Here is a 56,182-nt window from a genome sequence, read left to right on the forward strand (position 1 = left end):
CCTTTTTTCGCTTCCGCGACGCGTGGACACCCCTCGATCAGGCCGCCTGGCGCAGCGCGATCTCGAAGGGAGTGAGGCTGACCGTGCCACCCCGCACCGTGGCCAGCGTGTTGCAGGGCAGCGCCTGCCAGCATTCGCGCGCTGCATCGACCGGCTCGGAGGCGATGACGACGCTGTCGGCTTTCTGGCAGACATAGAGGCTCGGCGGCCGGTCGTCGGAGGACCAGCGCACGGCATGGATGGTCTCGCCATCGGCGAGGGCCGCCGCGCAGCGCAGCGGCTCGCGCGTGCCGGCCTCCTCCATCAGGGACAGCGCCGTCGAAAGCGCCGCAGCCAGCGCCTCGCCGGCGGCGAGCCCGCGCGCCATCTGCGCCATCGCCAGCAGGAAGATCGCTTCGGAATCGGTGGTGCCGGCGCGCACGCCGTAGAGCGCGTCCGGAATCAGGTTCTCGAGCTTGCGACGGATGGCGCCATAACCGCCGATCTGGCCGTTATGCATGAAGAGATGGCGGCCATGGACGAAGGGGTGGCAGTTGGCGCGCGTCGTCGCCGTGCCGGTCGCGGCCCTGACATGAGCGAAGAACAGATGCGAGCGCACCTGCCGCGCGATCGAGAGCAGGTTCTCGTCCGACCAGGCCGGCCTGACCTCGCGATACTGCCCGGGCTCGGAGCGTTCCCCGTACCAGCCGACGCCGAAGCCGTCGCCATTCGTGCCGGTCTTGGCCTCCTCGGCATGGAGCGACTGGTGGATCAGCGAGTGGCAGGGCGAGGCGATGAAGTCCTCGAGAAAGACGGGCACGCCGGAATAGGCAAGGAAGCGGCACATGAAGGGCTCGAATCGGCCGGGGCGGATGGTCGAGAATAATATTCTTCAAAAATGAATGGCGACATAATGATCGTTCCGCGCCATGGCGCCGCGACCGTGAGGACGGAAGCTGGGCGCCCTGCGGAACCCTCTCGCAGCCCGTCCGGACACGTGCTTCTTTCGTCTAATGGATAAGGCGTCCCCCGTCTTGCGCCGCTGCATGTGCTCCTATACCCAGCACGTAAACGGCGCATAACCGGCAGACGGGCGAAGCATGACCGGGCCTGCGCGCATCTCGATGGGAGCGGGGACGTGAAGGGCCTTCTTGCAGTCAGCCGCGTGATCGACGCGGTCAACGGCTTCATCGGCCGGAAAATCGCGTGGCTGATCCTTGCGGCGGTGATCGTCGCGACCGTCAACGCCGTCATCCGCAAGGTCTTCAACGTCTCGTCGAATGCCTGGCTCGAACTGCAATGGATGCTGTTCGGCGCGGTCTTCCTGATGTGCGCCTCCTGGACGATGCAGGTGAAGGAGCACATCCGCATCGACATCGTGAACAGCATGCTGCCGAAGCGCGTACGGCAATGGATCGAGCTGCTCGGCCATCTCTTCTTCCTGATGCCGTTCTGCCTGCTGATCGTCTACCATTCCTGGCCGTTCTTCCTGCGCTCCTACGAGATCAACGAGCAGTCGCTCTCGGCCGGCGGCCTGCCGCAATGGCCGGCGAAGGGCCTCGTCATCGTCGGCTTCCTGATGCTGACGATCCAGGGCGTCTCCGAGATCATCAAGCAGATCGCGATCATGCGCGGCGATCTCGAGGATCAGGAGGTGGCTGCCGGTCACGCCGCCGCGGCGGAGGCGGAAGCCCAGCGCCTGCTCGATCAAGCCAAGGAACAGGGCCTCGCTTCGTGAGCGGCCCGCAAGAAGTCCGGAAACTCGCCATGCACGCATTTCGCCTTCCGCGCGCCGCCGGCCTGCTGCTCGCGCTCACAGTCCTCGCCTTCTTCAGCCTGCACACCGGCGACGCCTTCGCGGCGGGCGGCGGCATCGGCGATTTCCTGCGCGTCAACATGGCGCCGGTGATGTTCGCCACCCTCGTCGTCTTCCTGCTGCTGGGCTATCCCGTCGCCTTCGCGCTCGCGGCCAACGGCCTGCTCTTCGCGCTGATCGGCATCGATCTCGGCCTGTTCCAGGAGAATTTCCTGCAGGCCCTGCCGGAGCGCATCTACGGCACGATGAACAACGACGTGCTGCTGGCGATCCCGTTCTTCACCTTCATGGGCCTCATCCTCGAGCGCTCCGGCATGGCCGAAGACCTGCTCGACACGATCGGCCAGCTCTTCGGCCCGGTCCGTGGCGGCCTCGCCTATGCCGTGATCTTCGTCGGCGCGCTGCTTGCGGCCACCACCGGCGTCGTCGCGGCCTCGGTGATCTCGATGGGCCTGATCTCGCTGCCGATCATGCTGCGCTACGGCTATGACCGGCGCCTCGCCTCGGGCGTCATCGCGGCCTCGGGCACACTGGCCCAGATCATCCCGCCCTCGCTGGTGCTGATCGTGCTCGCCGACCAGCTCGGCCGTTCGGTCGGCGACATGTATGAGGGCGCCTTCATTCCCGGCCTCGTCCTGGCCGGCCTCTACGCGCTCTACGTCTTCCTCGTCACCATCGTCTATCCGAAGCGCGCCCCGGGCCTGCCGCCGGAAGCGCAGACGCTGCGCGACGCCGACGGCAAGACCCGGCGGTTCTCGCTGCTCGTCGTCACCGTCATCTCCTTCGCCCTCGCCTACGCCTATATGAAGCTCTTCACCAAGGTGACGGCGGGGTCGGACTTCGTCGTGCTGACGATGTCGATCGCAGTCGGCGTGTCCTTCGTGATCGCGCTCATCAACAAGGCGCTGGGCCTCAACCTGCTCTCGCGCATGGCCGAGCAGGTCGTGTTCGTGATGGTGCCGCCGCTGGCGCTGATCTTCCTGGTGCTGGGTACGATCTTCATCGGCGTCGCCACGCCGACGGAGGGCGGTGCCATGGGCGCGGCCGGCGCGATCCTGCTCGCCTGGGGCAAGAAGCGCATGAATTTCGAGCTGCTCCGGCAGGCGACGGAGTCGACCGCCAAGCTCTCGGCCTTCGTGCTCTTCATCCTGGTCGGCGCGCGCGTCTTCTCGCTCACCTTCTACGGCGTCAACGGCCATGTCTGGGTCGAGCACCTGCTGGTCGGCCTGCCGGGCGGCGCGACGGGCTTCCTGATCGTCGTCAACGTGATGGTGTTCCTGCTCGCCTTCTTCCTCGACTTCTTCGAGCTGGCCTTCATCATCGTGCCGCTGCTCGGCCCCGCGGCGGACAAGCTCGGCATCGACCTGATCTGGTTCGGCGTCATTCTGGGCGTGAACATGCAGACCTCGTTCATGCACCCGCCCTTCGGCTTCGCGCTGTTCTTCCTGCGCTCGGTCGCGCCGAAGAACCCCTACAAGGACAAGATCACCGGCAGGATGATGCAGCCCGTCACCACCGGGCAGATCTACTGGGGCGCCGTGCCCTTCGTCGTGATCCAGTGCATCATGGTCGCGCTCGTCGTGCTCTTCCCGCAGATGGTGATGCACTACAAGGCCTCGGCCGTGCAGCTCGACCAGAAGGCGATCGACAAGCAGTTCGACTCGATCCAGGTTCCGACCATCGGCGGTCCGGGCGGCTTCGATTTCACCGCGCCGCCGGCGATCGATCCACCCAAGCCCTGAGCAAGGAGACAGCATGGCGAAATGGTGGAAGGCGCTGGCCGGCGCCGGTGTGATCAGCCTATTGCCAGGAGCCGCGCTCGCGGCCGGGGATATCGGCGGCGCGACGATGGGGCCGCTCTGGGCGCTGCCCTTCGCCGGCATGCTGCTCTCGATCGCGCTCGGGCCGATCCTGTTCCACCATCTCTGGGAATTGCACTACGGCAAGTTCGCGGCCTTCTGGGCGCTCCTGCTGCTGGTGCCGCTGGTCGCCCTGCGCGGCTTCGACGCCTCGCTCGGCGCCGTGCTCCATACGGCCCTGCTCGAATATTTGCCCTTCATCATCCTGCTCTTCGCGCTCTTCACCATCGCGGGCGGCATCCTGATCACCGGCAACCTGCATGGCTCGCCGGCGACCAACACCGTCATCCTCGCGATCGGCACGGTGATGGCCAGCATCGTCGGCACCACCGGCGCCTCGATGATCCTGATCCGGCCCCTGCTGCGGGCGAACGACAACCGGCGCCACAACGTTCATGTCGTGGTCTTCTTCATCTTCCTGGTCTCGAATATCGGCGGTTCGCTGACGCCGCTCGGCGACCCGCCGCTCTTCCTCGGCTTCCTGCGCGGCGTCGACTTCTTCTGGACGACCTGGCACCTGCTGCCGGAGACCGGCTTCGCCGTAGTGGTCCTGCTGCCGCTGTTCTACGCGCTCGACAGCTATCTCTACCGCAAGGACGACAGCCTGCCGTCGCTGAAGGACCCGACGCCGGACCGCAACCTGAAGCTCTGGGGCAAGGTCAACATCCCCCTGCTCGCCGGCGTCATCGCCGCGATCCTGCTCTCCGCCAATTGGAAGCCGGGCGTCGTCTTCGATATCCACGGCGTGCATGTCGAGCTGCAGAACCTCGTCCGCGACGTCATTCTGCTCGGGCTCGCCGGGCTCTCGCTGGTGCTGACCCCGAAGCAGGTGCGCGCCGGCAACGAGTTCTCCTGGGGCCCGATCCTCGAGGTCGCGAAGCTCTTCGCCGGCATCTTCATCTGCATCATCCCGGTGCTGGCGATGCTGCAGGCCGGACGCGAGGGCGCCTTCTCGTCGCTGGTCGCGCTGGTCAACCATCCCGATGGCAGCCACAACACCGTCGCCTATTTCTGGCTGACCGGGCTGCTCTCCTCCTTCCTCGACAACGCTCCGACCTATCTCGTCTTCTTCGAGCTGGCGGGCGGCAATGCCAAGGAGCTGATGACGACAGGTGCGCTGACGCTGGCGGCGATCTCGGGCGGCGCGGTCTTCATGGGCGCCAACACCTATATCGGCAACGCGCCGAACTTCATGGTCTACGCCATCGCCAAGGACCGTAAGGTCGCGATGCCCAGCTTCTTCGGCTACATGCTCTGGTCCGGCGCGATCCTGATCCCGGTGTTCATCCTGCAGACCTTCCTGTTCTTCCGGTAACGCCGGACATCCAATCGTCATTCTCGGGCGCAGACCCGAGAAGCGCTGGACGAGAGGGCACTGGTTTCCGTCATGGTCGGGTCAAGCCCGACCATGACGGGAGAGCGCTGCTACGGTCGCCCCGTCGGTACGCCTTCCCTGATCTTCGCCGAGAAATCCGGATCGTCGAGCGAGAGCGTTCGCGCCTTGTCGCCGATGCGCGCGAGGCGGACCAACTCGTCGAGGGGCACATCCTGCCGGATCGCGCCGATCCGCTGGAGATAGCCCGGCAGGTAGCCCGAGAGCAGGACGCGCGGATCGAGCGGCAGCGAGAACTTCCATTCGGGCGCCACCGTGCCGACGAGGTGGTAGACCACGGTGGTGCAGTTCGTGGTCAGCGTATTGTACCAGCGCGGCCTGGCGGCGAGGTCGTTGACGTCCTTGGCATAGGCCAGCAGCAGGTCGCGCGCCTGGGCCGGCGAGGCGCTCAGCCGGAAGAGGCGCGCATCCTCCTTGCGGGCGTTGGTGCGCAGGCCGACGATGTCGCGCTCGTCGGCGGCGACATAGGCCATCTCGTAGCTGCGGAAGAAGCCGGCGATGGCCGAATACTCCTCGCCCTTCTCGCGCCTGATCTCGACCGAGAAGGTCAGGGGCGGCTGGTCGGAGAAGGTGAAGCTGACCAGCAGATGCGCGATCGCCTCGCCCGACCAGTAGCTCAGGAAGATGTCGGCACCGCTGATCGCGGCGAGGTCGTAGCGGCGCGTCTCCCAGCGCTGGTCGTAATCCTGCTCGCTGCGCCAGCGAAAGTTCCTGACATTCGAGACCGTGAGCACCTCGCCTTCGCGAGCGATGCTCGGCAGGCGGGCGAGCTCGGGAATCCAGTCGCGCTGATGCGATGGCAGGAAGCTGCTCCACCAGGACAGAAGGCCGATGAAGAGGGCGGCGAAGCCCAGCGGGAGCCGCGCCTCGCTCGTCCAGATGCCGACGAGCCCGGCCAGCGCGGCGATGCCGAAGCCGATGGCCGCGATGCCGGCCGTCACACCGGACAGGCGAAAATAAAGGAAGCCCGCGCCCCAGAGCGCGGCACCGAGGATCACGAGGGTCAGGACGAGCTTCAGCACAATGAGAAAGAGGCGGCGCATGGCCGCCTCTCCTAGCATAGCCGCAGCCGCTTGACGTCAGGCTGCGAGCGAATTGCTCGGCGCCGCCGCCTTCACCGCGTCGTCGACATGGGCCTCGAACTTCGCGAAGTTCTTGGCGAACATGCCGACGAGGTTCTTCGCCGTCTCGGCGAAGGCGGCTTTGTCGGCCCAGGTCTTCACCGGATAGAGGATGTGCGGCTCGACGCCGGGCACCGACGTGGGAACGGCGAAACCGAAATAGGGATCCCGGCGGAAATCGGCGCGGTTGAGCGAGCCGTCGAGCGCGGACGAGAGCAGCCGGCGCGTCACGCGGATCGGCATGCGCCGGCCGGTGCCGTACTGCCCGCCGGTCCAGCCGGTGTTGACCAGCCAGCAATCGACATGGTGCTTGGCGATGAAGTCGCGCAGCAGATTGGCGTATTCCGACGGGTGCCGCGGCAGGAAGGGCGAGCCGAAGCAGGTCGAGAACTCCGGCTGCACGCCGGTCAGCCCGCGCTCCGTGCCGGCGACCTTGGCGGTGTAGCCGGAGAGGAAGTGATACATCGCCTCGGCCGGGGTGAGCTTGGCGATCGGCGGCATCACGCCGAAGGCGTCGGCGGTCAGCATCACGATGTTCTTCGGGATGCCGGCGCGGCCGGTGCGCGAGGCGTTGGGGATGAAGTCGAGCGGATAGGCCGAGCGGGTGTTCTCGGTCTTGCTCTCATTGTCGAAATCGACCTCGCGGGTCAGCTCGTCCATCACGGTGTTCTCGAGCACCGTGCCGAAGCGCAGCGAGGCGGCGAAGATCTCGGGCTCGGCCTCGGCCGAGAGACGGATCGTCTTGGCGTAGCAGCCGCCCTCGAAGTTGAAGATGCCCTCCTTCGACCAGCCATGCTCGTCGTCGCCGATCAGCGTGCGCGCGGGGTCGGCCGAGAGCGTGGTCTTGCCGGTGCCCGACAGGCCGAAGAAGATCGCCGGGTCGTCCTTGGGGCCGACATTGGCCGAGCAGTGCATCGGCACCACACCCTTGGTCGGCAGCACGTAGTTCAGATAGGTGAAGACCGATTTCTTCATCTCGCCGGCATAGGCCGAGCCGCCGATCAGCACGATCTTGCGGGTGAAATCGATCGCGACGACGGTCTCGCTGCGGCAGCCGTGCCGGGCGGGGTCGGCCTTGAAGCTCGGCAGGTCGACGATCGTCATCTGCGGGACGTAATCGTCCAATTCCCCGCGCGCCGGGCGGATCAGCAGGTTGCGGATGAAGAGCGAGTGCCAGGCCATCTCGGTATAGACCCGGGCCTTGACGCGATGGGCCGGGTCGGCACCGCCATAGAGATCCTGCGCGAAGAGCTCCTTGCCTTCGGCATGCGCCAGGAAATCGGCGAGCAGCGTCTCGAAATGCTCAGGGCTCATCGCCTGGTTGTTGTCCCACCAGACAGTGTTCTCGGTCAGCGCGTCGCGCACTGTGAACTTGTCCTTGGGCGAGCGGCCGGTATGGCTGCCGGTGTCGGCGCAGAGCGCACCGCCGCGCGCGAGCTGGGATTCGCCCCGGCGCAGCGACTCCTCGTAAAGCTGTGGCGCCTCCAGGTTCCAGTACACGGCCTTGAGCTTGCGGAAGCCGAAGCCCTCGGCACCCTGGGCGGCGTTGAACTGACCGATCGTGTTCACTGAAATCCTCCGGCAGCCGCCGCATCGTGGCAGCCTGTTGTCGAACGCGTACGCTCGGACCTTGAAGAAGATCCAGCGCCGGGCGGAGACCTTGCGGCCGTGTCCGGTCTTTAAGCCTCGGCGGCACGGCGCTCAAGTCACGGAAATCGCAAAAAACTTCGCAACTTCGGCTAAATCGTTTGAATTCGCGGGGGATGGTGAGCGAGGATGGTGAATATCCCCGCGCCCCGATCATCCGCGCGCCCGTGCCTCCTGCGCGAGCGCGACGAGGACATGCCGCAGCCCGGCCGGCTCGGTGACGCGCGAGGGAAAGACGAGCCGCCCGTTCTCGTCGCCGCAGATGAGATCGAGCCCTTCCGGGTCGAGGCCGGTCGCCTTCCAGCGTCCCTCGGGGAGGCCCAGAAGCTTCGTCGCATAGAGGCTCAGCGCCTCGGCATGGTCTTCGTTCATATGGGCGATCGCGTCGTCCTCGGCCGCGATCAGCGCCTCGCAGCCGGCAAGGTCGAGCAGCACCGTGCCGACCGCGATCTCGCCGGCACGGGCGAAGCCGCCATTGGGGTGGAACCCCTGGACGGAGAGGCGGAACAGCGAGAAATCCGGGAAGTCGGCATAGAGCTTCGCCTTGGGGTGGCGCGCGAGGAAGCGGCGCCTGGCGTTCTCGTCGGTGCAGCGCTCGGCTCGCCCGACGACGCTGAGCCGGGCGGAATTGGCGAGCGGATCCCCCCTGCCCAGCGACGAGACGAGAACGGAAACGCGCGGATCGGCCTCGATGTTGCGGGTGTGGAGCGAAAGCTTCGAGGCGAGGAATAGCGGCGAACCATCGACATCGGTGGCGATGTTCGTCAGCGTCGCGAGCGGGAAGCCGCTCATCGGGTCGAGCGTCGCCAGCGCCGCGATCCGCGCCTTGCGCAATGTCGCGCGAGCCATGGCGACGGCGTCGAAATCATCCGGCGCGGAGCCGCCGAGTTCGAGGCCGCGCGGCGTGATGGCGGAGGGGGCGACGGCCTCGGTCATCTCCGTTTGCTTCCTGCCGGTCCGATTTCTTCTGCAAAAACATGAACGCTTGGGGCGTTCGAGCGTTGCGCCATAGCGAATCCGCCTCCGAGGCGCTAGATTGCTGCCATGCTTTGGCCGCTCTCGCAGGGGAGTGGACCCCTTTATTGCAACAAGAGCAAGAGATGAAACCCTTATGCCAACGATTGCGCTGGTCGATGACGACCGCAACATCCTGACGTCGGTATCCATCGCGCTCGAGGCCGAGGGCTACCGCATCATGACCTATACCGACGGTGCCTCGGCCCTCGACGGGCTGAAGCAGAACCCGCCGGACCTCGCGATCTTCGACATCAAGATGCCGCGCATGGACGGCATGGAACTGCTGCGCCGGCTGCGCCAGAAATCCGACCTGCCCGTCATCTTCCTGACCTCGAAGGACGAGGAGATCGACGAGCTCTTCGGGCTCAAGATGGGCGCCGACGATTTCATCCGGAAGCCGTTCTCGCAGCGCCTCCTGGTCGAGCGCGTCAAGGCGATCCTGCGCCGCGCCGGCGCCAAGGACCCCACCGCCGTTCCCCGTTCCGAGGATGCCAAGGCGCTGGAGCGCGGCCTGCTGCGCATGGATCCCGAGCGCCATACCTGCACCTGGAAGGGCGAGCCGGTGACGCTGACCGTCACGGAATTCCTGATCCTGCAGTCGCTGGCGCAGCGTCCCGGTGTGGTCAAAAGCCGCAACGCCCTGATGGATGCGGCCTATGACGATGAGGTGTATGTCGATGACCGCACCATCGACAGCCACATCAAGCGGCTGCGCAAGAAGTTCAATCAGGTCGATCCCGAGTTCGACATGATCGAGACGCTCTACGGCGTGGGCTATCGCTTCAAGGAAACCTGAGGCAGGTCTGCCGGATATCGATGCTGGGATCCCGCGTGCCGGATCGGGCTGGGGCGCGGCTGGAGCGAGTACAGACCCAAGGCATGGCAACGGTCGACAACGAAGCACCTGCGTCATCGGCGGGAAGCCGCTGGAGCGCGGCTCTGCGGCGCCGTCTCGGCCTGATCTGGCGCCGCATGGCGCGTGCGGTCTCGTCGCGCGCGGCGTCCAGCCTGACGCGGCGCATCGTGGTGCTGAATCTCGGCGGCCTCTTCGCGCTGCTGCTCGGCTTCCTCTATCTCAACCAGTTCCGCGAAGGCCTGATCGAGGCGCGCGTGCAGAGCCTGCTGACGCAGGGCGAGATCATCGCCGGAGCGATCGCGGCCTCGGCCACGGTCGAGACCGATACGATCACCATCGATCCGGACAAGCTGCTGCAGCTCCAGGCCGGCGAAAGCGCCGGCATCGCCGATGATCCGCTCGACTTCTCGATCAATCCCGAGAAGGTCGCGCCCCTCCTGCGCCGCCTGGTGACGCCGACGAAGACGCGGGCGCGGGTCTACGACAAGGAGGGCTTCCTCACCATCGACTCGCGCGGCCTCTATTCGCGCGGCGACGTGCTGCGCCTCGACCTGCCGCGCGTCGGCGAGCCCGACGAGCCGCCGCTGCTGGAACGCACCTGGAACATGCTGCGCAACCGGCTCGGCCGGGCCGACGTGCCGACCTATGACGATTTCGAGAATGCCAACGGCAAGTCCTATCCGGAGGTCGCGCGCGCCCTGAACGGGGCGCCGGCGAGCGTCGTGCGCGTCAACACGCGCGGCCAGACCATCGTCTCGGTCGCGGTGCCGGTGCAGCGCTTCCGGGCGGTGAAGGGCGCGCTGCTGCTCTCGACGCAAGGAGGCGACATCGACGCGGTGATCGCCGCCGAGCGCTTCGCCATCTTCCAGGTCTTCGCCGTGGCGGCGGGCGTAATGATCGTGCTCTCGGTCCTGCTCGCCGGCACCATCGCCGAGCCGATCCGCAAGCTCGCCGACGCAGCCCAGCGCGTGCGGCGCGGCGTCAAGTCGCGCGAGCAGATCCCTGATTTCGGCAGCCGCCATGACGAGATCGGCCATTTGTCCGGCTCGCTGCGCGACATGACCAAGGCGCTCTACAGCCGCATCGAGGCGATCGAGAGCTTCGCCGCCGATGTCGCCCATGAGCTCAAGAATCCGCTGACCTCGCTGCGCAGCGCCGTCGAGACGCTGCCACGGGCCAAGACGGAGGATTCGCGCGGGCGGCTGCTCTCGGTCATCCAGCACGACGTGCGCCGTCTCGACCGGCTGATCTCCGATATTTCCGACGCCTCTCGCCTTGATGCCGAACTCGCCCGCAACGACTCCGCTCCGGTCGATGTCGCGCAGGTGCTGGAAGCGGTCGTGACGATCCAGAACGAGACGCGGCGCGAGGGGCAGGCGAAGATCGAGCTCTCGGCCGAGCGGCGCAGCCAGCGCCCCGGCGCCGACGCCTTCCTCGTCATGGGGCACGATTCGCGGATCGGGCAGGTCATGGTCAATCTCATCGACAACGCCCGCTCCTTCTCGCCGTCGGAGGGCACGGTGCGCGTCATGCTCTCGCGTGTCGCCAACGACGTGCTCGTCACCGTCGAGGACGAAGGGCCGGGCATCGAGCCGCATGCGCTGGAGCGCATCTTCGAGCGCTTCTACACCGACCGTCCGAATGAGGGCTTCGGCCAGAATTCGGGGCTGGGCCTGTCGATTTCGCGCCAGATCGTCGAGGCGCATCGCGGCTCGATCCGGGCCGAGAACCGGCTCGGACCGGCGGAGCCGGGCGGTGAGACGCCGCGGCTCGGCGCCCGCTTCATCGTCCGGCTGCCGGCCGCCTATCAGCATGCTTCCTGATCCGGCGGGGAAGCCGCCCCCCCACCGGGCCGGCGAGATGCGCGTCCATGCGACCACCGTCGCCGTCGGCGAGGCCGGCATCCTGCTGCGCGGCCCTGCCGGCAGCGGCAAGTCGACGCTGGCGCTCGCGCTGATCGCGCTGGCCGGCCAGGCCGGCCGCTTCGGCCGGCTCGTGGCCGATGATCGCACCGCCCTGACGGCAAGAGGCGACCGGCTGGTGGCCCGGGCGGTCGCGCCGCTGGAAGGCATCGTCGAGCGCCGCGGCCTCGGCCTGACGCCGGAGCCGGCAACGCCGGCCGTCGTCGTCAGGCTGCTCGTCGATCTGATCGGCGAGGAGCCGGCGCGCATGCCGGAACCGGAAGAGCTGGTGGACAACCTGTGCGGGATCGACCTGCCGCGGTTGCGCGTGGCGGGACGTGTCGGCGACGAGCGGCTGGTGCTCACCGCGCTCGACTTGTTCACAGGCCAGGCGTGAAGGCCATGATTTCGGCGTTTTCGGCGGCGAGTCCCTTGCGATTGTCTCGCACCTGCCGCATAAACCGCCACCTTGTCCGGGCGCCGATGGGCGCTCTCCGGTGCTGGATTGAATGATCGGACTGGTCCTCGTGACTCATGGGCATCTGGCGACGGAGTTCCGCGCGGCCCTCGAACATGTCGTCGGCCCCCAGGCGAACCTGGCGACCATCGCCATCGCCCCCGATGACGACATGGAAAGTCGCCGCCGCGACATCATTGCCGCCGTCGAGCAGGTCGAGGGCGGTCGCGGCGTCGTCATCCTCACCGATATGTTCGGAGGCACGCCTTCCAACCTCGCCATTTCGGTGATGGAGCCGGGTCGCGTCGATGTTGTCGCCGGCGTCAACCTGCCGATGCTGATCAAGCTCGCCAGCGTGCGCGAGGAGAAGAGCCTCGACGAAGCGGTGACGAGCGCGCAGGATGCGGGCCGCAAATACATCACCGTCGCCAGCCGGGTTCTTGCCGGCAAATAAGGGCGAGCAGGAAGGGCGGAATGGAAGAAGACTGCGACTGCCCCGAGACCGAGATTCCCGCCGGCGCCCGCTACGGCGAATTCCAGATCATCAACAAGAAGGGGTTGCACGCCCGCGCCACGGCGAAATTCGTGCAATGCGCCGCCCGCTTCGAGGCCGACATTACGGTGAGCCGTTGCGGCGAGACGGTCGGCGCGACCTCGATCATGGGCGTGCTGACGCTCGGCGCCGGCATCGGCTCAACCATCACCATCGTCGCCCAGGGACCGGAGGCAGGCGAGGCGCTGCAGGCGCTGAGCGAGCTGATCGCCGACCGCTTCGGCGAGGGCGAGTGAGGCGCTGAACGGGCTCTGCCCGGTTCGCGCCGCCATGCTCGGGCTCGACCCGAGCATCTCCTGCCGCAGAAGGCTCCCTGCCCGGTTTCCAGAGATTCTCGGGTCAAGCCCGAGAATGACGCCCTGTCACGGGGACCGGACCCCGACCTTCAGACAGCTTCGCCCGGCTCCTCGAACAGCCTCGGCATATGCGCCTGGTACCAGCCCTTGAGCTCCTCGAGGGCCGGGTGCTCGAGATTGCGGCGCAGATAGGCCTCGATCCGCGGCAGGTGCTTGAGATAGCCCGGCTTGCCGTCGCGCTTGTCGAGGCGGGCGAAGATGCCGGCGATCTTGGTGTTGCGCTGCGCGCCGAGGATCGCATAGGCGCGGGCGAAGCCGGCGAGGTCGAAATCGGGCACGTCCGCCCGGCGGGCCGAGCCATAGGCCGCGAGCAGCCTGAGTTCGAGCGCAGCCGGCACGTCGACGCGCGCATCCTGCCCGAGCGCGGCGAGATCATAGGCGGGATGGCCCAGCACCGCGTCCTGGAAATCGATCAGGCCGAGCTTCGCCAGCCCCTCGCGCTTGTCCAGCCAGATCAGGTTGGGGGAATGGACGTCGCGCAGCGTCCAGGTCGCGGGTGCGGCGAGGATCTCGTCGAAGAGCTTGTTCCAGATGCGGCCGAACTCAGCCTGCGTCACGGCCGGCAGCGTCACCCCGGCGATATGCGGAGCATACCATTCGAGGATCAGCTCGGTCTCGATCGCCAGCGCCTGCCGGTCGTATTCGGGGATGATGTGGTCGTGGCCCTCGGCCACCGGCAGGATCGTCGGCAGGGTGTGGCGGTGCAGGTCGGCGAGCAGCCGGGCCGTGGCCTCGTAGCGCTCGGGGATCGGCCGGCCTTCCGCGTCGAGCACACCCTCCGCGCCGAGATCCTCGATCAGCAGGAGCCCACCGGCCAGATCCTCGGCCAGGATCTCGGGGGCGGAATAGCCGAGCGAGCGCAGGCCGCGATCCATCGCGACGAAGGCGTCAATGGTCTCGGCCAGATGCGCGATCGCGCTGTAGGGCTTGCCCATGCGGATCGGCGGCCCGTCCGGGCGCGGCGGCGAGATCATCAGCACGGCGGTCTCGCCGCCCGGCCGTGTCAGGCGCTCATAGGCGCGCGTCGAGGCGTCGCCGAGCATGAAGTCGCGCCGTGCCTCGCCCCAGCCGGCGCCGTCGATGAGCTTGCGCGCCGCGACCGCGATGGCGAGGCGCTGCTTCCAGAGCACGCCGCCGGAGAGGTCGGCGATGCGGCCGGTTTCCGGATTGTCGGGATCGATGTCGAGCAGGATGTCGAGGCGCCGCCCGGCCGGCAGGCGCCCGCCCGCCCGGTCGGGCCATTCGACCAGCATCACCGCCTGGTCGACATCCTCGACCAGGCCGAGATCGTCGAGCTCGTCCGGCGAGCGCACGCGATAGAGATCGGCATGCAGGACCGGGCCGCGCGGCGTCTCGTAGCTCTGCACGAGGGTGAAGGTCGGGCTCGGCGCCTCCAGCGCGGGGTCGCCGGCGAGCTCGCGCAGGATGGCGCGCGCCATCAGCGACTTGCCCGAGCCGAGATGGCCGGAGAGCGCGACGATGTCGCCGGGCTTGACGATGGCGGCGATGTCGGCGGCGAGGCGTATCGTCGCCGCCTCATTCGCCAGCAGGAGCCGGTGCGTGCCGGCCGCGCGGGCTTCCTCGGTCATTCGGCAGCGTCCGAGAGCGGCAGGCCCTGAGCCGGGAAGATCGCGGTGACGCGCGTGCCCTGCCCCGGCGTGGAGTCGAGTTCGACATGGCCGCCATGGAGCTCGACGATCGAGCGCACGATCGAGAGCCCCAGGCCGACGCCGCGATGGGTCGAGCCGAGAGAATGGCTTTCGAAGCGCTCGAACACCTTCTCCTTGACCTCGGCAGGGATGCCGCGGCCCTGATCGGTGACGGTGAGGCGGATGTCGCCGCCCTGCCGTGTCGCCCTGACGCCGATGGTCTGGCCGGGCGAGGAGAAGCCGATCGCGTTGGAGAGCAAGTTGAACAGCACCTGCCGCAGGCGCTTGCCATCCGCCCGCAGCGGCCCGGTGCGCGGATCGATCTCGACCTTGAGCGACAATTTGCTGTCGGTCAGCCGGTCCTGAAGCCCGGCCGCCGCCTGCGCGATGGTGTCGGCGACGTCGACATCCTGCATGTCGAGCGTCAGCGCACCGTTGTCGATGGTGGCGAGGTCGAGGATGTCGTTGATGATGGCGAGCAGCGCGCCCGAGGAGCGCACGATATGGGAGGTGTAGTCGCGCTGCTTCTCGTTGAGCGCGCCGACGGTCTCGGTGCCAAGGAGCTGGGCGAAGCCGATGATGTTGGTCAGCGGCGAACGCAGTTCGTAGGAGACGTGGTGGACGAAGTCCTCGCGCAGCCGCGAGACCTTCTCCAGCGCGTCGTTCTTCTCGGTCAGCGCCCGCTCGACATTCACGCTGGCGGTGACGTCGGCGAAGGAGATCAGCGTCGCGCCGTCGGGCAGCGGCGCGGCCGCCATATCGAGCACGGTGCCGTCGCGGCGCTCGATCCGGCAGCGATAATCCTCGCGCGCATCGCGCACGCCGGTGACGGTGCTGAGCAATTCGCGCCAGACCTCGTCCTGCGGGAAGAGCGGCCGGCAGAGCCCGACCACCTCGTCGATATGCGGGCCGCTGGCGAGCAGGTCGGCGTCGATGCGCCAGGATTGGGCGAAGGCGGGGTTCGAGAGCTTGAGGCGCCCGTCGGAACCGAACACGGCGACGCCCTCGCGCAGCGAATCCAGCGTCTCGCGCTGGGTGCGGGTCAGCGCGTTGAAGCGCGATTCCAGCGTGAAGCGTTCGGTGACGTCGTCATAGAGATAGGTGACGCCACCTTGCGGGTTGGGGCTGGAGACGACGTGTATGGTGCGCCCATCGGGCAGGTACCACCAATCCTCGTTCGCGCGCGTGGCGGTATAGGCGGCGTGAACGCCCGTTTTCCAGCTCCGGTAGTCGCCGAGTTCGGGCAAGCGGCGCTCGGCGCGCAGGCGGTCGAGGATCTCGCCATCGGTCGGCTGGCCGTCGAGGAAGGCCGGATCGAGCGACCAGAGCGCGTCGAAGCCGGCATTGCGATAGAGCAGCCGCTGCGTGCCGTCGAAGGCCGCCACCGCCGTCTTCAGCCGGTCGAGCGTGCGGACATGGGCGTCCATCTGGCGCTGCAGATCGTTGCGCACCGCTTCCAGCTCGCTCATATCCGTGGCCAGGCCGGCGAAGCCGGTCGCAGTCGGCAATTCGACGACGTCGAGCGTCCGGCGCTGGCCGGCGACGATGGCCGGGGTGCGGATCGCGAAGGGGTTGCCCTCGCGGCGCGCACGCGCCGCCGCCTCGCGCTCGTTGCGATCGAGCAGCTCCATCCCGCTCTTGGCGGCTGTCGCTGCATCGCCGGCCTCGACCGCGCCCGCATAGGCGGCGTTGACCCAGAGCAGACGCCCGTCGGCATCGCGCATCCAGGCGGGGTGAGGCAGCCCGGCGAGCAGGCTCGACAGCGCCGCATGGTCTCCCGTGACCCGCTCCAGCTCGCTGCGCAGCGTCATCACCTGTGCCCGCTCGCCGGTGACCTCGCGGAAGCGGATGACGGCGCGCCCGGCGACGGGCCGGCCCTCGATATCGACGAAAGGCCCGGCCTTGCTGCGGATCGTGAAGCTGAAGGCCTCGCCGCGCTCCTTCAGCGCGTCGGTGGCCAGTTCCAGCCGCTTGGCGTCGGTCGGCGTCGCCCAACTGCCATAGGCCAGCGCCAGCGCCGCCCCGGGTGCGCCGAGGAAGCCGCTGTCGCCCTCGAAGACCGGCTGTGCGTCGCGCCCGTTCCAGCTCGCGACCACCTGCGGATCGGCGGCGAGCAGGATGGAAAGCCGCTCCTGATGGCCGCGCGCCGCCTCCAGCTCGCTCGCGAGCTTGGCCTCGCGCCGCTGCCAGCGCGTGCGCTCGCGGACATAGACGAGGGATGTCGTCGTGGCGAAGACGGCAAGACCCGCCAGGATGATGGAGAGCGCGCCGGTGCTCACCGTATCGAGCTTGGCCGGCGACAGCAGGTCGCTCTGGGCCATGGCAGGCACGGGAAGCAGGGCCAATGCGGGCAGAAGCCCGCCTGGACGCCAGCCGCCACCTCGTCCCTGTCGCCTCGCACGTCTCATTCCGCGTCTGTCGCCTCTTGGGCGGCCGGGCGGCCGCCAACATCGCCGGTCTCGTCGGAATCGGTATCGCGGAGCCGGGCGTTACACCCTCCCCGGCGGCCGATCCACGCGCGCCACCACGCCAATCACTATAGAGCTTGAACCGGGAGCCGCGCCGTCGCAGCACCCCGAATCAGCCCCACTGTAATCGTCGCCTGACTCCGTCAGGAAGTGCTTAATCGCAGGTAAACGGAGAGTTTTTCGAGGCGGACTCGAAGGAGGCGCACCCGCATCAAGGTCTAGATATTCTATGCCTCGAAACCACTATTAGTTGTGTTCTTGTTTTATTCCGAAGGCATCGTCAGACCGAAAAAAGGCCCGGCTTGCGCCGGGCCTCGTCGTTCTTGCCGCTGCGCGGCTGTCAGTAGCGGTAGAGCTCGGGCTTGAACGGCCCGGCCTGCGGCACGCCGATGTACTTCGCCTGGGCGTCGTTGAGCTTGGTGAGCTTGGCGCCGACCTTGGCGAGGTGGAGCGCCGCGACCTTCTCGTCGAGATGCTTCGGCAGGGTGTAGACGTTGTTCTGGTAGTTGGCGTGGTGGTTCCAGAGCTCGATCTGGGCGAGCGTCTGGTTCGAGAACGAGCAGGACATCACGAAGGACGGGTGGCCCGTGGCGTTGCCGAGGTTCACCAGGCGGCCTTCCGAGAGCAGGATGATGCGCTTGCCGTCGGGGAACTCGACCTCGTCGACCTGCGGCTTGACGTTGTCCCACTTGAAGTTCTTCAGGCCGGCGACCTGAATCTCCGAGTCGAAATGGCCGATATTGCAGACGATGGCGCGGTGCTTCATCGCGCGCATGTGGTCGACGGTGATGACGTCGAGATTGCCGGTCGCCGTGCAGAAGATGTCGCCGCGCGGGGCAGCGTCTTCCATGGTCACGACCTCATAGCCTTCCATCGCCGCCTGCAGGGCGCAGATCGGGTCGATCTCGGTGACGAGCACGCGGCAGCCGGCCTGGCGCAGCGAGGCGGCCGAGCCCTTGCCGACGTCGCCATAACCGGCGACGACCGCGACCTTGCCCGACATCATCACGTCGGTGCCGCGGCGGATGGCGTCGACCAGCGACTCGCGGCAGCCATAGAGGTTGTCGAATTTCGACTTGGTGACGCTGTCGTTGACGTTGATCGCCGGGAACGGCAGGCGGTTGGCCTTGGCGAGCTCGTAGAGGCGGTGCACGCCGGTGGTGGTCTCCTCGGAGACGCCCTTGATCGCGGCGCGGGTCTTGGTGAACCAGCCCGGATTGGCCTTGAGCTGGCGCTTGATCAGCGCGAAGAAGATCGTCTCTTCCTCATTGCCGGGCTTGTCGAGGAACTCGGCCTTGCCGGCCTCGGCCTCGGCGCCGAGGATGATCAGCATGGTCAGGTCGCCGCCATCGTCGAGGATCATGTTCGGCGTGCCGCCGTCGCCCCAAGTGGCGGTCTTCAGCACGTACTCCCAATACTCTTCCAGCGTCTCGCCCTTGATGGCGAAGACGGGGGTGCCGGTCGCGGCGATCGCGGCGGCAGCGTGGTCCTGGGTCGAGAAGATGTTGCAGGACGACCAGCGCACATCGGCGCCGAGTTCCTTCAGCGTCTCGATCAGCACGGCGGTCTGGATGGTCATGTGCAGGCAGCCGGCGATGCGCGCGCCCTTGAGCGGGGCCTTGCCCTTGTGCTCGGCGCGGATCGCCATCAGGCCCGGCATCTCGTCCTGGGCCATGTTGATTTCCTTGCGGCCGTAATCCGCAAGCGAGATGTCCTTGACGATGTAGTCCTGCGACACGGGGAAGCTCCAATCGCTCGCTGAATGATGGCGGCTCTCTAGCAGTGCCAGCGGCGGAAGGCAATCAAAGATATAAAGATGTCTTTATATGATCGCTTTCGACATCGATCCTCCCGCCCCCATCCTGAGAGGCTGAGTTTTTCCGATCGGGCTGTAAGATCGGCTGATGACGCTCGAACAGCTCCGCATCTTCGTCGCCGTCGCCGAACGGGAGCATCTGACGCAAGGCGCCCGCGCCCTCAACCTGACGCAATCGGCGGTCAGCTCGGCGATCGCCGCGCTGGAAGCGCGCTACGCGACCAAGCTGTTCGACCGGATCGGCCGGCGGATCGCCCTCACCGATGCCGGGCGGCTCTTCCTCGCCGAGGCACGCGCCGTGCTGGCACGAGCCGCCGCTGCCGAGGCCGTGCTCATCGACCTCGCCGGATTGTCGCGCGGCGCGCTCTCGCTGATGGCGAGCCAAACCGTGGCGAATTATTGGCTGCCGCCGCTGATCCAGCGCTACCGTGCCGTCCATCCCGGCATCACTGTGAGCCTGGGCATCGACAATACCGAGACCGTCACGGCCGCGATCCATGACGGCGCGGCCGATCTCGGCTTCATCGAAGGCGCGATCGACGATCCGACGCTCGCCGTGACCGCCGTGGCGGAGGACGAGCTGGTGATCGTCGTGCCGGCCGGACATTCCTGGGCAGGGCAGCCACCCGCCTCCGAGGCCTTGCGGCAAGGGCCATGGGTGCTGCGCGAGTCCGGCTCCGGCACGCGCGCCATGTTCGAAGCCGCCCTGCCGGGGCTCGGCCTCGCGCCGGATGATCTTACTGTCGCGCTGGAGCTGCCCTCGAACGAAGCCATCTGCTCCGCCGTCGCGGCCGGCGCCGGCGCGACCGCGATTTCCCGGCTCGTCGCGGCCAATGCCATCGCCGCCGGCCGGCTCGCCACCGTCGCCATCGCTCTGCCCAAGCGGCATTTCTTCGTGCTGCGCCACAAGGAACGCTATCTCTCCAAGGCGGCGAAAGCCTTCTTCGACCTCGCGCAAGCGCCGCCGGCCGTCTGAGCACCCCTCCCCCGAGCCTCCGGACAAGGACAAGCCACTCACGACGGAGGGCGCATCGGTTGACAGAGATAAAATGTTATACTGTAACAAATTATCCTTTGTCCAAACCGGGCTCCTTCCGATGGCCGCATCTTCTCTCCTCCTCGACCGGCGCCTGCCGGTCACGGTCCTTTCCGGCTTCCTTGGCGCCGGCAAGACCACCTTGCTGAATCACATCCTGAACAACCGCGAGGGCCGGCGCGTCGCCGTCATCGTCAACGACATGAGCGAGGTGAACATCGACGCCGATCTCGTGCGCGAGGGCGGCGCCAACCTCTCCAAGACCGAGGAGAGCCTGGTCGAGATGAGCAATGGCTGCATCTGCTGCACGCTGCGCGACGATTTGCTGACCGAGGTGCGCCGCCTCGCCGAGGAGCGCAAATTCGATTACCTGCTGATCGAGGGCACCGGTATCGCCGAGCCCCTGCCGATCGCCGCGACCTTCTCCTTCCGCGACGAGGAGGATCGCTCGCTCGACGACGTCGCCCGGCTCGACACGATGGCGACGGTGGTCGACGCGCTCAACCTGCTCAAGGACTATGACAGCCGCGACTTTCTCGGCGATCGTGGCGAGACGGCCGGCGAAGGCGATGAGCGCACGCTGGTCGATCTCCTGGTCGAGCAGATCGAATTTGCCGATGTCGTGGTGATCAACAAGGCGAGCGAGGTCTCAGCCGAAGAGCTGGAGAGGGTCAGGCAGGTGGTGCGCGGGCTCAATGCCGATGCCCGCATCGTCGAGGCCGATTTCGGCCGCGTGCCGCTCGACCGGCTGCTCGATACGAAGCTCTACAGCGAGGAGAAGGCGCAGACCCATCCCCTCTGGCACAAGGAGCTCTATGGCTTCCGCGACCATGTGCCGGAGACCGAGGAATACGGCATCCGCTCCTTCGTCTACCGGGCGCGCCGGCCGTTCCATCCGCTGAAGCTGCATGAGCTCATGGCTCAGCGCCTCCCGGGCGTGATCCGGGCCAAGGGACATTTCTGGCTGGCAAGCCGGCCGCATTGGGTCGGCGAATACTCGCTGGCCGGGCGGATCACCCGCACCGAAGCGATGGGGCGCTGGTGGGCGGCGGTACCGCGGGAGCGCTGGCCGCGCTCGGAAGAGTTCCAGTCGCTGATGCGCAAGCACTGGTCGCCGACATGGGGCGACCGGCGCCAGGAAATGGTCTTCATCGGCGGGCCGGAGATGGACGAGGCGGCGATCCGCGCCGAGCTCGATTCCTGCCTGACCGGCAGCCCGGCGACCGGGCTGACGCAGGCGCTGCTCGGGCTGGAAGACCCGTTTCCGCGTTGGGATCGCGACGCGGCCTGAACCTCAGGCCGCCGCGGCCGAACTCGGCGCGGCCCGCATCAGCATGCCGAAGAGGTCGCGCGGATCATCGGGGTCCGCGATCAGGTCGAGATCGACATAGGTGCCGGCCTCGCGGATGCGCTCATGGACATAGCGCAGCGCCGAGAAATCCTCGATGGCGAAGCCGACCGAGTCGAACAGCGTGATCTGGCTGGAATCGGTGCGGCCTTGAGCCGCCCCGGCGATGACCTTCCAGAGTTCCTCGACCGGGTGGTCGGGATCGAGCTGCTGGATGTCGCCCTCGATGCGGGTCTGCGGTGGATACTCGACGAAGATCGAGGACCGCAGCAGCACGTCGCGGTGGATCTCGGTCTTGCCGGGGCAATCGCCGCCGACCGCGTTGATATGGATGCCGGCGCCGACCATGTTGTCGGTCAGGATCGTGGCGTATTGCTTGTCGGCGGTGACGGTGGTCACGATCTGCGCGCCCTCGACCGCTTCCATCGCGGTGGTGCATCGGGTGATCCGAAAACCGTGGCGCGCGAGGTTGCGGGCGCATTTCTCGGTTGCGGCCGGATCGACGTCGTAGAGCCGCAGATTCTCGATGCCGAGCAGGGCGCGGAAGGCGAAGGCCTGGAACTCGGACTGCGCGCCGTTGCCGATGATCGCCATGGTCGCCGCGTTCTTCGGCGCGAGGTGTCTGGCCGCCACCGCCGACATCGCCGCCGTGCGCAATGCCGTCAGGATGGTCATCTCCGAAAGCAGGACCGGATAGCCGGTCGCGACATCGGAGAGCAGGCCGAAGGCGGTGACCGTCTGCAAGCCGGCCTTCATGTTCTTGGGATGGCCGTTGACGTATTTGAAGCCGTAGAGCTTGCCGTCGCTGGTCGGCATCAATTCGATCACGCCTTCGAGGCTGTGCGAGGCGATGCGCGGCGTCTTGTCGAAGATCTCCCAGCGCCGGAAATCCTGCTCGATATAAGCCGCGATGTCGGACAGCATCCGCTCGATGCCGATCGCATGGACCAGCTTCATCATGTGGTCGACGCTGACGAAGGGCACGACGTTGAGCTGCTGAATCATGGGTCCCCGCGCTGTTCTTATGGAGGAGCCATTGTCCGTGTTTTCAGCGGCAGGTGATAGAAGCCAAATCGACCTGATCGGCGCCAATATTGATCGAATCGATAAAGTCGATTATCCATTCTGAGCAATGGATGATATCGACCAGCGCCTCATCACCCTGCTGCGCCATGACGGGCGCCGCAGCATCTCGGACCTCGCCACCGATCTCGGCCTGACGCGGGCGACGGTGCGCTCGCGGCTGGAGAAGCTGGAGCAGTCGGGCGAGATCATCGGCTTCACCGTGATCCTGCGCTCGGACGCGATCGACCTGCCGGTGCGCGGCATCACCATGATCGAGATCGCCGGCCAAGCGGCCGATGCGGTCATCACCGCGCTCTCCGGCTTCAGCGAGGTCTCCAGCATCCACACCACCAACGGCAACTGGGACCTCGTGGTCGAGCTCGGCACCTCCGACCTGATCGCCTTCGACCAGGTGCTGCGGCGCATCCGCCTGATCCCCGGCGTCACCAACAGCGAGACCAGCCTGCTGCTGGCGACGCCCCGCAGCGTCAAGGCGCGGCTCTGAGCACACTCATCTCCACCGCCATCCCGGGCGAAGCGAAGCGTAGACCCGGGATGACGCGGTGGTTCTCGTGAAGAACAGGCCCGGCGCGTCCTCGCACAAGAAGCGCCACTGCATGGCCGCCATCCGCAAACGCGACACGGTGCCCGGTGACAGGCGCGGATCCGCCCCCTAACGTTATGCCCGTCAGATACAGCGTCGATGGCGGCCGGCGATGCATGATCGCGCAAGGCGGCCCGTTCGCATCCGACACCGACAGTTCCCGCTCGGGGCATCGATCGCCAGCCGCTTCCGGCAGGCTGTCCGCGCGCCCGAGCCAAGACAAGGCAGGAGACCAGACCATGGCGCATGAGCTCGAATTCTATATCGACGGCCAGTGGGTGAAGCCCTCGGGCAACCGCACGCTCGGCGTGATCGATCCGTCGAACGAGGAGGTCTTCGCCACCATCGCGCTCGGCGAGCAGGCCGATGTCGACAAGGCCGTCGCGGCCGCACGCGCCGCCTTCCCCGCCTTCGCCGCGACCTCCAAGGCCGAGCGCCTCGCCCTGATGCGCCGCCTCGCCGAGGCCTACAAGAAGCGCTACGACGCCATCGCCGACATCCTGTCGCGCGAGATGGGCGCGCCGAAGGAGCTGGCGCACCGGGCGCAGGCCGCGATGGGCACCGCCCATCTCGCCAAGATGATCGAGACCCTCGAAAACTTCGAGTTCGAGGAGCTGCGCGGCACCACCCTGATCGCCAAGGAGCCGATCGGCGTCGTCGGCATGATCACGCCGTGGAACTGGCCGCTCAACCAGATCATGTGCAAGGTCGCGCCCGCGCTCGCCGCCGGCTGCACCATGGTGCTGAAGCCCTCCGAGATCGCGCCGCTCAACGCCATCATCTTCGCCGAGGCGATGGAAGAAGCCGGCGTGCCTAAGGGCGTGTTCAACCTCGTCAACGGCGACGGCCCGACGGTCGGCGAGGCGATCTCGCGTCATCCGGGCGTCGACATGGTCTCCTTCACCGGTTCGACGCGGGCCGGCATCCTCGTCGCCAAGGCGGCGGCGGATACCGTCAAGCGCGTGCATCAGGAGCTCGGCGGCAAGTCGGCCAATATCATCCTCGACGATGCCGACCTGAAGAAGTCGGTGAAGCTCGGCGTCGAGAGCGTGATGCGCAACTCCGGACAGTCCTGCAACGCGCCGACCCGGATGTTCGTGCCGGAGAAGCTGCATGAGGAGGCGCTCGCCATCGCCAAGCAGGTGGCCGAGCCGCTCAAGGTCGGCGCTCCCTCGGCCGACGGCGTCTTCCTCGGCCCGGTCGTCAGCGAGGTCCAGTACGAGAAGATCCAGCGCCTGATCGAGGCCGGCATCAAGGAAGGCGCGACGCTGGTCACCGGCGGCACGGGCCGTCCGGAAGGGCTCAATCGCGGCTACTATGTCCGCCCGACCGTGTTCGGCGGCGTCACCGACGAGATGACCATCGCCCGCGAGGAGATCTTCGGCCCCGTGCTGTCGATCCTGCCCTACAAGAGCGACGACGAGGTGGTTTCGCGCGCCAACGACACGCCCTATGGCCTGGCTTCCTATGTCCAGTCCGGCTCTCAGGAGCGCGCGCGCAAGATCGCCTCGCAGATGCGCTCGGGCAATGTCTACATCAACTACCCGGCCTGGGACGCCGGCGCGCCCTTCGGCGGCTACAAGCAGTCCGGCAACGGCCGCGAATACGCCGATTTCGGCCTCGAGGAGTTCCTCGAGATCAAGGGCACGGTCGGCTACGCCGCCGCCTGATCGGATCGCGACCCGATAGACAACGAGGCCCGGTGGACGCAACGCCACCGGGCCTTCATCTTATTCGTCATTCAATCGATTGAGAGGCTTGAGTCATGGTCAATCCCAACCGCTATGACGCGATGCGCTACAACCGCTGCGGCCGCAGCGGACTGATGCTGCCGGCGCTTTCGCTCGGCCTCTGGCAGAATTTCGGCGAGACCGGTGCCCGTGCCAATATGCGCGAGATCTGCCGCACGGCCTTCGATCTCGGCATCACCCATTTCGACCTCGCCAATAATTACGGTCCGCCCCCAGGCTCTGCCGAAACCGCCTTCGGCGAGATTCTCAGCCAGGACTTCGCCGGCTATCGCGACGAGCTGGTGATCTCGACCAAGGCCGGCTACCGGATGTGGCCCGGCCCCTATGGCGAATGGGGCAGCCGCAAATACCTGATCTCCAGCCTCGACCAGAGCCTGAAGCGGATGAAGCTCGACTATGTCGACATCTTCTACTCGCACCGTTTCGACCCGAACACGCCGCTGGAGGAGACGATGGGGGCGCTCGACGCCATCGTCCGCCAGGGCAAGGCGCTCTATGTCGGCCTATCCTCCTACAACTCGAAGCGCACGCAGGAGGCAGTCGCGATCCTGCGCCGGCTCGGCACGCCCTGCCTGATCCACCAGCCGAGCTATTCGATGCTCAACCGCTGGATCGAGGAGGACGGTTTGCTCGACACGCTCGACGCGGAAGGGATCGGCTCGATCGTGTTCTCGCCGCTGGCGCAGGGCATGCTGACCGACAAGTACCTGAAGGGCGTGCCGGCCGGCAGCCGCGCCGACAAGAAGGCGCCCTCCTTCCGCGAAGGCTTCCTCAGCGACGACAACATCCAGCACATCGCGGCGCTGAACGAGATTGCCAGGGCGCGGGGCCAGAGCCTCGCCCAGATGGCAATCGCCTGGGTATTGCGCGGCGGGCGCGTCACTTCGGCGCTGATCGGCGCGAGCCGGCCGGAACAGGTGATGGATTGCGTCGCGGCGCTGGGGAACACCGAGTTTTCGACCGAAGAGCTGGCGGCGATCGACAGGCATGCGGTCGATGGCGGGATCAATATCTGGGCGGCTTCGGCGGAGCGGTAGAACGCCTTCGCCTCCCCCGCGGGTCATCCCGGGCGACCGGAGGGAGACCCGGGATCCATTCCGGAACGGTTCAGGCATGGATCCCGGATCGGCGCCGCTTCGCGGCTTGTCCGGGATGACAAGCGGCGAGAAGCGAGCCTAATCCTCCTCCGGCGCCGCCGCGATCGGCAAGGCGCTGGAGCGCTTCACCTGGCCCAGCGCGAAACTCGACTCGATCGAGGCGACGCCGTCGAGGCGGGTGAGCTTGTCCTTGAGGAAGCGCTCATAGGCCGGCAGGTCGCGCACGACGATGCGCAGCAGATAATCGCGCTGGCCGGTCATCAGATAGCAGTCGACCACCTCGGGCCAGCGCGCCACCGCCTGCGAGAAGCGGTCGAGTTCGTCCTCGCGCTGGCGTTCCAGCCTGATCGAGACGAAGACGCTGATCGGCAGGCCGACCTTGGTCTGGTCGATGATCGCGGCATAGCCCTGGATGACGCCCGCCTCTTCGAGGATGCGGATGCGCCGCGCGCAGGGCGAGGCGGAGAGGCCGACCCGCTCGGCCAATTCCTGCACCGAGAGGCGCGAATTGGTCTGCAATTCCGCGATGATCTTGCGGTCGAGCGCATCGAGGCGCGGGCGGGCCATCCTTGTCCTCCGGCGGATCAGGTTCCGCCGTTCTACAGGACGGCGAGCATTCCGCCATCGACATAGATGATCTGGCCGTTGACGTAGTCGGAGGCCGGCGCGGCGAGGAAGACGGCGGCGCCGATCAGTTCCTCCGGCTTGCCCCAGCGCTTCGACGGGGTGCGGCCCTTGACCCAGGTGTCGAAGGTCGGGTTCTCGATCAGCGCCTGGTTCATGTCGGTCAGCATGTAGCCGGGGCCGATGGCATTGGCCTGGATGCCGTGCTCGGCCCATTCGGCGGCCATCGCCTGGGTCAGCATCTTGATGCCGCCCTTGGCGACCGTATAGGGCGCGACGGTGGCCCGGGCCAGCGCTGAGGTCAGCGAGCCGATGTTGATGACCTTGCCGTGGCCGCGCGCGATCATGCGCTTCGCGGCTTCCCGGCCGATGACGAAGGCCGAGGTCAGGTTGGTGTCGATGACCCGCTGCCAATCGGCCGTCGCCAGCTCGACCATCGGCTTGCGGAACTGGATGCCGGCATTGTTGACGAGGATGTCGACGGCGATGCCGGCGGCGTCGAAGCCGGCGAAGGCCTTGACGACGGCGTCCTCGGAAGTGACGTCGAAGGGCGCCGCGTCGGCCTCATGGCCGGCCTGACGCATCTCCTTGACGGCGGTCGCGACCCGTTCCGCATCCGTGCCGTTGACGAGAATGCGGGCGCCGGCCGCCGCCAGCCCCTCCGCCATGGCGCGGCCGAGCCCGCGCGAGGAACCGGTGACGAGGGCCGTGCGGCCCGTGAGATCGAAGAGGGGATTGGTCATCACGTCATCTCAGAGGCTGGAGCGGCGGACCGTCAGGTCCGAGCGCTCGAACACCGCCGGCAGCAATTCGACGCCGAGGCCCGGCGCCTCCATCGGGTAGACATAGCCTCCCTCGATCCGCGGCATCTCGGTGACCAGCTCCTTGTACCAGCCGGTGTAGAAGGCGCGTACCGATTCCTGGATCAGCGTGTTGGGCTGGCTGAAGGAGGCGTGGATCGCCGCGATGAAGCCGACCGGGCCGATGCAGTCATGCGGCGCGAAGGGGCGGTGATAGGTCTCCGCCATCGCCGCGATCTTGCGGCCCTCGGTGAGCCCGCCGGTCCAGCACAGATCGGCCATCACGACATGCATCGCGTCGCGGTCGAGCATGTCCTTGTAGGGGAAGCGCGAGCCCAGCGTCTCGCTCGCGGTCACCGAGACTTTGGTCGAGCGGGCGAATTCGGCCAGCGCCTGCGGCGAGTTCATCCGGATCGGGTCCTCATACCAGCTCGGCTCGTACTGCTCGAGCACGCGGGCGATCTTGATCGCGGTCGGCAGGTTCCAGAGCGAGTGGAACTCGACCATGATTTCCATCTTGTCGCCGACGGCCTTGCGGATCTTCTCGAAGGGCTCGCAGGCCTTGCGCATCTGGTCGGGCGTGATGAACAGGCCCTGGTTCTCGATCGCCGGGGGATCGAAGGGCCAGATCTTCATCGCGGTGATGCCGCTTTCGAGCAGGCTTTCGGCGACCTCGTCGGCACGGGTCATGAAGCCGTGCAGGTCTTCATAGGGGCCCTCGGAGTGCCCGAAATTCCAGGTCGAGACCGGCTTGATGTTGTGCGAGCGGACATATCCATAGCCGGCACAGGTGTTGTAGATGCGCTGCTTGTCGCGGCAGAGGCCGCCCAGCATCTGGTGGACCGGCTGGCCGCAGACCTTGCCGAAGATGTCCCAGAGCGCGATGTCGACGGCCGAGGTCGCGCGCGATTCCGCACCCGTCGAGGCCTGCGCCATCGGCAGGTTGGTCATCTCCTTGTGCAGCGCCTCGATATGCAGCGGGTTCTTGCCGAGGAGCCGCATGGCGAGCGTGTCGTGGAGATGGGCCTCTACCGAGGCCGCGCCATAGAAGGTCTCGCCGAGGCCGATCACCCCCGCATCGGTGTGCACGCGCACCCAGAGGACATTGGCGAACTCCTCGGTCCGCAACGTCTCGATCGCTGTGATTTTCAAAGTCCGCCTCCCTGGCGAGGGCTGGCTTCGACTTTGGTCGTGCCCTCCCATCCTTTACCCGCGCTTCCGTCGGCCTAGGATGGCGACGGAGCGTGCCGACCATAAGAGCGCTTGTAAAATATCACAACATGTTTATCGTCGCCGGCAAGCATGGGCCGGCAAGAGCCCGCTGCGGAGGAAACATGGCAAGACGCAAGGAGGAGCCGAAGCTCGCCGAGCTCGATGCGCTCGAGCCGCTGCCGCGCCGCAACCGCCTGAACTTCTTCGAACTGGCTTATGAACGCATCGAGTCGATGCTGATAGATTGCCAGCTCAAGCCCGGCCGCCTGCTGACGATGCAGGATCTGCAGGATCTGACCGGCTTCGGCCGCACCCCCGTCCACCACGCCGTCAACCGGCTCGCGGCGGACACGCTGATCAATATTCGCCCCCGGCATGGGCTCCAGATCGCGCCGATCGACCTGGCGCGCGAACGCGTGCTGCTCAAGCTGCGCGGCGATCTCGAGCGCTTCGTCGCGCGGCTCGCCGCCGAGCGCGCCGGGCCGACCCACCGCAACCAGATGCTGCATATGGCCCGGCTGCTCCGCGACCGCCGCGAGGAGCTGACGCTCGCCGAATTCAACAGCCTCGACCGGCGCATCGACCAGATGATCCTGGCGGCGGCGGGCGAGCCTTTCCTCGAGCATACGCTGAGGCCGCTGCACACCATCTTCCGGCGCATCGGCTTCATCCATCACAGCTACATGCCCGGCCAGCATAATCTGGACGGGACCATCGACCACCATCTCGCCCTGCTCAACGGCATCGCCTCGTCGCAGGCCGAGCGCGCCATCGCCGCCTCCGAAAAGCTGATCGCCTTCGTCGACACCATGTTCGACGAGATGGAGGAGAACATCGATCCCTCCCTGCTCGACTGCAGCGTCGAGCCGCTGCTGCCCCGCTAAACTCCCGAACCGCCGGACATCCGAGACCATGCGCATCATCTTCCACGGCGAGAACGCCGCCAGCTTCAGCCACGGCTTCGCCGACCTGCTCGGCGGGCCGGCCGAGATCCAATTGCTGCCGGATGTGCTGGAGACCGAGGCAGAGCAGGCGGCCTATGCGCAGGCGCAGGCCATCATCGGCGTGAAGTTCGACGCGAGCCTGCCGGTGCCGGCGGGGCTCAAGCTCTTCCATGTGCCGGGCGCCGGCTACGATGCCGTCAATCTCGACCTGCTGCCGGCTTCCGCCGCCGTGTGCAACTGCTTCGGCCACGAGCAGGCCATCGCGGAATATGTGATGAGCGCCCTCCTCGCCCGCGCGATCCCGCTCGCCGACGCCGACCGGCGGCTGCGCCAGGGCGACTGGGCCTATTGGGCCGGCGCGCCGGAGCGGGTGCATGACGAGATCGCCGGCCGGACCATCGGCCTCCTCGGCTTCGGCCATATCGGCAAGGCGATCGCCGCCCGCGCCAAGGCCTTCGAGATGCAGGTGCATGTCGCCAACCGAAGCCCGGTCGCACCCTCGCCCCTCGTCGACCGCGCCTTCACCCTGGACCAGCTCGCTGCCTTCTGCGGCTCGGTCGATGTCGTCGTCGTCTCGGTGCCGCTGACGGAGGAGACCAAGGGCATCGTCGGCGCCGCGGCCTTCGCGGCGATGCGTCCTGACGCCGTCGTGGTCAATGTCGGGCGCGGGCCGACCATCGACGAAGAGGCGCTTTACGACGCCCTGAAGAGCCGCCGCATCGGCGGCGCGATCATCGACACCTGGTACCGTTATCCACAGGCTGGGGATGCCACGCCGCTGCCGTCGAAACTGCCTTTCCACGAGCTTTCAAACGTTTTAATGACCCCGCATATGTCCGGCTGGACCAGCGGAACGATCCGGCGGCGCCAGGCGGTCATTGCTGGTAACATCAGGCGCCGTTTCTCCGGCGAGCCGCTGGAGAACGTCGTCCGAAGGGGACAGTGAACCGAGAGGCATAACCACTTCTCGCCCATCAACCGGCCACAAGAAGCCGGGGACCAATCAGCGCGAATGCACCACAACGGGAGACGTCCAGTGAATATCCTCAAGCGTATCAAGATCGCCGGCGTGGCTCTCGCGCTCGGCGCCGGCATGTTCGCGGCGAGCCAGGCCTCGGCCCAGTCGATCACCGACATCATCAAGCGCGGCTCGGTCAAGATCGGCGTACTGATCGGCGCCCCGCCCTATGGCTCGGTCGACTCGCAGGGCAACGCCATCGGCTATGACGCCGACGTCATCGCGCTGATCGGCAAATATCTCGGCGTCAAGGTCGAGATGGTGCAGCTCACCCCGCCGGCCCGCATCCCGGCGCTGGAGGCCAACAAGGTCGACTTCCTCGTCGCCACGCTGGCGCCCACGCCCGAGCGCGCCAAGGCGGTGATGTTCTCCATCCCCTACAGCGCCTTCCAGACCGGCATCTACGCCAAGAAGAACGTCGCCATCAAAACCTGGGACGACCTCAAGGGCCGCAAGGTCGGCGTCAACCGCGGCTCCAGCGTCGAGCGCGAGTTCACCAGCCGCGAGAAGGAGCTGAACCTCACCATCCTGCGCTTCGAGGACGACGCCACCACCATGCAGGCGCTGTTCTCCGGCCAGGTCGAGGCCATCGCCGGCCCCGACGCCCAGGCCAACGCCGCCATGAAGGCGCGCGGCGAGACCGAGACCGAGCTGAAGTTCGTGTTCGGCGTGCAGCCGAACTCGATGACCATGCGCAAGGACGCCTGGGAGCTGCGCCAGTGGCTCAACAACTTCATCTACTACGTCAAGCAGAACGGCGAGCTCGACGCGATCGCGCAGAAGTGGGTCGGCAGCCCGCTGCCGCCGCTGCCGACCTTCTGATCCAACCCTCCGATCGGACCTGCCGGCGCGCCTGAGCGCGCGCCGGCGACCCTCGACCTCGCAGGCCGAAGGAGCGCGCCGTTGCTCTTCCAAGACGTCCTTTCCAAATGGCCGATGATCCTGCACGGGGTCTGGCTCACGATCGCGCTGTCCTTCGTCGCGATCGCGCTCGGCCTCGTCCTGGCGACGGGCATGACCGCGCTGCGCAGCCTCGCGGGCAGCTGGGCCGGCTATCTCGTCGACGCCTATGTCGAACTGATGCGCAACACGCCCTTCCTGGTACAGCTCTTCATGATCTTCTTCGGGCTGCCGCAGTTGGGTATCCGCCTGAACGGGCTCGAAGCCTCCGTTCTGGCGATGACGCTCAATCTCGCCGCCTACGCCACCGAGATCATCCGGGCCGGCGTCGATTCCATCCATAAATCGCAGATCGAGGCCGGTCTCGCGCTCGCAATGACCAAGTGGCAGGTGCTGAAGCATGTCATCCTGCAGCCGGCCTTCGCCCGCGTCTGGCCGGCGCTGTCGAGCCAGTTCGTGCTGATGATGCTGGCCTCCAGCATCTGCTCCTTCGTCTCGGTGCAGGAATTGTCCGGAACGGCGGCGATCATCGAGCAGGACACGTTCCGCTCGTTCGAGACCTATATCGTCGTCACCGTGCTCTACCTCGTGCTGGCGCTCTCCTTCAAACTCTTCCTGAACTGGCTCGGCCGAAAGCTCTTCCCGCAGGTGTCGGGCCTTGCCCGGCTCACCGAAGCGCATGGGGAGGCCGCCTGATGCAGACCTTCGGTTGGCCCGAGGCCTATTTCATCCTGCGCTCCGCCGGCTGGACGCTGGCGCTCACGGCAATCGCCTTCTTCATCGGCAGCATCATCGGCGGCGTCTTCGCGATCATGCGCCTGTCGCGGCTCCGGTGGCTGCGCCGCTTCGCCGCCAGCTACATCCTGGTGATCCAGTCGATCCCGGTGCTGATGGTGCTGTTCATGAGCTATTACGGGCTCTCGGCGCTCGGCATCGAACTGCCGCCCTTCCTCGCGGCCTCCGCCTCGCTGTCGATCTATGTCTCGGCCTATCTCGCCGAGATCTGGCGCGGATCGATCGAATCCGTGCCGCGCCAGCAATGGGAGGCCTCGGCCTCGCTGGCGCATACGACGGCGCAGACCTACCGCCATGTCATCCTGCCGCAGGCGGTCCGGATCTCGCTGCCACCGACGGTCGGCTTCCTCGTCCAGCTCGTGAAGAACACCTCGATCGTCCAGGTCGTCGGCTTCGTCGACCTGATGCGCGCCGGCATGCTGGTCAACAACGCGACCTATCAGGCCTTCCAGATCTTCAGCCTGGTCGCGCTGATCTATTTCGCGATCTGCTTCCCACTGTCCCGGCTCAGCCGCCATCTCGAAAAGGTGATGAATGCCAGCCGTTCTCATTGAAGACATCCACAAGCGCTTCGGCTCGCTGGAGGTGCTGAAGGGCGTCTCGCTCAGCGTCGAGGCCGGCCAGGTGGTCGCCATCATCGGGCGCTCCGGCTCGGGCAAGTCGACGCTGCTGCGCTGCATCAACGGGCTCGAGAGCTTCCATGCCGGCAAGATCGAGGTCGCCGGGCACCTGACGACGCAGGATCCGAAGAAGCTGCGCGAATTGCGCAAGGATGTCGGCATCGTCTTCCAGAGCTACAATCTGTTCCCGCACCTCACGGTGGGACAGAACATCATGCTTTCGCCGCGCATCACCAAGGACGTGCCGCAGGCCGAGGCGCTGGCGCTGGCCAAGGAGGTGCTGGCGCAGGTCGGCTTGTCCGAGAAGTTCGACAGCTATCCGGACAATCTCTCCGGTGGCCAGCAGCAGCGCGTCGCCATCGCCCGCTCGCTGGCGATGAAGCCGAAGGTGATGCTGTTCGACGAGGTCACCTCGGCGCTCGATCCGGAACTGACCGGCGAGGTGCTGCTCGTCATGGAGAAGCTCGCCAAGGGCGGCATGACCATGCTGCTCGTGACCCACGAGATGAACTTCGCCCGCACGGTCGCGAACACCACCGTGTTCATGCATCAGGGCAAGATCTGGGAGCAGGGTCCGTCGAAGGAGCTCTTCGCCAACCCGCAGACGCCGGAGCTCAAGGCCTTCGTCAGCGCCGGCGCGCATTGAGCCTCGGCGGCCACGCCCGTCATGGCACCGGCTCGACCGGCCTCCAGGCCGTGGCCGTATCGTAGAAGAAGCGCTCTTCGACGATGCGGTCGCCGCGCCAGCGCTGGATCGCAAGCTCGTCGAGCCGGCGCGTGACACCGTCCTTGCCCGTCGCGTCGAAGGTCCAGTGGACGACCACCCGGTCGCCATCGACCAGCACGGCGCGCGGCGGATGGGTGTGCATGCGCTCAAGGCGCGCGAGCGCCCGCGCCTCATGCTCCATCAGCAGATCCCGGCCGCGCCGTGGCTCGGCCATGTTCTCCTGCATGGAAGCGTCTTCCCAGTAGAAATCGCGGATCGCCGCGACATGATCGCCTCCGACAACGGCCGCGACATGATCGCCTCCGACAACGGCCGCGATGAAATCCTCGACACGCGAACGCTCGGGCATAGCTCTTCTCCAGAGAGAGGCCCTCGTTCTCGCAAGGGCGGAGGCACTGGCTTGTCAGCAGCGGCTGCGCTATCGACGCATACAATAGCAAGAATGTATGGCATGAGGGATCAGCCATGGCGCAAGCCGCGACAATGCCGTCATGGCTCGGTGAGCTCGACCCCGCTGCCGGGCCGCGCTACCTGCAAATCGTCGGGCTGATCGAACGCGCTGTCTCGGATGGACGCCTGCGGCCCGGTGACCGGTTGCCGCCTCAGCGGAAACTGGCCGAACTCCTCGAGGTCGACCTCACCACTGTGACCCGCGCCTTCGGCGAGGCGCGCGAGCGCGGGCTGCTCGATGCGGTGACGGGGCGCGGCTCCTTCATCTCGACCCGGCAGGAAGAGGCCGGCCCGCCGCTCGACCTGAGCATGACAATCCCGCCCGCGCCAAAAGGCGTGCGGCTGGGCGAGATGATGGAACGCGGCATCGCCGAGTTGCTGGCGCGCAGCAACGCCGACCAGCTGATGAACTACCATGCCGGGGGCGGCTCGCTGGCGGAGCGGGCGGCCGGCGCGGCCTGGCTTGCACCTTTGCTGGGTGCCCTGCCGCCGCAAAGGATCGTGGTGGCGCCCGGCGCCCAGACCGCACTCACCGCCCTGTTCCAGATGCTCGCCGCCCCCGGCGACACCGTCCTGATGGAACCGCTCGCCTATCCCGGCCAGATCGACGCGGCCCGCCGGCGCAGCCTCGCCATTGCACCGGTGGCGGAGGACGGCGATGGCCCCTTGCCGCAGGCGCTGGAGGAAGCCGCCCGCCGTTCCGGTGCCCGGCTGTTCTGCCTGACGCCGACGCTGCACAACCCGACCTGCCGGACTGTTCCACTCGGACGGCGGCAGGAGATCGCAGCCATGGCGCGCAAGCTCGACCTCACCCTGATCGAGGACGACCCTTACAGCCTGCTTGCGGGTGATGCACCGCCGCCCCTCGCCGTGCTGGCCCCGGAGCGGACATGGCATGTCGCGACCTTGTCGAAGGTGCTCACCCCCGGCCTGCGCACTGCCTTCGTCGTGCTGCCCGACGGTATCGAGGGCGACGGGCTTGTTGCTGCGTTGCGGGCCGTGGCGCTGATGCCGGCTCCCTTGATGACGGCTCTCGCCGCCCACTGGATCAGGATCGGTGCCGCGCAGGATTTGCTCGACGGAGTGCGCCGCGAGGCGGCCGAGCGGCAGGCGCTGGCGCGTGCGATCCTGCCCGCTTCGATGCAAGCGCATCCGCATGCGCTGCATCTCTGGCAGCCGCTGCCACCGCATCGGGACCGGCACCGGCTGATCGAGAGCGCGCGTCAGGCAGGGCTCGGCGTGATGGCCTCGGATGCGTTCGCGACGGGCGAACAGGTGCCGGACGCGATCCGGGTCGCGCTCGGAGCCGTGCCCGAGCGCGCGCGCCTTGCCGAGGCGCTGCGCCTGCTCGCCGGAATCATCGCCGGGGAACGCGCGCCGGCCTGAGCCGAGCCAATGGCCGAGTCAGGCGGCGGGGCTGTCCTTCGGCGTGGCGGGAGCCGCGAGGCGCCCTTCCTCGGCCTTGTGGAAGAACTGCGAGGCGACGAGCCAGCCCTTCAAGGGTTGCAAGGGCGGGATACAGGTCAGCAGGATCAACGGCAGCGTCGTGACGAGATGCACCCAGGTCGGCGGGTTGTAGTTCAATTCCAGCCAGAGCGGGAAAGCCGCCGCGGGGATGCAGACGAACATCATCACGAAGAAGGCCGGACCATCGGCCGGGTCGGCGAAGGAATAGTCGAGGCCGCAGACCTCGCATTTCGGCTTCAGCTTCAGGAAGCTCTCGAACATCTTGCCCTGCCCACAGCGCGGGCAGCGGCCGCGCAGGCCGGTCTGGAGCGGAGAGAGTGGCGGCCAATGCTCGCCGGACATGGAATGTCTCCTCGGGACGGCGCCGTTCGCTCGGCGTCGCCCCTCAGATCACCCTCGATACAGACAATGTCAAGATTGTATGCATCTTAGCTGGCGACCTGCGCGGATCGGTCGCGGCTCCTCAGATGTGCAGGGCGTGGCCGAGCGCCTTCATCGCGGCCTCCGGGAAGGCCTCGCCAAGCGTCGGATGGGCGTGGATCGTGCCGGCGATATCCTGCAGCGTCGCGCCCATCTCGATCGCGAGGCCGAAGGCGGCCGAGAGTTCCGAGACACCTTGCCCGACTGCCTGGATGCCCAGCACCAAGTCGCTACCGGCCTGCGCCACCACGCGCACGAAGCCGACCTCGGCATGGCGGGTCATGGCCCGGCCATTGGCGGCGAAGGGGAACTGGCCGATCTTGAGCTCGTGGCCGGCGCGCTTGGCCTCGTCTGGCGAGAGGCCGACCGAGACAATCTCGGGATCGGTGAAGCAGATCGCCGCGATGCCGCGCTTGTCCCAGGCGCGGGCTAAGCCGGCGACGATCTCCGCCACCATCTCGCCCTGCGCCATGGCGCGATGCGCCAGCATCGGCTCGCCGGTGACGTCGCCGATGGCGTAGATGCCGCGCATCGCCGTCTCGCAACGCTCGCCAATGCGGATGAAGCGGCCATCCATGTCTAGCACGAGGTTTTCAAGGCCGAGACCATCGGTGACCGGCTTGCGGCCGACCGTCACCAGGATCTTGTCGGCCGGCAGGCTGCGCTCCTTGCAATCGGCCGTCTCGATGCGCAGGCCGTCGCCTTTGGGCGTCGGCCCGAGCGCCTTGGCGCCGGTCAGCACCTCGACGCCAAGCGCGGTCAGGCGTTTGGAGATGGGGCCGGTCAGCTCGGCATCGTAGAGCGGCAGGATCTTGTCCTGCGCCTCGACGACGGTGACCTTGGCTCCGAGCTTGGCGAAGGCTGTGCCCAGCTCCAGCCCGATATAGCCGCCGCCGACGACGACGAGGCGCTTCGGCACCTCCGTCAGCGCCAGCGCGCCGGTCGAGGAGATCACATTCCCACCGAAGGGTAGGAAGGGCAGCTCCACCGGGGCGGAGCCGGTCGCAATGACAATGGCCTCGGCCTGGATCGTCTTCGGCCCGGTCTCGGTCTCGACGACCACGGTCTTGCCGTCGCGGAAGCGGGCCTTGCCGTGGACGATCTTGACCTTGGCCTTGCGCAGCAGCGCCGCGACGCCGTTGTTGAGGCGCTGGACGATGCCGTCCTTCCAGGCCACCGCCTGCTTCAGGTCGAGCTTCGGCTCGGCCGCCGTCAGGCCGAAGGGCGTCTTGCCGGCCGCTGCTTCCGCCGCCTTCTCGAACTCCTCGGCGACATGGATCATCGCCTTGGACGGGATGCAGCCGACATTGAGGCAGGAGCCGCCGAGCTTGGTGCTCTCGACGATCACGGTGTCGATGCCGAGCTGGCCGGCGCGGATGGCGCAGACATAGCCGCCGGGGCCGGCGCCGATGACGAGGAGCTTGCAGGTGATTTCGGTCATGGGCAGCGCTCCTCAGATGTCCACGAAGAGCGTGGCCGGGTTCTCCAGCAGCTCCTTCAGCCGCTGCACGAAGACGGCGGCGTCCCAGCCATCGATGACGCGGTGGTCGAAGCTGGAGGAGAGGTTCATCATCTTGCGCGGCACGAAGGTGGTGCCGTCCCAGACCGGACGCACGACCATCTTGTTGACGCCGACGATGGCAACTTCCGGGTAGTTGATCACCGGCGTGGTCGCGATGCCGCCGAGTGCGCCGAGCGACGTGATGGTGATGGTCGAGCCGGTGAGCTCGTCGCGGGTCGCGGTGCCCTGCCGGCCGCGCTCGGCAAGGCGGGCAAGCTCGATGCCGCAGCCCCAGAGATCGCGCGCCTCGGCATGTTTCACCACCGGCACGATCAGGCCGGTCGGCGTCTGCGTGGCGATGCCGATATTGATCGCGGCATGCTGGCGCACGATGCCGGCATCGTCGTCATAGAGCGCGTTCAGCGCCGGCTGCTCGGCGAGCGCCTTGACCATGGCCCGCATCAGGAAGGGCAGAAGCGTCAGCTTCGGCCGCTCCGGCGTCGGCTTCTTGTTCAGCGTGGCGCGCAAATCCTCCAGCGGCGAGACGTTGACTTCTTCGACGATGGTGATGTGCGGGATGCGCGATTTCGACAGCGCCATCTTCTCGGCGATGCGGCGGCGCAGGCCGACGACCTTCACCTCGGTGACGGCGCTCTGCTCGACGAGCCCGCCGCCACGCGCCGGCTCCGGGCCGCGCAACAAGAAGGCGTCGATATCCTGATGGGTGATGCGACCGGCAAGGCCCGTGCCCTGGACCTGACGCAGATCGACCCCGGCCTCGCGCGCCTTCAGGCGCACGGCCGGCGAGGCCAGCGGCTTCTCGCCCGGTGCGCGGCGCTGGATGGGGGCCGCGTCGGCACGCATAGGCTTGGGAGCCGGCTGAGGCGGTACTGCCGGCTTGACGGGAGCTGCCGATGCAGCAGGCTTCTCCGCCTTGGGCGCCGGAGCGGCTGCAACAGGTGCCGGCTTCTCGGCAGGCGCTTCCTCGGCAGGCGCTTCCTCGGCAGGCTCTTCAGCCACCGCGCCTTCAGCGCCCGCCACCTTCAGCTTCACGATGGCCGAGCCGATCGCGACGGTGTCGCCGACCTCGGCGCCGACCCAGGTGACCTCGCCCTCGACCGGCGACGGAATCTCGACCGTCGCCTTGTCGGTCATCACGGCGGCGAGCAGATCGTCCTCGCGGACGATGTCGCCGACCTTGACGTGCCACTCGACGAGTTCGGCTTCCGCGATGCCCTCGCCGACATCCGGCAGCTTGATGATGCGCTCGACCATCAGCGTGCCTCCATGATGTCTTGCAGCGCCTGACTGAGGCGAGCCGGACCGGGGAAATAGTCCCATTCCTGCGCATGCGGATAGGGCGTATCCCAGCCGGTAACGCGCATCACCGGCGCCTCCAGATGGTAGAAGCAGTGCTCCTGCACCAGCGCCGTAAGCTCGCCGCCGAAACCTGAGGTGAGCGTCGCCTCGTGCAGCACGATGCAGCGGCCGGTCTTCTGGACCGAGGCGACGATCGCCTCGAGATCGAGCGGAACGAGCGTGCGAAGGTCGATCACCTCGGCATCGATGCCGGTATCCTCGGCCGCCGCCAGCGCGACATGGACCATGGTGCCATAGGCGAGGATGGTGACGGCGGAGCCTTCGCGACGCGTCACCGCCTTGCCGAGCGGCACGGTGTAATGGCCCTCCGGCACCTCGGCGAGCTCATGCTTCGACCAGGCCGTGACCGGGCGGTCGTGATGGCCATCGAAGGGGCCGTTATAGAGCCGCTTCGGCTCCAGGAAGATCACCGGGTCGGGGTCCTCGATCGCGGCGATCAGCAGACCCTTGGCGTCGTAGGGGTTGGAGGGAACGATCGTCTTCAGGCCGGAGACATGGGTGAAGAGCGCTTCCGGGCTCTGGCTATGGGTCTGGCCGCCGAAGATGCCGCCGCCGGTCGGCATGCGGATCACCATCGGACAGGTGAAGTCGCCGGCCGAGCGGTAGCGCAGGCGGGCGGCCTCGGAGACGATCTGGTCATAGGCCGGGTACATGTAGTCGGCGAACTGGATCTCGACGCAGGGTTTCAGGCCATAGGCCGCCATGCCGATGGCGGTGCCGACGATGCCGGCCTCGCTGATCGGCGCGTCGAAGCAGCGCGACATCCCGTATTTCTGCTGCAGCCCGTGGGTGCAGCGGAAGACGCCGCCGAAAAAGCCGACATCCTCGCCGAAGACCACGACATCGTCGTCGCGGCCCATGGAGACGTCCATGGCGGAGCGGATCGCCTCGATCATCGTCATGCGTGCCATCGGGTCAGACTCCGATCTGCTGGCGCTGGCGGCGCAGATGCGGCGGCAGCTCGGCATAGACGTCCTCGAAGATGTCGCGCGCCGAGGGCTTGCCGCCGGAATGCAGCGTGCCGAAGCTCTCGGCCTCCTTCTGCGCGGCGATGACGGTGGCGAGGATCTCGGCCTCCGCCTGCTTGTGGCGCTCCTCCGACCAGGCGCCGACCGCGATCAGATGCTGCTTCAGGCGGATCAGCGGATCGCCGAGCGGCCAATCGTCGGATTCGTGCTTGGGGCGATAGGCGGACGGGTCGTCCGAGGTGGAATGGGCGCCGGCGCGATAGGTGACGTATTCGACCAGCGTCGGCCCAAGATTGCGGCGGGCGCGCTCGACCGCCCATTGCGCGACGGCATAGACCGCAAGGTAGTCGTTGCCGTCGACGCGCAGCGCCGGGATGCCGAAACCGAGGCCGCGTGCCGCGAAGGTGCCGGAGCCGCCGCGCGCGATGCCCTGGAAGGTCGAGATCGCCCACTGGTTGTTGACGACGTTGAGGACGACCGGGGCCTTGTAGGTCGAGGCGAAAACCAGCGCGGCGTGGAAATCCGATTCCGCCGTCGAGCCGTCGCCGATCCAGGCGGCGGCGATGCGGGTGTCGTTCTTGATCGCCGAGGCCATCGCCCAGCCGACGGCCTGTACGTATTGCGTCGCGAGATTGCCGGAGATCGAGAAGAAACCGTGCTCCTTGGAGGAGTACATCACCGGCAATTGCCGGCCCTTCATCGGGTCGCGCTCGTTCGAGTAGATCTGGCACATCATGTCGACGAGCGGGTAGTCGTTCGCGATCAGCAGGCCCGCCTGGCGATAGGTCGGAAAGTTCATGTCGCCGGGCTGGAGCGCGATGCGGAAGGCGCAACTCACCGCCTCCTCGCCGGTGTGCTGCATGTAGAACGAGGTCTTGCCCTGGCGCTGCGCCATCTGCATGCGCCCGTCGAAGGTGCGCAGCGTCATCATGTGGCGTAGCCCCCGGATCAGATCGTCATGCGAGAGATCGGGCACCCAGGGGCCGACCGCCTCGCCCTCGCGGTTGAGGACGCGGATGATCGAATAGGCAAGGTCGCGGATATCCTTGGGGTCGACATCGACGGGCGGGCGCGCGACGGAGCCGGCCTTCGGGATCACGACATGGGAGAAGTCTGGCTTCTCGCCCGGGCGACTCGCCGGTTTGGGGACATGGAACTGCAGTGGCTGGGTTACTGCCGGCGCCTGGCCTGCCTTGTCGCTGCTCATGAGCGCCTCCATCCCTGTCGCCGCCAGCATTCCGCCTTTGCCGGCGTCCGGCAAGGCGTTCCGTCAACGGTGCTGCCATGCCCTGCGACCGCAGCCGCCGGCAATCGTTCCCCTTGCAACCAACGCTAGCTCCACCGCCCCGGAGGTTCCTTCCGAATTTGCCGGCATCCCGGAAGCGTGACAGAAGATCATTCTGACTTGTAGCCAAAACCCAGAATGATCACCCGATGAATAAAAAGAGCCAGAAGAGTCCTGCTCTCGATCCGATCGATCGCAAGATTCTTGCTGCATTGCGGGATGACGGCAGGCTCACCACCCAGGCCCTGGCCGAAAAGGTCGGCCTGTCGCCCTCGCCCTGCTGGACGCGGGTGAAGCGGCTGGAGGAGGCCGGCGTCATCGAGAAGTACGTCGCCCTGCTCGATCATCAGGCTCTCGGCTACAACAATGTCGTCTTCGTCGAGATCACGCTCGACAAGCATGACGACAAGGTGCTCGACCAGTTCGCCGAGGCGCTGGTGAAGGCGCCGGAGGTGGTCGAGGCGCATCTGGTCACCGGCGAATACGACTATCTCGCCAAGGTCGTGGTCAGCGGCACCGACCACTACGAGCGCTTCCTGCGCGGCACGATCTACCGCATTCCGGGGGTCAGGCAGACGCGGACGACCTTCGGCCTGAGGGCGCTGAAGCGGACGCTGTCGGTCGATCCGCTGAAGGTTGTGGGGTGAGCGGTGTCGTCGATGTCAGACGCGGGGAACCCCTCTCCCGGATGGGAGAGGGGCAGGGGTGAGGGCCTGGCGCTGATCGTTAAAAACGGGGCAGTGCCGTTGCGCCCTCAGTGCTGAGGACGAGCCCTCATCCGGCCCTCCGGGCCACCTTCTCCCATTCGGGAGAAGGAAAAAGCGTCGCGGTACCAGAGTCTGACTGGCGCCTTACGCCAGCATCTCCCGCACCAGGGGCACGACCTTCTCGCCATAGAGCCGGATGCACTCCATCGCCTTCTCATGCGCCAGCGGGCCCGCGCTGTACTTGAGCTGGAACCGAGCGATGCCCAGCCCCTTTGCGGTTGCCGCGATCTTGCGGGCGACCGTCTCGGGCGAGCCCAAATAGAGCGAGCCGCGCGCGACCTCCTGCTCGAACTCGTCACGGCCCATCGGCGGCCAGCCGCGCTCGGCGCCGATGCGGTCGCGCATCTGCTTGTAGGCCGGGAAGAACTCCTCCTTGGCCTGCTCGTCGGTCGCAGCGACATAGCCCGGCGAATGCACGCCGACGGGCTTGGCCGGCTTGCCGATCTGGCCATAGGCGCGATGATACAAGTCGACGAAGGGCTTGAAGCGCAGCGGGTCGCCGCCGATGATGGCGAGCATCAAGGGCAGGTCGTAGCGCACCGCGCGCACCACCGATTCCGGGCTGCCGCCGACGCCGATCCAGGTCTTGAGCGGGCCGTTCTCGACCGGCGGATAGACGAGCTGGTCCTTCAGCGGCGGCCGGATCGAGCCCTGCCAGGTCAACGGCTCCTGCGGCAGCAGGCCGACGAAGAGATCGAGCTTCTCCTCGAACAGCTTCTCGTAATCGCGCAGGTCGAGCCCGAAGAGCGGGAAGGACTCCGTGAAGGAGCCGCGACCGAGAATGACCTCGGCGCGCCCGTTCGAGAGCGCATCGACCGTCGAAAAGCGCTGGAAGACGCGGATCGGATCGTCCGAGCTCAGCACCGTGACGGCCGAGCCCAGCTTGATGCGGCTGGTGCGCGTGGCCATGCCGGCCAGCACCGTCTCCGGCGAGGAGACCGCGAAATCGGCACGGTGATGCTCCCCGACGCCGATGAAATCGATGCCGACCTGATCGGCCAGGACGGCTTCGTCGACGAGATTGCGGATCACCTGCGCATGCGGCAGCGGCTTGCCGTCCGCCCCGTTGGTGACGTCGCCGAAAGTGTCGAGTCCGAATTCCAGTTCCTGTGCCATGATCATCCCGAGGCCGCGACGCGACCCTTTGCCTGCCGGCCATCCCGGCTCCCCGCAGTTAGGGTCGGGGTTGCTGCAGCGCAATTCTCGAGGCGTTGCCCTGCCAGCAACAAGCTGTTTGCAGGATTGCAACCGCCGCGCTTGCATCGCCCGCGCAAGCTGCCGATGCTCGGGCGCGCGGCGCTCTCGGCCGCCTCCGAGCCGAAACCATGATCATTCGCCAATTAGTCTATCTCGACGCGCTCGCGCGCGAAAAACATTTCCGCCGCGCGGCCGAGGCCTGCCATGTCTCGCAGCCGACGCTTTCGGCCGCGATCGTGCAGCTCGAGGAAGAGCTCGGCGTGATGATCGTCGAGCGCGGGCGGCGCTTCCAGGGCTTCACCAAGGAGGGTGAGGTCGTGCTCGCCCATGCCAGGCGCATCCTGGCCGAGGCCGAGGTGATGAAGGATTCGATCGCGGAGCTGCGCGAGGGCGTCTCCGGCCGGATCAGGCTCGGCGCGATCCCGACCGCGCTGCCGATGATCGCCCATATCACCGCGCCCTTCTCGGAGCGCTATCCGGCGGTGTCGCTCACCGTGCTCTCGCTGACCTCGCAGGAAATCCAGCAGGGCATCGACGATTTCGAACTCGATGTCGGGCTGACCTATCTCGACAACGAGCCGCTCGACCGGGTGATTTCGAAGCCGATCTATCAGGAATCCTATGTGCTGCTGACGCGCGAGGACGGGCCGTTCGGCGCGCGCGACACCATCACCTGGGCCGAGGCCGCCGAGCAAAAGCTCTGCCTGCTCACAGGCGACATGCAGAACCGGCGCATCATCGACGGCATCTTCCGCTCGGTCGGCACGGCGCCACGGCCGATGATCGAGACCAACTCGATCTTCAACCTCTGCTCGCATGCCGGCATCCAGGGCATCGCCAGCATCGTCTCGCTGCAATTGCTGGAGTTCTTCGGCGTGCCGCTCGGGACGAAAGCGCTGTCGCTGGTCGAGCCGGAGGCGCAGCGCACGATCGGGCTGATCGTGGCGGACCGGCAGCCGGTGGCGCCGCTCGCGCGCAACCTCCTGATGATGACGAAGCCGGTCACCGATGCCGGGCTGCCGCGCCGCCCCATCATTCGATAGCCTTCGCCTATCGTCTTAGAAGCAGCGCAGCATTGTGCGGCGCAAAACGGCCCATCAGAAGAATTTTTGGAGCCTGTCAAACCTGCATCGTGACGGGCGCGGACCCATATCGCGTATTTTGATAGCTAAAAACTATCACACATTCGAAAGAAACGATTTGAAATCATTCCAGTTTCAACCACCCTCCCCATAACGAGCGCCCGGCGAACCGTGCCTATGGAGGAAAGATGGCGGCTTATCCGGCCTGGGATCAGGACAGTGCGCGCATGATCGTGGCGGGGCTGGCGCATCTCGAAGGCGCCACGCTGCCAATGTTGCACGCCCTTCAGGACGAGTTCGGCTATGTCGACCCTCAGGCCGTGCCGCTGATCGCGGAGGCGCTTAACCTGTCGCGTGCCGAGGTCCATGGCGCGATCTCCTTCTATCACGACTTCAAGACCGCCCCGCAGCCGGCCCGCATCGTCAAGCTCTGCCGGGCCGAGGCCTGCCAGGCTTTGGGCTGCGAGAGCGTGGTCGACGAGCTTGCCCGCAACCATGGCATCGCGGTCGACGACCACCATGCCGGCGACGCCATCGTCGAAACGGTGTATTGTCTCGGTAATTGCGCGCTCGGGCCCTCGGCCCTGGTCGATGGCGAACTGATCGGGCGCGTCGATGCCGCCCGCATTGCCGGGCTCTGCCAGCACGGAAAGGCGCATTCATGAGCGCCGCACCGGTCCGCATCTTCGTTCCCATCGACGCCGCCGCCCTGTCGGTCGGCGCGGAAGCCGTCGCGCAGGCCATCGCCTTTGAGGCGACGACGCGCGGGCTTTCCGTCGAGATCGTCCGCAACGGCTCGCGCGGCATGCTCTGGCTGGAGCCGATGGTCGAGGTCGAGACGAACGAAGGACGCATCGCCTACGGGCCGGTCGCGGCGAAGGATGTCGCCTCGCTTTTCGATGCCGGCTTCGTCTCGAGCGGCGCGCACGCCTTGCGCCTCGGCAAGACCGAAGAACTCGACTGGATGAAGCGCCAGCAGCGCCTCACCTTCGAGCGCGTCGGCGTCATCGACCCGCTTTCGATCGCGGATTACCGCGCCCATGGCGGCTTCAAGGGGCTGGAGAAGGCGCTGGCGCTCACCGGCGGCGAGATCGTCGAGGCGGTGAAGGCATCGGGCCTGCGCGGCCGCGGCGGCGCCGGCTTCCCGACCGGCATCAAGTGGAAGACCGTCCACGACGCCAAGGCAGAGCAGAAATACATCGTCTGCAATGCCGATGAGGGCGATAGCGGCACCTTCGCCGACCGTATGCTGTTCGAAGGCGACCCCTATCTCGTGATCGAGGGCATGGCGATCGCCGCGATCGCGGTCGGGGCGACGCGCGGCTATATCTATCTGCGCTCGGAATATCCGCATGCCCATCGCATGCTCCAGCGCGCGATTCTGAAGGCTGAAGCCGCCGGAATGATCGGCGCCTCGGTTCTGGGCTCGGAGCACGCCTTCCATCTGGAAGTGCGGCTCGGGGCCGGTGCCTATATCTGCGGCGAGGAGACCTCGCTGCTCGAAAGCCTCGAAGGCAAGCGCGCCATCGTCCGGGCCAAGCCGCCGCTACCGGCGTTGCAGGGCCTGTTCGGCAAGCCGACCGTCGTCAACAACGTGCTCTCCTTCGCCGCCGTGCCGTGGATCCTCGACCATGGTGCGCAGGCCTATGCCGACTACGGCATGGGCCGCTCGCGCGGCACGCTGCCGATCCAGCTCGGCGGCAATGTCAGGCGCGGCGGGCTGATCGAACTCGCCTTCGGCATCAGCTTGCGCGAGATCATCGAGGATATGGGCGGCGGCACGCTGTCGGGCCGGCCGATCCGGGCCGTGCAGGTCGGTGGGCCGCTCGGCGCCTATCTCACGGCCGGGCAGCTCGACGTGCAGATGGATTACGAGGCGCTCGCTGCGATGCGCGCGATGCTCGGCCATGGCGGCATCGTCGTTTTCGACGACAGCGTCGACATGGCCAAACAGGCGCGCTTCGCCTTCGAATTCTGCGCCAAGGAAAGCTGCGGCAAGTGCACGCCCTGCCGGATCGGCGCGACCCGCGGCGTCGAGACGATGGACCGCATCATCGCCGGCACTGAGGTTCCCAAGAACATCGCCGTGCTGCGGGATCTCTCGAAGCTGATGACCGACGCCTCGCTCTGCGCCATGGGCGGCCTGACCCCGATGCCGGTGCTGAGCGCGCTCAACCATTTCCCCGAGGATTTCGACCGTCCTCCGCTGCCCCTGGCAGCCGAGTGAGGAGGCCAGGATGAGCCTGATCAAGGAAATCGACTACGGCACGCCGATCCGGTTCTCCGAGAAGACGGTGACGCTGACCATCGACGGCCAGAGCGTCACGGTGCCGGCCGGAACCTCGGTCATGGCCGCCGCCATGAGCCTCGGCACCAAAATCCCCAAGCTCTGCGCCACCGACTCGCTCGAACCCTTCGGCTCCTGCCGGCTCTGCCTCGTCGAGATCGAGGGACGGCGCGGCACGCCCGCCTCCTGCACCACGCCGGCCGAGGACGGCATGGTCGTGCGCACCCAGTCGGAGAACCTCTCCGGCCTGCGCAAGGGCGTGATGGAGCTCTATATCTCCGACCATCCGCTGGACTGCCTGACCTGTTCCGCCAATGGCGATTGCGAATTGCAGGACATGGCGGGCGCCGTGGGCCTGCGCGAGGTGCGCTACGGCTACGAGGGCGAGAACCACGTCTTCGCCAAGGGCAAGGACGGCGCGGTCAACGAGAACTGGCTCGCTAAGGACACCTCCAACCCGTATTTCACCTACGACCCGTCGAAATGCATCGTCTGCAATCGCTGCGTGCGGGCCTGCGAGGAGGTGCAGGGTACCTTCGCGCTGACGATCACCGGGCGCGGCTTCGACTCGCGCGTCGCGGCCGGCCCGACCGACTTCCTGGGTTCGGAATGCGTTTCCTGCGGCGCCTGCGTGCAGGCCTGCCCGACCGCGACGCTGATGGAAAACAAGGTCATCGAGCATGGCCAGCCCGAGCATTCGGTGGTGACGACCTGCGCCTATTGCGGCGTCGGCTGCTCGTTCAAGGCGGAGATGCAGGGCGACCGCGTCATCCGCATGGTGCCCTACAAGGACGGCAAGGCGAACGAGGGCCATTCCTGCGTCAAGGGCCGCTTCGCCTGGGGCTATGCCACCCATACCGACCGCATCACCAAGCCGATGATCCGGGCGAAGATCACCGACCCGTGGCGCGAGGTGTCGTGGGAAGAGGCGATCAATTACGCGGCTTCCGAGTTCAAGCGCATCCAGGCCCAATACGGCCGTGAATCGGTCGGCGCCATCACCTCGTCGCGCTGCACCAACGAGGAGGTCTTCCTCGTCCAGAAGCTGGTGCGCGCCGCCTTCCGCAACAACAATGTCGATACCTGCGCCCGCGTCTGCCACTCGCCGACCGGCTATGGGCTGCGCACGACGCTCGGGACCTCGGCCGGCACGCAGGACTTCAAGTCCGTCGCCAAGTCCGACGTCATCCTGGTCATCGGCGCGAACCCGACCGACGGCCACCCGGTCTTCGCCTCGCGGATGAAGAAGCGCATCCGCCAGGGTGCCCGCCTGATCGTCGCCGACCCCCGCCGGATCGACATGGTGCAGTCGCCGCATGTGAAGGCGGATTACCACCTGCCGCTGCGCCCCGGCACCAATGTCGCGCTGCTCAATGCGCTCAGCCATGTCGTCGTCACCGAGGGGCTGATCGACGAAGCCTATGTGCGCGAGCGCTGCGATCTCGGCGATTTCGAGCACTGGGCCCGCTTCGTCGCCCGCGAGGAGAACTCGCCGGAGATGAGCGAGCAATATACCGGCGTGCCGGCGGCGGATGTGCGCGCCGCGGCGCGGCTCTATGCCACCGGCGGCAATGGCGCGATCTATTACGGGCTCGGCGTCACCGAGCACAGCCAGGGCTCGACCACGGTGATGGCGATGGCGAACCTCGCCATGGCGACCGGCAATATCGGGCGCGACGGCGTCGGCATCAATCCGCTGCGCGGGCAGAACAATGTCCAGGGCTCCTGCGACATGGGCTCCTTCCCGCACGAATTCTCGGGCTATCGCCACGTCTCCGACGATTCGACGCGGCAGGTCTTCGAGATGCTCTGGGGCGTGCCGCTCGATCCCGAACAGGGCCTGCGCATCAACAACATGCTGGACGAGGCGGTCGAGGGCACCTTCAAGGGCCTCTATGTCCAGGGCGAGGACATCGCCCAGTCCGACCCGAACACCAAGCATGTCACGGCGGGCCTCGCCTCGATGGAATGCGTCGTCATCCAGGACATCTTCCTGAACGAGACGGCGAAATACGCCCATGTCTTCCTGCCGGGCGCCTCCTTCCTGGAGAAGGACGGCACCTTCACCAATGCCGAGCGCCGCATCAACCGCGTGCGGCAGGTCATGGCCCCGCTCGCCGGCAAGGACGAGTGGCAGGTGACGATCGATCTGGCCCGCGCGCTGGGCTACGAGATGGCCTATGGCCATCCGAGCGAGATCATGGACGAGATCGCGCGGCTCACCCCGAGCTTCGCGGGGGTCTCCTATGACAAGCTGGACAAGCTCGGCTCGGTGCAGTGGCCCTGCAACGACAAGGCCCCGACCGGCACGCCCTTGATGCATGTCGACCGCTTCGTGCGCGGCAAGGGCAAGTTCATGATCACCGAATATGTCCCGACCGACGAGCGGACGGGGCCGCGCTTCCCGCTGCTGCTCACCACGGGCCGCATCCTCTCGCAATACAATGTCGGCGCGCAGACCCGGCGCACCGAGAACGGCGCCTGGCATGACGAGGACGTGCTGGAGATCCACCCCTTCGACGCCGAAAGCCGCGGCATCCGCGACGGCGACCTCGTCGCGCTCGCCAGCCGCTCCGGCGATATCGCGCTCCGGGCGGTGATTTCCGAGCGGATGCAGCCGGGCGTGGTCTATACGACCTTCCACCACGCCAAGACCGGCGCGAACGTCATCACCACCGATTATTCGGACTGGGCGACGAACTGCCCGGAATACAAGGTCACCGCCGTCGACGTCCGGCGTACGAATGCTTATTCCGCCTGGCAGGAGAAGAATTTCGAAGAGGACGTGACCTTGCGCCGGATCGCGGAGCGCCTGCCCGATGCCGCGGAATAATCCGCCAGCCCAGCCGCCGGCCTCGGCCGCCGTCACGGCCCGGCCGCTGCGCTTCGGCGCGGCGCAGGACGATGCGCGCGAGATCGAGGTCGCGGTCGAGACCCCCATCAACATCGTCTACGGCAACATGCCCTATGCGGTGATGATGGCGAGCCCGTCGGACCTTGAGGATTTCGTCACCGGATTCAGCCTGACCGAGGGCATCGTGCGCGGCGCGGATGAGATCCGCGGCATCGCGGTCGAGCCGAAGGACGAGGGCGTCATCGTCACGGTCGAGCTCGCGCCGGGCCGCTTCCGCGAGCATCTGGCGCGGCGGCGCAATCTCTCGGGCCGGACCTCCTGCGGTCTCTGCGGGGTCGAGACCATCGAAGAAATTCCGATGGCTGATGCCGCGACGCGGGCTTCACGCGCCGTATCTGCCGCGGCGATCGAGGCCGCGCTTGCGGCGCTCGACAAGCACCAGCCGCTGAACCAGCTCACCCGCGCCGTCCATGGCGCCGCCTGGTGCGATGCCTCCGGCGCGATCCTGGCGGTGCGCGAGGATGTCGGCCGCCACAACGCGCTCGACAAGCTGATCGGCGCCCGCCTGCGTGCCGGGGCCAATGCCAGCGACGGCTTCCTGCTCGTCACCAGCCGCGCCTCCTTCGAGATGGTCGAGAAGGCCGCGATCTTCGGCGCGGGAACGCTGGTCGCGATCTCCGCACCGACCTCGCTCGCGATCGAACGCGCCCGGCATCTCGGCCTGACGCTCGCCGCGGTCGCACGGCGCGACGGCTGCATCGTCTTCACCGGTGCGCTCGCACCCGAACCCGAGACGATCGCCCGATGACGGAGGCCGGCCTGACCACCGATCACCACGCCGAAAACGTCGAGAAGCTCCGGCGCATGGCCGGGCAGATCGCCGATTTCTTCAAGGCCTATCCGGAAGCGGAGGCGGCCGCCTCCGTCGCCGACCATATCAACCAGTTCTGGACCGGACGCATGCGCGGCGACTTCCTCGCCGCCTTCGCCGACCGGCCGGAGGACCTCACGCCCCTGCTGCGGCAAGCCCTGCCGAAGATCAGGCCGGGGCGCGGAGGTTAGCAGCCAGACGCCGGTTCTGCCGGCGACAAGAGATGACAACGAGCTGGGACCCTACCCGGCCCGAACGGCGAAGCTTTGGGGAAAGGAACCGGGGAATGAGTGTCGCAGAGGATATCGGACAGGTCGGGGGCGGCGTCGGCCTGCTCGATCGCGAACGGACCATCGCCAAGGCCGGCTTCAACCGCTGGCTCGTGCCGCCGGCTGCGCTCTGCATCCATCTCTGCATCGGCATGGCCTATGGCTTCTCGGTGTTCTGGCTGCCGCTGAGCCAGGCGATCGGCATCACCAAGCCCGTCGCCTGCGCCGCGGATGTCGGCCTGATCGGCTCGCTGTTCACCACCGCCTGCGACTGGAAGGTCGCCGATCTCGGCTGGATGTACACGCTGTTCTTCGTCCTGCTCGGTTCGTCCGCTGCGATCTGGGGCGGCTGGCTGGAGCGCGTCGGCCCGCGCAAGGCGGCCTTCGTCTCGACCTTGTGCTGGTGCGGCGGCCTTCTGGTCTCGGCGCTCGGCGTCTACACGCACCAGCTCTGGCTGATGTGGTTGGGCTCCGGCGTGATCGGCGGCATCGGGCTCGGCCTCGGCTATATCTCGCCGGTCTCGACCCTGGTGAAATGGTTCCCGGACCGGCGCGGCATGGCGACCGGCATGGCGATCATGGGCTTCGGCGGCGGCGCGATGATCGGTTCGCCGCTGGCGGACATGCTGATGAACTATTTCAAGACCCCGGCCTCGGTCGGCGTCTGGCAGACCTTCGTCGCGATGGCCGCGATCTATTTCGTGTTCATGATGGCCGGCACCTTCGGCTACCGCGTGCCGCCGGCGAACTGGCGCCCGGAGGGCTGGACGCCCCCGGCGACGCAGAACGCGATGATCACCTCCGGCCATGTCCATCTCCAGAACGCGCACAAGACGCCGCAGTTCTGGCTGATCTGGGCGGTGCTCTGCCTCAACGTCTCCGCCGGCATCGGCGTGCTCGGCATGGCCTCGCCGATGCTGCAGGAGATCTTCGCGGGTTCGCTGATCGGCAAGCCGGAGATCGGCTTCGCCGCCCTCGACGCCGGGCAGAAGACGCAGATCGCCACGATCGCGGCCGCCTTCGTCGGCCTGCTCTCGCTGTTCAATATCGCCGGGCGCTTCTTCTGGGCCTCGCTCTCGGACAAGCTCGGCCGCAAATTGACCTATGCCACCTTCTTCGGGCTGGGCATCCTGCTCTACGCGCTCTCGCCCTGGGCGGCGCATGCGGGGTCGCTGGCGCTGTTCGTCGGCTTCTTCTGCATCATCCTGTCGATGTATGGCGGCGGCTTCGCCACGGTTCCGGCCTATCTCGCCGACATGTTCGGCACACAGTTCGTCGGCGCCATCCATGGCCGGCTGCTGACGGCCTGGTCGACCGCGGGCATCATCGGCCCCGTCGTGGTGAACTATATCCGCGAGGCGCAGATCAATGCCGGCGTGCCGCGCGCGCAGGTCTATGACCGCACGATGTACATCCTCGCGGGCATGCTGGTGCTAGGCTTTCTCTGCAACCTGCTGATCCGCCCCGTCGCGGCAAAGTGGTTCATGAAGGATGCCGAGGTCGCGGCGCTGCAGGCCCGCACGGCCAATGCCAACGCGACCGCGCATTACGGCTCCTACGGCATCGGCAAGGGCGGTGTTGACGGCACGGCCCTGCTCGCCTGGGCCGTCGTCGGCCTGCCGATCGCCTGGGGCGTCTGGATCACCCTGTCGAAATCGCTGGCGCTGTTCCGCTAAGCGGAGTTCGGCGGAGCCATGACGCGAAGCCCGCATCGGCAGACCGGTGCGGGCTTCGCCGTTCCCGGCTCGTCGTCATCTGTCCCGACAATGAACCTGCTACGCTCTCGCCCGTTGTGGAAAGGCGGCCTCCCCGGATGCCGCCATCCAGCTTCGATCACGAGAGGAGACAGCGTCATGGCGATCAACAAGACCGGCTCGGCCCATTGGGAAGGCGGCATCAAGGATGGCAAGGGCGCGATCTCGACGCAGACAGGCTCGCTCAAGGACTATCCTTACGGCTTCGCCAGCCGCTTCGAGGGCAAGCCCGGCAGCAACCCGGAAGAATTGCTCGGCGCGGCGCATGCCGCCTGCTTCACCATGGCGCTGTCGCTGATCCTCGGCGAAGCCAAGCTGACCGCCGAGGCGCTCGACACCACGGCGCAGGTGACGCTCGACAAGCTCGATGACGGCTACGCCATCACCGCGATCCATCTCACCCTCAAGGGCAAGGTGCCCGGCGCCGACCAGGCGACCTTCCAGTCGCTGGCCGACAAGGCCAAGGCCGGCTGCCCGGTCTCCAAGGTGCTGAAGGCGCCGATCACGCTCGAGGCGACATTGGTAGGTTGAGTTTCCGGCCGCAACGTCATGCCCGCCCTTGTGGCGAGCATCCATGTCTTGAACACCGCCTTCGCCGAAGGAAGACGTGGATGGTCGGGACAAGCCCGACCATGACGGAGAGGAACTGCCACCTCACGCGAAATGACAGGAGACGCTGACGCCACCCAGCATCCGCAACTCCGGCCGTTCGGCCCGGCAGCGATCGGCGGCGCGTGAGCAGCGCGGGTTGAAGCTGCAGCCCGGCGGCGGGTCGATCGGGCTCGGCACCTCGCCCGACATCGGCCGGCGTTCGCGGTTCGGCCGCTCGACATCGGGAATCGTGTCGAGCAGCAGCCGGGTATAGGGGTGGCGCGGCCGGCTGAAGACCTCCTCGGCCGGCCCCGCCTCGACGAAGCGGCCGAGATACATGATGGCGAGATCGTCCGACATGTGCCTGACGACCGAAAGATTGTGGCTGATGAAGAGATAGGTCAGCCCCAACTCCTTCTGCAGCTTGACCATCAGATTGAGGATCTGCGCCTGCACGGAGACGTCGAGCGCCGAGGTCGGCTCGTCGCAGACGAGGAAATCGGCTTCGGTGGCGAGGGCGCGGGCAATCGAGATGCGCTGGCGCTGGCCGCCGGAGAAGGCATGCGGGTAGCGGCTCGCATCGCTGCGCGACAGGCCGACGATCTCCAGCAGGTCGCCGACACGGTCTTTCGTGCTCGCGGCGTCCGGCCGCAGCTTCAATTCGCGGATCGGCTCGGCGATGATGTCGCCGACGCGCCAGCGCGGGTTGAGCGAGGCATAGGGGTCCTGGAAGATCATCTGCACGCGCGGCGGGCCGATGGTGCCATCAGCACGGCGGATGTCGCGGAAGTTCAGCATCCCCTGCGTCGGGCGCTGGAGGCCGACGACCATGCGCGCCAGGGTCGACTTCCCGCAGCCGGATTCGCCGACGATGCTGAAGGTGGTGCCGCGCCTGACCGTGAAGGAGACGTTTTCGACGGCACGCAGGATGCGGCGCGGCTGCTTCGAGAACAGCCGCGAGAGCGTCGGCGCCGAGACGTCGAAGCGGCAGGAGGCCGAGGCGACATCGAGGATGATGTCGTCCATGGTCGCCGTAGCGGTGGTCGCGATCTCCGGCACGGCCTGCCCTCGTTCGAGCGTGGTCACGGTATCACGCATGGGCCAACTCCTGCAGCGGGAAGTGGCAGGCCGCCGCATGGGCGACCGGCGGAAGGCCCGGCTTGTGATCGCGGCAGACGCCCTCCGCCCGGCCGCAGCGCGGGTTGAAGGCGCAGCCCGGCGGAATGGCGTTGAGCCGCGGCATGGCGCCGTCGATCTGGTTGAGCTGCGCATGCCGGGCATGGACGCTCGGGATCGAGGCCATCAGCCCGGCCGTGTAGGGGTGGCGCGGGCGGCGCACGACCTCCTCGACCGGGCCGATCTCGACGATGCGGCCGGCATACATCACCGCGACGCGGTCGGCGGTTTCGGCGATGACGCCCATATCATGCGTCACCAGCATGATGGACGTGCCGTGCTCGCGGCAGAGCCGCTTCAGCAGCGTGGTGATCTGCGCCTGAATGGAGACGTCGAGCGCGGTCGTCGGCTCGTCGGCGATGATCAGTACCGGCTCGGCGCAGAGCGCGAGCGCGATGACGACGCGCTGGCGCATGCCGCCGGAGAACTGGTGCGGGTAATGGTCGATGCGCATCTCGGCGGCGGGGATGCCGACCTCCTTGAGCAGGTCGAGCGCGCGCCTGCGCGCCTCCGCCTTGCCGACCGGCAGATGGGTGGTGATGGTCTCGACGAGCTGGTCGCCGACCGTCAGCAGCGGGTGCAGCGAGGTCAACGGGTCCTGGAAGATCGCGCCGATGCGACGGCCGCGCAGGCGGCGCATTTTTTCCGCCGGCAGATCGTCGATGCGCTGCCCTTCCAGCCTGATCTCGCCGCCGGCGATGCGGCCGGGCGGATCGAGCAGGCCGATCACCGCCGTGCCGGTCAGAGATTTGCCGGCACCGGACTCGCCGACCACGCCGAGGATCTCTCCCGGCGCGATGTCGAAGGAGACGCCGTCGAGCGCCGTCAACGGGCCGTGGCGGCCGTCGAAGACGATGCGCAGGTCGCGCACGGAGAGCAAAGGCGCGGCGGCGGATGCGGTCATGCGATGGCCTCGCTGCGTTCGATGGCGTAGCTTGACGAGAAGATCTCGCTCATCGGCGGGTGTCCGAGGGTGCGTTCGGGGTAGCGTGCCATCAGCCCCTCGAACTGGGCCTGGGCGCGGGCGTTGTCGGCGGCCTCGTCGATGCCGGGGATGATGCGGTTTTCCATGACGAAGCGGCCATCGATCACCACGGTCGAGACGTCGCGGCCATGGCCGGTCAGCATCATCGTCTGGATGGGGTCGATGACCTGCCCGCTATGGGGCCGGTCGAGCTCGAAGACGGTGATGTCGGCGCAGGCGCCCGGCTGGAGCCGGCCGAGATCGGGCCGCCGCAGCGCATCGGCGCCGCCGATGGTCGCGGCATCGTAATAATCCTCGGAGCGCACGGCGCCGGCATTGCCCGCCATGGTGCGGGCGAGGATCATGCCGACCTGCAGGTTCGTCACCATGTCGGGCGGGCTCGTATCCGTGCCCATGGCGATGTTGAGCCCCATCGCGCGGTAGCGGCCGAAATGATCGATGGCATTGCCGTGCCGGCCCGAGACCAGCGGGCAATGGACGATGCTCGCGCCGGAATCGCGGATGATCTCGAGGTCGCGGCCGGGCCGGTCGACGAGCCGGCTGCCGGAGACGACGGTGCCGTGCGGCAGGAGGCAGCGCTCGCCGAGGAAGCCGAGGCTCTCCAGCCATTCCGGCGGGCTCATGCCGTGCTGGGCGAGGACGAGGTCGTATTCGATCTTCGACTGGCAGCAATGCAGCCTGACGGGAATACCGAGCTCGCGCGAGGCTGCGGCCGTGCGGCGCAAGAGCTCCGCCGTCGAGGTCTCGATGCGGTCCGGCGCGAGCATGGCACGGATCAGACCGCCGGCGGCGCCTTCATGGCGTTTCGCGAAATCGATCGCGGCGTCGAGCTCGGCGAGGCCGCGCGCCTCGTCGTAATGGGTGACGATGCGGCCGTCTTCCTCGACCAGCTGGTTGCCGGTGCGATAGGCCGGGCCGAGATAGGCGCGGATGCCGAGCGCAGCGGCGGCTTCAGCGGCATCCTCGAACTCCTGCACCGTCTCGCCCCAGGCGCGGTAGAACAGCGAGGCGATCGGCAGCGCCGTGGTGATGCCGTTGCGGATCAGGGACGCGAAGGCGTGCTTCTTCTGGAAGGCCAGCTCCTCGCGGCTGTACATCTCGTAGGGTCCGGCCTCGAGATAGCTGCGCGGCCAGACCCGGCCCTTCTTCCAGGCCGGCTGGTTGTCGTAGCCGAGGATGGTGGTGTCGAGGTCGGAAAGCGCGTCGCAATCGACGAAGCCCGGCCCGATCAGGGCGTTGCCGTAGTCGATGCGTCTGCTGACCTCTCCCGGAAAGCCATGGCCGACGAAGACGATCCTGCCGTCCTCGAAGACCACCTCGCCGTCCTCGTAGAGGCGATGGCGGCCGTCCTTGTGGCCGATGACCCAGCGCGCCGCCATGAGGATGCGGCCTTCGGGGCGCTTTGCCGGCTTCAGGCTCACGGCGCGGTCCTGACCGAAACGCCGTCGC

General features: G+C 67.0%; 51 protein-coding genes (1 of these 51 running past the window's edge). 29 read left to right on the plus strand and 22 right to left on the minus strand.

The genetic code is table 11. The annotated features are described in order from the left end of the window. Positions 1-37: 37 nt before the first annotated feature. A complete protein-coding gene (locus tag AB6806_RS15280; protein WP_038366756.1) occupies positions 38-826 on the minus strand; it encodes a class II glutamine amidotransferase in 789 nt (262 codons plus the stop codon). A 291-nt stretch (positions 827-1,117) separates the two neighbouring features. Here AB6806_RS15280 and AB6806_RS15285 point away from each other — a divergent pair, with 291 nt between their 5' ends. The 3 genes from AB6806_RS15285 to AB6806_RS15295 all read left to right on the plus strand — a co-directional run bounded on the left by AB6806_RS15285 (position 1,118) and on the right by AB6806_RS15295 (position 4,969). Beyond that, positions 1,118-1,717 carry a TRAP transporter small permease subunit gene (locus AB6806_RS15285; RefSeq protein WP_038366753.1) on the plus strand — a complete coding sequence of 200 codons (600 nt, stop codon included), beginning with the start codon at positions 1,118-1,120 and terminating at the stop codon, positions 1,715-1,717. A 158-nt stretch (positions 1,718-1,875) separates the two neighbouring features. Further along, positions 1,876-3,537, plus strand: coding sequence for a TRAP transporter large permease (locus AB6806_RS15290; protein ID WP_370955006.1), 1,662 nt, complete (start codon positions 1,876-1,878; stop codon positions 3,535-3,537). 13 nt (positions 3,538-3,550) lie between these two features. Next, a complete protein-coding gene (locus tag AB6806_RS15295; protein ID WP_142022247.1) occupies positions 3,551-4,969 on the plus strand; it encodes a sodium:proton antiporter in 1,419 nt (472 codons plus the stop codon). A 110-nt stretch (positions 4,970-5,079) separates the two neighbouring features. Here AB6806_RS15295 and AB6806_RS15300 read toward each other — a convergent pair whose 3' ends face one another. From AB6806_RS15300 to AB6806_RS15310, 3 genes are all read right to left on the minus strand, one after another. Further along, complete coding sequence (locus tag AB6806_RS15300; RefSeq protein WP_370954875.1) at positions 5,080-6,090, minus strand: Lnb N-terminal periplasmic domain-containing protein; 1,011 nt, start codon at positions 6,088-6,090, stop codon at positions 5,080-5,082. 36 nt (positions 6,091-6,126) lie between these two features. Beyond that, positions 6,127-7,737 carry a phosphoenolpyruvate carboxykinase gene (locus AB6806_RS15305; RefSeq protein ID WP_038366744.1) on the minus strand — a complete coding sequence of 537 codons (1,611 nt, stop codon included), beginning with the start codon at positions 7,735-7,737 and terminating at the stop codon, positions 6,127-6,129. A 231-nt stretch (positions 7,738-7,968) separates the two neighbouring features. Then, positions 7,969-8,751, minus strand: a complete 783-nt coding sequence (locus AB6806_RS15310; RefSeq protein WP_113254452.1) for a HugZ family pyridoxamine 5'-phosphate oxidase — start codon at positions 8,749-8,751, stop codon at positions 7,969-7,971. Positions 8,752-8,926: 175 nt separating this feature from the next. Here AB6806_RS15310 and AB6806_RS15315 point away from each other — a divergent pair, with 175 nt between their 5' ends. The 5 genes from AB6806_RS15315 (at position 8,927) to AB6806_RS15335 (ending at position 12,835) form a co-directional block, all read left to right on the plus strand. Further along, the gene (locus AB6806_RS15315) at positions 8,927-9,628 is read left to right on the plus strand and encodes a response regulator transcription factor (protein ID WP_038366741.1); all 702 of its coding nucleotides are present in this window, start codon (positions 8,927-8,929) and stop codon (positions 9,626-9,628) included. A gap of 83 nt (positions 9,629-9,711) precedes the next feature. Further along, positions 9,712-11,511: a stimulus-sensing domain-containing protein gene (locus AB6806_RS15320; RefSeq protein ID WP_081925583.1), complete on the plus strand. Its 1,800-nt coding sequence runs from the start codon at positions 9,712-9,714 to the stop codon at positions 11,509-11,511. 37 nt (positions 11,512-11,548) lie between these two features. Then, on the plus strand, positions 11,549-11,986 hold the full coding sequence (locus AB6806_RS15325) for an HPr kinase/phosphorylase (protein WP_185747970.1): 438 nt from the start codon (positions 11,549-11,551) through the stop codon (positions 11,984-11,986). A 112-nt stretch (positions 11,987-12,098) separates the two neighbouring features. Next, positions 12,099-12,500, plus strand: coding sequence for a PTS sugar transporter subunit IIA (locus AB6806_RS15330; RefSeq protein WP_038366739.1), 402 nt, complete (start codon positions 12,099-12,101; stop codon positions 12,498-12,500). A 20-nt stretch (positions 12,501-12,520) separates the two neighbouring features. Then, the gene (locus tag AB6806_RS15335) at positions 12,521-12,835 is read left to right on the plus strand and encodes an HPr family phosphocarrier protein (protein ID WP_038366736.1); all 315 of its coding nucleotides are present in this window, start codon (positions 12,521-12,523) and stop codon (positions 12,833-12,835) included. Between the two features lie 149 nt (positions 12,836-12,984). Here AB6806_RS15335 and tsaE read toward each other — a convergent pair whose 3' ends face one another. The 3 genes from tsaE to ahcY form a co-directional block, all read right to left on the minus strand. Continuing rightward, the gene (tsaE, locus tag AB6806_RS15340) at positions 12,985-14,544 is read right to left on the minus strand and encodes a tRNA (adenosine(37)-N6)-threonylcarbamoyltransferase complex ATPase subunit type 1 TsaE (RefSeq protein ID WP_038366734.1); all 1,560 of its coding nucleotides are present in this window, start codon (positions 14,542-14,544) and stop codon (positions 12,985-12,987) included. Then, entirely contained in the window at positions 14,541-16,925 is a 2,385-nt protein-coding gene (locus AB6806_RS15345) for a sensor histidine kinase (protein WP_370954876.1), read from the minus strand. The genes tsaE and AB6806_RS15345 overlap by 4 nt, the downstream gene beginning before the upstream one ends. 487 nt (positions 16,926-17,412) lie before the next feature. Next, positions 17,413-18,810, minus strand: a complete 1,398-nt coding sequence (gene ahcY, locus AB6806_RS15350) for an adenosylhomocysteinase (RefSeq protein WP_038366731.1) — start codon at positions 18,808-18,810, stop codon at positions 17,413-17,415. Positions 18,811-18,976: 166 nt separating this feature from the next. Here ahcY and AB6806_RS15355 point away from each other — a divergent pair, with 166 nt between their 5' ends. Both AB6806_RS15355 and AB6806_RS15360 read left to right on the plus strand, forming a co-directional pair. Further along, entirely contained in the window at positions 18,977-19,864 is an 888-nt protein-coding gene (locus AB6806_RS15355) for a LysR family transcriptional regulator (protein WP_142022250.1), read from the plus strand. 121 nt (positions 19,865-19,985) lie between these two features. Beyond that, the gene (locus AB6806_RS15360; protein ID WP_113254456.1) at positions 19,986-21,215 is read left to right on the plus strand and encodes a GTP-binding protein; all 1,230 of its coding nucleotides are present in this window, start codon (positions 19,986-19,988) and stop codon (positions 21,213-21,215) included. Positions 21,216-21,218: 3 nt separating this feature from the next. Here the strand turns inward: AB6806_RS15360 and AB6806_RS15365 are convergent, their stop codons facing one another. Beyond that, positions 21,219-22,277 carry an ornithine cyclodeaminase gene (locus tag AB6806_RS15365; RefSeq protein WP_142022252.1) on the minus strand — a complete coding sequence of 353 codons (1,059 nt, stop codon included), beginning with the start codon at positions 22,275-22,277 and terminating at the stop codon, positions 21,219-21,221. Between the two features lie 127 nt (positions 22,278-22,404). Between AB6806_RS15365 and AB6806_RS15370 the strand changes: the two genes are divergently transcribed. From AB6806_RS15370 to mgrA, 3 genes are all read left to right on the plus strand, one after another. Further along, positions 22,405-22,842: an Lrp/AsnC family transcriptional regulator gene (locus AB6806_RS15370; protein ID WP_038366719.1), complete on the plus strand. Its 438-nt coding sequence runs from the start codon at positions 22,405-22,407 to the stop codon at positions 22,840-22,842. 338 nt (positions 22,843-23,180) lie between these two features. Then, complete coding sequence (locus AB6806_RS15375; RefSeq protein ID WP_142022253.1) at positions 23,181-24,611, plus strand: aldehyde dehydrogenase family protein; 1,431 nt, start codon at positions 23,181-23,183, stop codon at positions 24,609-24,611. A gap of 95 nt (positions 24,612-24,706) precedes the next feature. Next, a complete protein-coding gene (gene mgrA / locus AB6806_RS15380; protein WP_370954877.1) occupies positions 24,707-25,729 on the plus strand; it encodes an L-glyceraldehyde 3-phosphate reductase in 1,023 nt (340 codons plus the stop codon). Between the two features lie 138 nt (positions 25,730-25,867). On the opposite strand, the gene AB6806_RS15385 is transcribed toward mgrA, so the two are convergent. From AB6806_RS15385 to AB6806_RS15395, 3 genes are read right to left on the minus strand one after another with little or no spacing between them, the layout of a single operon-like run. After that, complete coding sequence (locus tag AB6806_RS15385; protein ID WP_038366710.1) at positions 25,868-26,356, minus strand: Lrp/AsnC family transcriptional regulator; 489 nt, start codon at positions 26,354-26,356, stop codon at positions 25,868-25,870. 32 nt (positions 26,357-26,388) lie between these two features. Further along, on the minus strand, positions 26,389-27,156 hold the full coding sequence (locus AB6806_RS15390) for an SDR family oxidoreductase (RefSeq protein ID WP_142022255.1): 768 nt from the start codon (positions 27,154-27,156) through the stop codon (positions 26,389-26,391). 9 nt (positions 27,157-27,165) lie between these two features. Further along, positions 27,166-28,365 (minus strand): mandelate racemase/muconate lactonizing enzyme family protein, encoded by a 1,200-nt coding sequence (locus AB6806_RS15395; RefSeq protein WP_162720138.1) that lies wholly within the window; start codon positions 28,363-28,365, stop codon positions 27,166-27,168. Positions 28,366-28,547: 182 nt separating this feature from the next. On the opposite strand from AB6806_RS15395, the gene AB6806_RS15400 reads away from it, so the two are divergent. From AB6806_RS15400 to AB6806_RS15425, 6 genes are all read left to right on the plus strand, one after another. Continuing rightward, positions 28,548-29,309, plus strand: a complete 762-nt coding sequence (locus AB6806_RS15400) for a GntR family transcriptional regulator (protein WP_038366701.1) — start codon at positions 28,548-28,550, stop codon at positions 29,307-29,309. A 28-nt stretch (positions 29,310-29,337) separates the two neighbouring features. After that, positions 29,338-30,315, plus strand: a complete 978-nt coding sequence (locus AB6806_RS15405) for a 2-hydroxyacid dehydrogenase (RefSeq protein WP_142022256.1) — start codon at positions 29,338-29,340, stop codon at positions 30,313-30,315. A gap of 90 nt (positions 30,316-30,405) precedes the next feature. Continuing rightward, on the plus strand, positions 30,406-31,209 hold the full coding sequence (locus AB6806_RS15410) for a transporter substrate-binding domain-containing protein (protein WP_038366695.1): 804 nt from the start codon (positions 30,406-30,408) through the stop codon (positions 31,207-31,209). A gap of 114 nt (positions 31,210-31,323) precedes the next feature. Further along, positions 31,324-31,983 carry an amino acid ABC transporter permease gene (locus tag AB6806_RS15415; RefSeq protein WP_051988399.1) on the plus strand — a complete coding sequence of 220 codons (660 nt, stop codon included), beginning with the start codon at positions 31,324-31,326 and terminating at the stop codon, positions 31,981-31,983. Continuing rightward, the gene (locus AB6806_RS15420; protein ID WP_038366689.1) at positions 31,983-32,636 is read left to right on the plus strand and encodes an amino acid ABC transporter permease; all 654 of its coding nucleotides are present in this window, start codon (positions 31,983-31,985) and stop codon (positions 32,634-32,636) included. The genes AB6806_RS15415 and AB6806_RS15420 overlap by 1 nt, the downstream gene beginning before the upstream one ends. Continuing rightward, positions 32,617-33,348: an amino acid ABC transporter ATP-binding protein gene (locus AB6806_RS15425; RefSeq protein ID WP_038366686.1), complete on the plus strand. Its 732-nt coding sequence runs from the start codon at positions 32,617-32,619 to the stop codon at positions 33,346-33,348. Before AB6806_RS15420 ends, AB6806_RS15425 begins: the two co-directional genes overlap by 20 nt. 19 nt (positions 33,349-33,367) lie before the next feature. Here the strand turns inward: AB6806_RS15425 and AB6806_RS15430 are convergent, their stop codons facing one another. Further along, positions 33,368-33,778, minus strand: a complete 411-nt coding sequence (locus AB6806_RS15430) for a nuclear transport factor 2 family protein (RefSeq protein ID WP_370954878.1) — start codon at positions 33,776-33,778, stop codon at positions 33,368-33,370. A gap of 116 nt (positions 33,779-33,894) precedes the next feature. Between AB6806_RS15430 and AB6806_RS15435 the strand changes: the two genes are divergently transcribed. Next, on the plus strand, positions 33,895-35,265 hold the full coding sequence (locus AB6806_RS15435; RefSeq protein WP_370954879.1) for an aminotransferase-like domain-containing protein: 1,371 nt from the start codon (positions 33,895-33,897) through the stop codon (positions 35,263-35,265). 18 nt (positions 35,266-35,283) lie between these two features. Here AB6806_RS15435 and AB6806_RS15440 read toward each other — a convergent pair whose 3' ends face one another. The 5 genes from AB6806_RS15440 to AB6806_RS15460 form a co-directional block, all read right to left on the minus strand. Continuing rightward, positions 35,284-35,688 (minus strand): DUF983 domain-containing protein, encoded by a 405-nt coding sequence (locus AB6806_RS15440; RefSeq protein WP_038366678.1) that lies wholly within the window; start codon positions 35,686-35,688, stop codon positions 35,284-35,286. A 121-nt stretch (positions 35,689-35,809) separates the two neighbouring features. Next, positions 35,810-37,207, minus strand: a complete 1,398-nt coding sequence (gene lpdA, locus AB6806_RS15445; RefSeq protein ID WP_370954880.1) for a dihydrolipoyl dehydrogenase — start codon at positions 37,205-37,207, stop codon at positions 35,810-35,812. Positions 37,208-37,219: 12 nt separating this feature from the next. Next, positions 37,220-38,542: a dihydrolipoamide acetyltransferase family protein gene (locus tag AB6806_RS15450; protein ID WP_370954881.1), complete on the minus strand. Its 1,323-nt coding sequence runs from the start codon at positions 38,540-38,542 to the stop codon at positions 37,220-37,222. Beyond that, positions 38,542-39,558, minus strand: a complete 1,017-nt coding sequence (locus tag AB6806_RS15455; RefSeq protein ID WP_370954882.1) for an alpha-ketoacid dehydrogenase subunit beta — start codon at positions 39,556-39,558, stop codon at positions 38,542-38,544. Before AB6806_RS15455 ends, AB6806_RS15450 begins: the two co-directional genes overlap by 1 nt. Positions 39,559-39,562: 4 nt before the next feature. After that, the gene (locus tag AB6806_RS15460; RefSeq protein WP_370954883.1) at positions 39,563-40,822 is read right to left on the minus strand and encodes a 3-methyl-2-oxobutanoate dehydrogenase (2-methylpropanoyl-transferring) subunit alpha; all 1,260 of its coding nucleotides are present in this window, start codon (positions 40,820-40,822) and stop codon (positions 39,563-39,565) included. 227 nt (positions 40,823-41,049) lie between these two features. Between AB6806_RS15460 and AB6806_RS15465 the strand changes: the two genes are divergently transcribed. Beyond that, a complete protein-coding gene (locus AB6806_RS15465; protein WP_142022261.1) occupies positions 41,050-41,547 on the plus strand; it encodes an Lrp/AsnC family transcriptional regulator in 498 nt (165 codons plus the stop codon). Positions 41,548-41,751: 204 nt separating this feature from the next. Here the strand turns inward: AB6806_RS15465 and AB6806_RS15470 are convergent, their stop codons facing one another. Then, complete coding sequence (locus AB6806_RS15470) at positions 41,752-42,783, minus strand: LLM class flavin-dependent oxidoreductase (RefSeq protein WP_370954884.1); 1,032 nt, start codon at positions 42,781-42,783, stop codon at positions 41,752-41,754. A 209-nt stretch (positions 42,784-42,992) separates the two neighbouring features. On the opposite strand from AB6806_RS15470, the gene AB6806_RS15475 reads away from it, so the two are divergent. The 8 genes from AB6806_RS15475 (at position 42,993) to AB6806_RS15510 (ending at position 52,512) form a co-directional block, all read left to right on the plus strand. Next, the gene (locus AB6806_RS15475; protein WP_370954885.1) at positions 42,993-43,907 is read left to right on the plus strand and encodes a LysR family transcriptional regulator; all 915 of its coding nucleotides are present in this window, start codon (positions 42,993-42,995) and stop codon (positions 43,905-43,907) included. Between the two features lie 227 nt (positions 43,908-44,134). Then, on the plus strand, positions 44,135-44,611 hold the full coding sequence (locus AB6806_RS15480) for an NAD(P)H-dependent oxidoreductase subunit E (protein ID WP_370954886.1): 477 nt from the start codon (positions 44,135-44,137) through the stop codon (positions 44,609-44,611). Next, a complete protein-coding gene (locus AB6806_RS15485) occupies positions 44,608-46,173 on the plus strand; it encodes a formate dehydrogenase beta subunit (protein WP_370954887.1) in 1,566 nt (521 codons plus the stop codon). Before AB6806_RS15480 ends, AB6806_RS15485 begins: the two co-directional genes overlap by 4 nt. A gap of 10 nt (positions 46,174-46,183) precedes the next feature. Next, positions 46,184-49,066 (plus strand): formate dehydrogenase subunit alpha, encoded by a 2,883-nt coding sequence (gene fdhF, locus AB6806_RS15490; protein ID WP_370954888.1) that lies wholly within the window; start codon positions 46,184-46,186, stop codon positions 49,064-49,066. Beyond that, positions 49,053-49,895, plus strand: coding sequence for a formate dehydrogenase accessory sulfurtransferase FdhD (gene fdhD, locus AB6806_RS15495; protein ID WP_142022266.1), 843 nt, complete (start codon positions 49,053-49,055; stop codon positions 49,893-49,895). The genes fdhF and fdhD overlap by 14 nt, the downstream gene beginning before the upstream one ends. Further along, positions 49,892-50,149: a formate dehydrogenase subunit delta gene (locus tag AB6806_RS15500; RefSeq protein WP_051988373.1), complete on the plus strand. Its 258-nt coding sequence runs from the start codon at positions 49,892-49,894 to the stop codon at positions 50,147-50,149. Before fdhD ends, AB6806_RS15500 begins: the two co-directional genes overlap by 4 nt. Positions 50,150-50,244: 95 nt before the next feature. Then, positions 50,245-51,903 carry an OFA family MFS transporter gene (locus AB6806_RS15505; RefSeq protein WP_142022267.1) on the plus strand — a complete coding sequence of 553 codons (1,659 nt, stop codon included), beginning with the start codon at positions 50,245-50,247 and terminating at the stop codon, positions 51,901-51,903. 177 nt (positions 51,904-52,080) lie between these two features. Beyond that, positions 52,081-52,512, plus strand: a complete 432-nt coding sequence (locus AB6806_RS15510; RefSeq protein WP_370954889.1) for an OsmC family protein — start codon at positions 52,081-52,083, stop codon at positions 52,510-52,512. 123 nt (positions 52,513-52,635) lie between these two features. Here the strand turns inward: AB6806_RS15510 and AB6806_RS15515 are convergent, their stop codons facing one another. The 4 genes from AB6806_RS15515 to AB6806_RS15530 all read right to left on the minus strand — a co-directional run. Next, on the minus strand, positions 52,636-53,598 hold the full coding sequence (locus tag AB6806_RS15515; protein WP_112763923.1) for an ABC transporter ATP-binding protein: 963 nt from the start codon (positions 53,596-53,598) through the stop codon (positions 52,636-52,638). A 64-nt stretch (positions 53,599-53,662) separates the two neighbouring features. Then, positions 53,663-54,652: an ABC transporter ATP-binding protein gene (locus AB6806_RS15520; protein WP_142022268.1), complete on the minus strand. Its 990-nt coding sequence runs from the start codon at positions 54,650-54,652 to the stop codon at positions 53,663-53,665. Continuing rightward, complete coding sequence (locus AB6806_RS15525; RefSeq protein WP_370955007.1) at positions 54,649-56,112, minus strand: amidohydrolase family protein; 1,464 nt, start codon at positions 56,110-56,112, stop codon at positions 54,649-54,651. Before AB6806_RS15525 ends, AB6806_RS15520 begins: the two co-directional genes overlap by 4 nt. Positions 56,113-56,150: 38 nt before the next feature. Next, positions 56,151-56,182, minus strand: partial view of an amidohydrolase family protein gene (locus tag AB6806_RS15530; protein WP_142022269.1) — the final stretch only. It continues 1,168 nt past the right edge of the window; the window shows 32 of its 1,200 coding nt (coding positions 1,169-1,200); the start codon falls outside the window, past its right edge — the gene reads right to left on this strand; it ends in the stop codon at positions 56,151-56,153.

The sequence above is a fragment of the Allobosea sp. RCC_152_1 genome, assembly GCF_041360765.1.
GTDB classification, from domain to species: domain Bacteria; phylum Pseudomonadota; class Alphaproteobacteria; order Rhizobiales; family Beijerinckiaceae; genus Allobosea; species Allobosea spartocytisi.

Coding starts and splice junctions, on each gene's coding strand:
- AB6806_RS15280 (WP_038366756.1), bottom strand. CDS start 826: ATGTGCCGCTTCCTTGCCTATTCCGGCGTGCCCGTCTTTCTCGAGGAC.
- AB6806_RS15290 (WP_370955006.1), top strand. CDS start 1,876: ATGGCGCCGGTGATGTTCGCCACCCTCGTCGTCTTCCTGCTGCTGGGC.
- AB6806_RS15295 (WP_142022247.1), top strand. CDS start 3,551: ATGGCGAAATGGTGGAAGGCGCTGGCCGGCGCCGGTGTGATCAGCCTA.
- AB6806_RS15300 (WP_370954875.1), bottom strand. CDS start 6,090: ATGCGCCGCCTCTTTCTCATTGTGCTGAAGCTCGTCCTGACCCTCGTG.
- AB6806_RS15310 (WP_113254452.1), bottom strand. CDS start 8,751: ATGACCGAGGCCGTCGCCCCCTCCGCCATCACGCCGCGCGGCCTCGAA.
- AB6806_RS15315 (WP_038366741.1), top strand. CDS start 8,927: ATGCCAACGATTGCGCTGGTCGATGACGACCGCAACATCCTGACGTCG.
- AB6806_RS15320 (WP_081925583.1), top strand. CDS start 9,712: ATGGCAACGGTCGACAACGAAGCACCTGCGTCATCGGCGGGAAGCCGC.
- AB6806_RS15325 (WP_185747970.1), top strand. CDS start 11,549: ATGCGCGTCCATGCGACCACCGTCGCCGTCGGCGAGGCCGGCATCCTG.
- AB6806_RS15330 (WP_038366739.1), top strand. CDS start 12,099: ATGATCGGACTGGTCCTCGTGACTCATGGGCATCTGGCGACGGAGTTC.
- AB6806_RS15335 (WP_038366736.1), top strand. CDS start 12,521: ATGGAAGAAGACTGCGACTGCCCCGAGACCGAGATTCCCGCCGGCGCC.
- tsaE (WP_038366734.1), bottom strand. CDS start 14,544: ATGACCGAGGAAGCCCGCGCGGCCGGCACGCACCGGCTCCTGCTGGCG.
- AB6806_RS15345 (WP_370954876.1), bottom strand. CDS start 16,925: ATGGCCCAGAGCGACCTGCTGTCGCCGGCCAAGCTCGATACGGTGAGC.
- AB6806_RS15355 (WP_142022250.1), top strand. CDS start 18,977: ATGACGCTCGAACAGCTCCGCATCTTCGTCGCCGTCGCCGAACGGGAG.
- AB6806_RS15360 (WP_113254456.1), top strand. CDS start 19,986: ATGGCCGCATCTTCTCTCCTCCTCGACCGGCGCCTGCCGGTCACGGTC.
- AB6806_RS15365 (WP_142022252.1), bottom strand. CDS start 22,277: ATGATTCAGCAGCTCAACGTCGTGCCCTTCGTCAGCGTCGACCACATG.
- AB6806_RS15370 (WP_038366719.1), top strand. CDS start 22,405: ATGGATGATATCGACCAGCGCCTCATCACCCTGCTGCGCCATGACGGG.
- AB6806_RS15375 (WP_142022253.1), top strand. CDS start 23,181: ATGGCGCATGAGCTCGAATTCTATATCGACGGCCAGTGGGTGAAGCCC.
- mgrA (WP_370954877.1), top strand. CDS start 24,707: ATGGTCAATCCCAACCGCTATGACGCGATGCGCTACAACCGCTGCGGC.
- AB6806_RS15385 (WP_038366710.1), bottom strand. CDS start 26,356: ATGGCCCGCCCGCGCCTCGATGCGCTCGACCGCAAGATCATCGCGGAA.
- AB6806_RS15390 (WP_142022255.1), bottom strand. CDS start 27,156: ATGACCAATCCCCTCTTCGATCTCACGGGCCGCACGGCCCTCGTCACC.
- AB6806_RS15400 (WP_038366701.1), top strand. CDS start 28,548: ATGGCAAGACGCAAGGAGGAGCCGAAGCTCGCCGAGCTCGATGCGCTC.
- AB6806_RS15405 (WP_142022256.1), top strand. CDS start 29,338: ATGCGCATCATCTTCCACGGCGAGAACGCCGCCAGCTTCAGCCACGGC.
- AB6806_RS15415 (WP_051988399.1), top strand. CDS start 31,324: ATGATCCTGCACGGGGTCTGGCTCACGATCGCGCTGTCCTTCGTCGCG.
- AB6806_RS15420 (WP_038366689.1), top strand. CDS start 31,983: ATGCAGACCTTCGGTTGGCCCGAGGCCTATTTCATCCTGCGCTCCGCC.
- AB6806_RS15425 (WP_038366686.1), top strand. CDS start 32,617: ATGCCAGCCGTTCTCATTGAAGACATCCACAAGCGCTTCGGCTCGCTG.
- AB6806_RS15430 (WP_370954878.1), bottom strand. CDS start 33,778: ATGCCCGAGCGTTCGCGTGTCGAGGATTTCATCGCGGCCGTTGTCGGA.
- AB6806_RS15435 (WP_370954879.1), top strand. CDS start 33,895: ATGGCGCAAGCCGCGACAATGCCGTCATGGCTCGGTGAGCTCGACCCC.
- AB6806_RS15440 (WP_038366678.1), bottom strand. CDS start 35,688: ATGTCCGGCGAGCATTGGCCGCCACTCTCTCCGCTCCAGACCGGCCTG.
- lpdA (WP_370954880.1), bottom strand. CDS start 37,207: ATGACCGAAATCACCTGCAAGCTCCTCGTCATCGGCGCCGGCCCCGGC.
- AB6806_RS15450 (WP_370954881.1), bottom strand. CDS start 38,542: ATGGTCGAGCGCATCATCAAGCTGCCGGATGTCGGCGAGGGCATCGCG.
- AB6806_RS15455 (WP_370954882.1), bottom strand. CDS start 39,558: ATGGCACGCATGACGATGATCGAGGCGATCCGCTCCGCCATGGACGTC.
- AB6806_RS15460 (WP_370954883.1), bottom strand. CDS start 40,822: ATGAGCAGCGACAAGGCAGGCCAGGCGCCGGCAGTAACCCAGCCACTG.
- AB6806_RS15465 (WP_142022261.1), top strand. CDS start 41,050: ATGAATAAAAAGAGCCAGAAGAGTCCTGCTCTCGATCCGATCGATCGC.
- AB6806_RS15470 (WP_370954884.1), bottom strand. CDS start 42,783: ATGGCACAGGAACTGGAATTCGGACTCGACACTTTCGGCGACGTCACC.
- AB6806_RS15475 (WP_370954885.1), top strand. CDS start 42,993: ATGATCATTCGCCAATTAGTCTATCTCGACGCGCTCGCGCGCGAAAAA.
- AB6806_RS15480 (WP_370954886.1), top strand. CDS start 44,135: ATGGCGGCTTATCCGGCCTGGGATCAGGACAGTGCGCGCATGATCGTG.
- AB6806_RS15485 (WP_370954887.1), top strand. CDS start 44,608: ATGAGCGCCGCACCGGTCCGCATCTTCGTTCCCATCGACGCCGCCGCC.
- fdhF (WP_370954888.1), top strand. CDS start 46,184: ATGAGCCTGATCAAGGAAATCGACTACGGCACGCCGATCCGGTTCTCC.
- fdhD (WP_142022266.1), top strand. CDS start 49,053: ATGCCGCGGAATAATCCGCCAGCCCAGCCGCCGGCCTCGGCCGCCGTC.
- AB6806_RS15500 (WP_051988373.1), top strand. CDS start 49,892: ATGACGGAGGCCGGCCTGACCACCGATCACCACGCCGAAAACGTCGAG.
- AB6806_RS15505 (WP_142022267.1), top strand. CDS start 50,245: ATGAGTGTCGCAGAGGATATCGGACAGGTCGGGGGCGGCGTCGGCCTG.
- AB6806_RS15510 (WP_370954889.1), top strand. CDS start 52,081: ATGGCGATCAACAAGACCGGCTCGGCCCATTGGGAAGGCGGCATCAAG.
- AB6806_RS15515 (WP_112763923.1), bottom strand. CDS start 53,598: ATGGACGACATCATCCTCGATGTCGCCTCGGCCTCCTGCCGCTTCGAC.
- AB6806_RS15520 (WP_142022268.1), bottom strand. CDS start 54,652: ATGACCGCATCCGCCGCCGCGCCTTTGCTCTCCGTGCGCGACCTGCGC.
- AB6806_RS15525 (WP_370955007.1), bottom strand. CDS start 56,112: ATGGCGGCGCGCTGGGTCATCGGCCACAAGGACGGCCGCCATCGCCTC.